Below are 57671 nucleotides of genomic sequence, written 5' to 3' on the forward strand. Positions count from 1 at the left end.
GCATGGATACGAGTACAAACTTTCGGATATCCTCTAACGCAAAAAGGCCCAGAGCTTCGCTCTGGGTTTTCTTAATTGTGTAAGAAAGTTTAATTGCCTCACCGTGCAAAAGCGTCCATGCTTAAACTTTCTGGAACCCATGAAACCTTCCGCTAAAACGTGTTCGCTCCTCCTTGAATAGGCCTCGGTAGAGGTATTTTTATTGTGTAAGAATTGCCTTCGATAGAGCTTGTCGGATTGCCCAGTCGCTACGTATAAAGCGAGTAGACAAGTCATAGGATGGTACAAATGGCACGTCTACGGAGGGGATTCGTTTGTTTAATGAAGTGGATCGAGTTAAAGAGAGGCGCAGAGAAAGAATGGAGCGCATCCGTACGCAGCCTCGTGATAGCTATGCACCCTTTGTAGATGATTGGAAAGATCCTATCGATACGCAGGAGGAACTGTTTTCGTTTTCGGGACGAGACCGGATGAATGAACAGCGTCCCGTCAACGAAAAATGGGGAATTCAAATTCTCGCGTCCCTGTTTTTGGTAGGGATGGCCTATGTTGTCTTTCAGACGACCTTGATTCCGCTAGCCTGGAAGGATTCGGCACGTGAAGTGATGACGCGTGATTTTAATTTTGCTGGGGTAGCGGACTGGTATGAAGCCAAATTTGGTTCGATTCCGACCATCTTGCCTGCTCTACCTGGACAGACAACGGCAGTGCCTGCGAGTACGGAAGGAAGTGCACCTGTCTGGAAGCTGCCTGCACATTGGAAGGTAGCAAAATCATATGAACCGGAGAGTGCCAAGGTCGTGCTAACCACCGGTATTTCCGATCAAGTCACGATTGGGGAAACAGGCTGGGTGGCGTTTGTAGGGGAAAAACCGGGGTATGGCACAACGGTGGTCGTCCGCCTGACGCAAGGACGGGAAGTGTGGTTTGGCAATCTGGATGGTGTCCGGGTAACGAAAGACGAGGTATTGCAGCCAGGGCAGGTGGTCGGAACAGCCCGTTCAGTGAACAATATGTCTCGCCATCTCTACCTGGGCTATGCGATTCATGAAGAATTTGTCAATCCGCTGGATGTGATCCCCTTTGAGTAAGGGGGGATGGTTCGGCTTTCGATTTCGCATCCATCTGCTGTTCTGGGTAGTGATCGGGCTTTCTGTCGCGACTGGTCATTTTCTCGAGGTGTTCACCCTGTTTGTGATCGTGTTGATTCATGAATTCGGTCATGTAGCGATGGCAAAAGAGCTTGGCTGGAAAGTAACAGAGGTTCAACTGCTTCCATTCGGAGGAGTTGCGACGATGGAAGATGCCTATGCCACAGATCCGCTGGACGAAATCGTGATCGCATTGGCTGGTCCTTTTTTAAATGTCGTCATGATGGCCCTCTCGTATTTGTTTTGGTTTGCTGGAATCTGGACGGAGGGTTGGGCACAGTTTTTTCTCGTAAGCAATGCCACCATCGCCGCATTCAACCTATTGCCGATATGGCCTTTGGACGGCGGGCGTATCCTCCAGGCTCTGCTCTGTTGGCTGATGCCGTACCGCAGGGCAGCGATTCTTTCCATATTGGGGAGTACATTGCTGGCTGGAATCATGCTCGGGCTATCGATCATCGATATGAAGATCAATCTGTTGGTGATCGGAAGCTATTTGCTGGCAGTCAATATCCAGGCATTCTTGCGTTTCCCCTATCAGTTCTTCCGGTTTCTGATGGAAAAGTACGTGCGTCAGCCGGCAGAGGAATATGCCGTTCAGGCTTTAAGTGTCAGACCCGATGAAACGGTTTTGGAGGTGTCACACAAGTTGCGCAGGGGGTCTGCCCATCTGTTTTACGTCCAAGGAACGGGGCTGCTGGGAGAGGAACAACTCCTGCACGCGCTGCTCTTTGAGCAAAAACATGATACATCAGTAGGTCAGCTCGTCTAGGTGGACGGGCATTTCTTTTCTTTTCCCCCAGCCTGTGATAGCATTACTTCCTATGAGTCCGGCTTTTTGGACGTGCGTGAACGGAATACATGTGGGGAGTGGCAGAAATGCGGCAGTTGGCGATAAGCGGTAGTGCCGAACAATTGCGGGTGGCGCTTTTGGAAGATGGGCGATTGCTGGAGTGGCGCACACAGGCAAACACAGAGGCAGCAGAAGGATGGGCAGGCGAAATTTTTCTCGGTCGCGTCAGTGATGTGCGCCCTGGTATCCAGTCAGCTTTTATAGATATTGGTCTTGATCGCAACGCGTACCTGTATGTAGATGATGCCTTGCCGAACGAAAAATCCTTGATCCAGGAAAAGGTGCGCGAGGGAGAAAAGCTCTTGGTGCAAATCATCAAGGAAGGCAGCGAATGGAAGGCACCTAAAGTGACGACAAAAATCAGTCTTCAGGGAAGGTACCTGGTGTTTCTCCCTTTTGAAAAGGAAATTTCGGTCTCCCGCAAGATCGCAAATGCGTCCGTCAGGCAGCAGCTGCAGGACGTTCTTCGTCCTTTGTTGACCGATACAGAAGGCTTGGTTGTTCGAACAGAGGCGGTCGATGCAGACGAGCACAGTCTGGCGAAGGAGCTGGCATATCTGCGCAGGCGTTGGCAGCAGATCGCTGGACGTGCGCATGAACAGGCACGAGTCGGTCAGATCAGTCTCGATTCGGAGTGGCTGGAGACAGCATTGCGCGAGCATTTTTCGAGTGAAATGGAAGAGATCTGGGTGGAGCATGCCGCCACCTATCAGCAGGTAAAAGAGCTGCTCGGTGTATGGGAGCCAGAGTGGCAGAGCAAACTTCGCTGGTACCAGGAGAAAGAACCGTTGATTAGTCGACTTGGCATCGAAGCGCAGGTACAGCAGGCCTTGCAAAGGCAAGTAGCTTTGCCTAGCGGTGGATTTTTGGTCTTTGACAAGACGGAAGCGATGACAGTGATTGACGTAAACACAGGCTCCTTCACGGGAAAAGGAGGACAGCAGCGAGAGCAGGCTGTCACGCAAATCAATCTAGAGGCAGCCAGACAGATCGCGATCCAGCTCCGGCTGCGCGAGATTGGCGGGATTATCGTCATTGATTTTATCGATATGAAGGAGCCGGCGAACAAAGAGCGGCTGCTCACGACCCTGAAGCGTGCTCTTTCCCAAGACCCTGTACCTTCATCGGTTCTGGGCATGACGGCGCTTGGACTGGTCGAAATGACGCGCAAAAGAGTTCGTCCGAGTCTGGCAGAACGCGTATCTATTACGTGCGAGACCTGCGGCGGCCGTGGCAGTGTCTGGTCGAGCGAAGAGATGGAGCAGCGGCTGTGGGATGAGGTGACTGCGCTGTCCAGGGTTCAGGATGCAGCGGCCATACTGGTGGAGCTGCCGACCCGACTGTATCATCATATCGATCCGAACGCAGGAAGAAAACAGTGGCCCGTCCAGCTGTTCAAACTGCACAGATCTACCCTGTGCGTCGATGAATACCGAATCCTGTACGCTGGGGACAAGCAGGAAGCGGAGCGTCTCTACCGCAGACAGACGCAAATCACTTGACTGGATGAATGCCACTGTGATAATCTATTGGTTGTCATACAGATATGCCTCGTGCATACTGTAACCGCACGAAGCAGGTAGACAAGACGTCGTTCGCGGCGCACCTGTATAGGCGAGTCTGAGTATAGGAGGTGCACACAGTGTACGCAATTATCGAAACCGGTGGAAAGCAATACAAAGTTGAAGAGGGTTCCGTTCTCTTCATCGAGAAATTGGCTGACAACGAAGGAGAAGCCGTTACTTTTGACAAGGTTCTCTTCGTAAGCAAAGACGGTAAAGTAACAGCAGGTACTCCTACAGTAGCAGGAGCAACTGTTACAGGCAAAGTAGAAAAACACGGTAAAGAGCGCAAAATCATCGTGTATAAATACAAGTCCAAGAAAAACTACCGTCGCAAGCAAGGTCATCGTCAACCGTTCACCAAAGTTGTGATCGAAAAGATCAACGCTTAATCTTTGGTAAATGAGATGGTAACCGTAAATGTAAAGCGAAACGAGCAAAACGGGATCGAAGAAATTACGATTTCTGGACATGCTAATGCGGGAAAACATGGCTCAGATATCGTCTGTGCCGCGGTTTCTGCGATTAGCCTCGGATTGATTAATTCAGTAGATCTGTTGCTCGGCTCAAATCCGGATGTTCAGTTTGCAGATAAAGAAGGCGGATTCATCAACTGGAAGGTTGGGTGTCATCAAGACCCGCTTGTAAGCGAGAAGCAGCAGCTTTTAGCTGAGAGCATGGTAGTCTCTTTGTTTATGATTGCTGAAACGAACGGACGATATGTTTCCATTCAAGATCCAAAATGGCAAGGAGGTGTCTGACATGAACTTTCGTTTTCCTGTAGACCTACAGTTTTTCGCGTCGAAAAAAGGGGTAGGTTCCACAAAGAACGGTCGCGATTCCATTGCAAAACGCCTCGGTGTGAAGCGTGGCGATGGTCAATTCGTGAAAGCAGGTAACATCCTCGTTCGTCAACGCGGTACGAAGATTTATCCTGGAGCTAACGTGATGAAGGGTGGAGACGACACATTGTTCGCAGTAGCTGACGGTGTTGTTCGCTTCAAACGTCTGGGCCGTGATCGCAAACAAGTTGTGATCGAGCCAGTAGCTTCCGAAGCATAATTTGATACAGAGAAAAAACCCGGCATAGTTGCTGGGTTTTCTTTTTGCCTGCTTCCTTTTGTGGTACAATAAGGAACAGATTAAATTCTTATCGACTTGGGTGAATGTAATGGGTGACGAGCGGCGACTGATCACGCAACAGACTGACGAACTGCTGACAGTACTGAATAGGCAGCGACACGACTGGTTGAACCACGTTCAGGTTCTGCTCGGCTATTTGCATTTGAACCGTACTGAACAGGGAGAAGCACATTTGAAACGCATCGCGGAGATGGCGATGCAAGAAAGCATGATTGCCCGTCTGGGTAACTCTCTGTTGTCCGTCTTCTTCTTGACATTTAATGCGCTGAACAAGGAAATGCTGTTAGATGTAGATGTGTGTGAAAAGGTGAATCTATCGCACATTGTGCTGGACGAGCAGTCCTTGTTTCAGATGGTGTCAGAGATATTATGCACTGTGAACGAACATGTAGCCCAGGATGGATACGAGCCAGCGAGTATGCAGGTTAGTCTGTTTACGGGTGAGTCTGGCGTTCATTTTCGATTTGATCTGGCCGGTGAATTGACTGTATCCGGATTGGACGAACTGGAAAAACTGGTACGTAAAAGCGAACAAAGTGCGGTGGAAGTCACCGAGTGGATACATACGGAAGAAGAATGGATCTTGGAATTGATTGTTCCATTCTCGTAAACGAAAGAGGTGACACCATGTTTGTCGATCAAGTCAAGATTTATGTAAAAGGAGGGGACGGTGGAAACGGAGCCGTCTCCTTTCGCCGAGAGAAGTACGTACCACTAGGTGGTCCAGCTGGTGGTGATGGTGGACGCGGCGGGGATGTTGTGTTTGTCGTGGACGAAGGGCTGCGCACTCTGGTTGATTTTCGTTACCAGAAGCACTTCAAGGCACCGCGAGGAGAGCATGGTCGTAACAAGAATCAGCACGGAGCCGGTGCGGAAGATTTGCTGGTGCGTGTACCGCCTGGAACGACCGTGATTGACGACGATACCCAAGAAGTGATTGCCGATCTGATTGAACATGGACAGCGTGCAGTCATTTCTAAAGGCGGTCGTGGTGGTCGTGGAAACACGCGCTTTGTCAATCCATCCAATCCGGCTCCACACATCTCGGAAAATGGTGAACCAGGACAGGAACGCTATATCAGAATGGAACTGAAGCTGATTGCAGACGTCGGGCTGGTCGGATACCCAAGTGTGGGGAAATCAACCCTTCTCTCCAGTGTAACGGCAGCCAAGCCGAAGATAGCTGCATACCATTTTACCACCCTGACCCCCAATCTCGGAGTCGTGGACTTGGGTGAGCAAAGCTTTGTCATGGCAGACCTGCCGGGTTTGATTGAAGGTGCTCATGAGGGAGTCGGATTGGGGCATCAATTCCTGCGCCACGTAGAGCGTACGCGCCTGATTGTGCATGTTATCGACATGGCAGGCGTGGATGGACGCGATCCTTACGAGGATTACTTGCAGATCAACCGTGAACTCAAGCTGTACAACCTGAAGCTGGAAGACCGCCCGCAAATTGTTGTTGCAAACAAGATGGACGTCCCGGAAGCACGGGAAAATCTGAAGCGCTTCAAGGAGCAGCTTCCCGATGTTCAGGTCTTCGAGATTTCAGCCGCTACCAGACAAGGTGTGCAGGAATTGATGTACGCAATCGGTGATATGCTGGCGACCATGCCAGAAAAACCGGCTGTGGAGGAAGTCGTTGAGGTCGAAGAGCGTGTGGTATTCCGGGCTGAAAAAGAACCGGACGCGTTTGAAATCAGCAGGGAAAATGAAGTCTTTGTCGTCAGCGGTGAGAAGATTGAAAAGCTGGTACGCATGACAAACCTGAACAGCTACGACGCAGCACAACGATTCGCGAAGATCATGCGCAGCATGGGTGTAGACAATGCGTTGCGAAAACAGGGAGCAAAAGATGGGGACACGGTCCGCATCGGGAAACTAGAGTTTGATTTTGTGGAGTGAGCGTGACTATGGCAGATGTTCCATCCTTACATCCTTTTTTGACAGATAAACGACTCCAGCGCGGCGGCGTTTTGCAGATGCTCGTCTCCAAACAGGTAAAGTCACCGATTCCGATCATGGTGGAACATGTCAAAGCCGGCTACCTCGTCGTCTCCTGTGAGTCCAATGAAAAAGAGAATCTGCAGCTGCTTGGTTCGCATGTGAGAGTTCGCTGGGAAACAGAAGCGAGCGTTCAAACCGTTGACTTTGAGGTCGTGCAGGAGCAGATCGTATGGCCGATCGTCCTTCTCGGCATGATCCCGCTTAGCGTTAGTGTGGAAGTGACAGCCAAGGCCAAGCAAGACCCGATTGCCCCTGATTATATTATTCAGGTCCCTTACAAGGTCATGGGTGCCAGACCGTCTGAGGAAAAAGGGGAGGGTGTCCTCCTGAAATTCTCTCCGACCCGGCTCATCATGGGGACAGATGGTTACATAGCCAAGGGAGATTTTATCAATCTTTCCTTCACAGTCCCGCACACCAAGCAAGAGGTTGTGGGCATGGCGAAGGTCGTAGAAAAGAGCTTCTCTGATTCTCAGGCTGTCGTAGAAATGATTTTTACTGACATCCATGAGAATAATCATTTGCTCATCAAAAATTACTATAAAAAGCTCTTGGAGACCGCTTCCTCTTAATGGAGCGGTTTTTCCCTTTGAAGTTCTGGTGAATAAGGTATATAGTATAGGCATAGAGAGTTAAAAATCGAGCCTGACCCGTTTTTTATGTGCACCTTTGTGAAAAAAAGAACAAAACGGTCATGACCGTTTCCCCCTTTCTTCGGGGGACAAATTGTTTGACTGCTTGCGTTCAAATCCACTTGAAAAACGTCGAGATGCTTCAATCCCCCGATCAGAGGGGACGTTTTTCACAGAAAATAAGCTGCAACGAATAATGGGAGAATGTCGGCTTGCGCTCACGTGAACAGGCATCTCGAGAAATCAACCTCTATTCCAACGCAAAGGAGGACGTTTTCCTATGTCTCAAACCACTCAACAAGCTGCTGCAGAAGTAGCCAGCACGGCTACGATGACGCCTCAGCAAACAGATGTGCTTGACCAATTGATGAAGCCGGAAATCCAACAATCACTGACCGTTTTGGTAGAAAACTTGCCCAAGCTGGCGGAAATGACGACAGTCCTGACCAAAACGTATGATCTGGTGCAAACGGTTGCAAATGACCGCGTCCTGATCGACGATTTGAAGGGCGGCATGGAAGAGTTCGTCAAACCGATTCAAGACAAGGCAAAAGGTATTGCGCAAGCAGCAATCGAAGCAAATGACCGTTCCCAGGTAGAGACGACTACAGTAGGGCTGTTTGGTTTGCTGAAAATGCTGAAAGATCCGCAAGTGCAAAAAACGTTGCGTTTTGCACAAGCATTTTTGGAAATCTCGGCAGAGCGCCAACAGCAGCAACAACAAAAGTAGTACGTAACCACATTACGACCGACAGACGGACGGAGGATTGAGCAATGGCGAAGCATATAGTAATTTTAGGCGGCGGTTATGGCGGTTTGCTCAGCGCATTGACCGCACGTAAATATATGACGGCTGAAGAAGCAACGATTACGGTGGTAAACCGTTTTCCATCCCACCAAATCATTACGGAATTGCATCGCTTGGCAGCAGGCAACCTGTCTGAGAAAGCAGTAGCCCTGCCTTTGGAAAAGCTGCTCCGCGGCAAAGATATCAATCTGATCGTGGATAACGTAGAAAATATTGTCCTGGACAACTCCCGCGTGACGTTGGCCGGCGGCGAGTCCCTCAAATACGATGCACTGGTTGTCGCACTTGGTAGCGAGACAGCATTCTTCGGAATTCCTGGTCTGCAAGAATACAGCTTTACTCTCAAATCGGTTGATGAAGCAAACAAACTGCGCGCCCATGTGGAAGAGCGCATCGTGGCTTACAGCCAAAGCAAAAACAAAGCGGACGCTACCTTTGTTGTCGGTGGCGGCGGATTGACTGGAATTGAGCTTGTTGGTGAATTTGCGGACATGCTCCCAGGTCTGTGCGAAAAAAATGGCGTTGAATTTAGCGACATCAGCCTCTACTGTGTAGAAGCTGGTCCTTCCATCCTGGCTGGATTTGCTCCGGAGCTGGTTGAACGCGCGAAGACAAGTTTGGAGAAACGCGGTGTTCAATTCCTGACTGGCGTAGCGGTTACAGAGATGAAGGAAACGACTGTTTTCCTGAAAGACGGCAGTAGCATCGAAACCACAACCATGGTGTGGACAGGTGGCGTTCAAGGAAACTCCGTAGTGGCCAACAGCGGTTTGGAAGTGAATCGCGGTCGTGCTACTGTGACAGAATTCCTTCAATCTACATCCCATCCGGAAGTATTCCTGGCTGGTGACAGCGCGGTTGTCATGGGACCTGAGGGACGTCCGTTCCCGCCAACCGCTCAGCTGGCATGGCAAATGGGTGAAGTGGTTGGACACAATCTCTTCGCTCACTTCAAAGGCTCCAAGATGAACAGCTTCTCTCCTGTATTCTCGGGTACCCTCGGTAGCTTGGGGCGCAAAGATGCGATCGGAACCATCGGTGCGAGCCAAATCAAGCTGAAGGGCACACCGGCTTTGTTGATGAAAGAAGCGAGTAACGTTCGCTATCTTGCTCATATCAACGGTCTTTTCGCTGTAGCTTACTAATTCGATACGATAACGGAAAACCCGGGAGAATGATCCCGGGTTTTCTGTAAGCAGTCTGCCCACTATCCATTGCCGCTTGGATCTTCCACGACATTTGGCGACTGAGCCATTTTTTTGCCTTTCATCTCATCCCCGAATTGATCCAGACTGCTCGGTTTTGCAGCGGGATGATTATTCCGGCGCTCAGACTTGTCGGATTTTCCACGTCCTGCCATTTCTTTCTCACCTCCTAACGAACGATTCGTTTTCTATTGTGCTCGTACGCACCAGCTGTCATGTAAGCAAGAGTGAACCGAATTAGCCCAACATGAAAAAATGTAGCTGTAAGGATTGTCACAAGGGAGACGATCCGTTATAATGTCCTCTATGAAGAAACAACTGTTTTTCTCAGGAGGACACAACGAGTGAAACGGGAAGAAAAGTTTTATTTGATTCGATCTGACATTCTGCCCGAGTCGATAACCAAGACGATTGAAGCCAAAAAAATGCTGGAATCCGGTGAAGTGGATACAGTAAATGAGGCAGTGGATCGCGTTGGGCTTAGTCGGAGTGCCTTTTACAAGTACAAGGACGGCATTTTTCCTTTCAATGCCATGATGAGCGAAAAGATCATGACGATTACCTTTTCGCTGGATCACATGTCGGGGTACTTGTCCAAGGTCCTGACGTACGTTGCGGATCAAGGGGGAAACGTCCTTACGATCAATCAAACGATTCCGCTTCAGGGAATCGCCGCTGTCTCCATGTCCGTCGATATGGCGCATATGCGAGTATCCAGCACGGAGTTTTTGGATGGGCTACAACAAATACCTGGTGTTCGAAAAGCCATGATCGTCGGACGAGGGTAGATCTGGATAGGAGGAAGAGAGATGGAGAAGCGTGTTGTAAGAGTAGGCTTGATGGGTTTTGGTACAGTAGGTACGGGAGTCGTTCGCATTATTTCCGCTCATCAAGAAGACTTGCAGAAACAGACCGGACTGGGGATTGAAATCAAGAAAATTTTGGTGCAGGATGCTGAAAAAGCACGGAGCATCAGATCCATGGAGAATATGCTTACGACAGATCCGGCAGAGTTGCTGGAAAACCCGGATATAGATGTGATTGTGGAAGTCATCGGTGGCATCTCGCCAGCGAAAGAGTACATTTTAGGAGCACTGGAGCACGGCAAGCATGTAGTGACCGCCAACAAGGATCTGATGGCGCTGCATGGAGCAGAAATTTTGAGCAAGGCTCAGGAAAAAGGCTGTGACGTGTTCTATGAAGCCAGCGTGGCAGGCGGCATTCCGATCCTGCGTGCTCTGGTAGAAGGCTTCTCCTCGGACCGCATCACGAAAATGATGGGAATCGTCAACGGCACAACCAACTACATCTTGACCAAAATGAGTCAAGAAGGCGCTGAATACGCGGATGTTCTGAAAGAGGCACAAGCATTGGGTTATGCAGAAGCGAATCCAACCTCTGATGTTGAAGGCTTTGATGCCGCTCGGAAAATGGCAATTCTGGCAACACTGGGCTTCCGTGTTCCCATGAAGCTGGAAGACGTGGATGTAAAGGGAATCAGCTCTGTGAGCAAGGAAGATATCGCCTATGGTAAACAATTGGGCTATGAAGTGAAGCTTTTGGGTCTTGCCCGTCGCGACGGTGAGGCTGTCGAGGTAAGCGTACAGCCGACGATGGTACCCAAATCGCATCCGCTTGCTTCTGTCAACGGCGTATTCAATGCCGTATACGTACATGGAGAAGCAGTAGGCGAGACCATGTTCTACGGACCCGGCGCAGGAGAGCTGCCGACTGCAACAGCGGTCGTCTCTGACCTCGTTACAGTTGTGAAAAACATGAGTCTGGGTGTAAACGGACGCGGCATGGTCGCTCCCTATAAAGAAAAGATTCTCAAGGACGACAGCCAGAAGCTGTCCAAGTATTTCCTGCGAATCGTCGTTGCCGACAAGCGTGGAGTCCTGGCAAAAATCACGCAAATGCTGGCTGATAAAAATATCTCCCTGGAGCAGGTCATTCAACAGCCGTACAATAACGGTTCACAAGCAGAGATCATCATGATTACACATCTCTCTTCGAAGAGTGACATGGACAGCGTGAGAAAGGATATGGAACAAATGGAGATCATCACGGAAGTGAAAAGCTGCTACCGTGTGGAAGGTGGAGATCAATAATGAGTTCAGACCGTCAATCCGGCATCATCGCACGTTACCGGGAATTTCTCCCAGTAACAGACAAGACACCGCTCGTTACCTTGCATGAGGGAACTACACCTCTCATTCATGCCGCCAATCTCTCCAAACAATTGGGAATTGAACTGCATGTCAAATACGAAGGGTTGAACCCGACAGGCTCCTTTAAAGACCGCGGCATGGTGATGGCTGTTGCCAAAGCGGTAGAGGAAGGCAGCACGACGATTATGTGCGCTTCAACGGGCAATACCTCGGCAGCAGCAGCAGCCTATGCGGCGCGTTGTGGCCTGCGTTGTATCGTCCTGATTCCAAGTGGCAACATCGCATTGGGGAAATTGGCCCAAGCGATTGCTTACGGGGCTGAAGTCATTGCCATCGATGGCAACTTCGACGAGGCGCTGAATATCGTCCGCGATATCACGGCAGAAGAGCCGATTACACTCGTCAACTCTGTCAATCCATACCGGATTGAAGGACAGAAGACGGCAGCATTTGAAGTCGTGGATGCGCTTGGTGACGCTCCGGACATTCTGGCGATTCCGGTTGGAAACGCAGGTAACATCACGGCGTACTGGAAAGGCTTCAAGGAATACCACGCCGCTGGCAAAGCGAACAGCCTGCCGAAGATGTACGGATTCCAAGCGGCAGGAGCTGCTCCTTTGGTTCATGGAAAGCCAGTACCAAATCCGGAAACGATCGCTACTGCCATTCGCATCGGTAATCCAGCAAGCAAAGATGGAGCATTAAACGCAATCAGCGAGTCAAATGGTCTTGTAGATAGCGTTACGGACGAAGAAATTCTGGAAGCGTATCAGTTGCTAGCGAAGAGTGAAGGCGTGTTCTGTGAGCCTGCTTCTGCTGCATCGTTGGCAGGGATTCTCAAACTGCACAAGGCAGGCAAGCTTCCAGCGGGCGCGAAGGTGGCATGCGTCTTGACCGGAAACGGCTTGAAGGATCCGAATATCGCGTTGAAGCTGGTTGGGGAAGAACCGCGTTCAGTTCCTGCGACACGCGAAGCTGTCATGAACCTTGTACGTCAACACGAGAAAGAAGTGTCGTCATGAGTAAGCTCGTACGCGTAACCATCCCAGCTAGCACGGCTAATCTGGGGCCTGGATTTGACGCGCTCGGCATGGCTTTGAAATTGTATTCGGTTGTTGAGATGCGTTTGAGTGATCAGACTGAAATTGAGATCGTAGGGAAAGAATTGCAGGGAACGCCTACAGACAAAAGCAACCTGCTGTATGAAATCGCCGTTGATTTGTTTGAAAAGGCCGGGCTTGCTGCGCCGGAACTGTTTATCCGGGCATCCAGTGATGCGCCGCTGACGCGCGGACTGGGGAGCAGTGCGGCTGCGATCGTTGGTGCGTTGGTTGCAGCCAATCACCTGGCTGGTGAACCATTTACCCGCGATCAGCTTTTTGAGATGGCAGTAAAAAAAGAGGGACATCCCGATAACGTAGGAGCTTCCCTCTTTGGCGGAATCATCGTGGCAACAATGCCAGAGACAGAAGGCGAACAAATCCCGTATATCACACTGGCACCGCCAGAGGGACTGAAAGCCTTGGTTGTCATCCCGGATTTTGCCCTGTCGACAGAAAAGGCAAGGAACGTTTTGCCGCAGGTGTACAGCAAGCAGGATGTCATATATAATGTTGGTCATAGCAGCTTGCTGGTGGCCGCATTGGCACAGGGCAGGCTGGACCTGTTGGGACAAGCGATGGGGGATCGGCTGCATCAGCCATACCGTGCAGAGCTTGTGCCCGGCCTGAAGGAAATCCTGGAAGCAGCGACGCGCAATGGAGCGGTGGGTGCCGCTTTGAGTGGAGCAGGACCAACCATTCTATGTCTCACAGCATCGGATTCGGAGCGTGAGCAGCTTCAGTCGTTTGTAGACAGGGTAATGAAAGGCCACGGCATTTCGTACCGAATGATGGTGTTAGAGCCGGACGATCATGGCGTACAGGTAGAAATCCATTAGATAGAGAGCTGACAAAAGCTCAACTGGATAGGAGAAACGTCATGGAGAAGAAACTTGCCTTTCTCGGACCTCACGGCACTTTTACGGAACAAGCTGCACGTGCCTTTGCGAATGGGCAGGCGCTGAAGCCAGTGCCTTACCCTAATATTATTGAGATTTTAAATGCTGTTAACCGCCATGAAGTCGAGTATGGTGTCGTCCCGATGGAAAATTCGATTGAAGGCACCGTCAATATGACGATGGATTGGCTGATTCACGAGGTAGACCTGCCGATTTTGGGTGAACTGGCGCTGCCGATCACGCAAAATCTGTTAGTGGCAAAGAGGGACAATCCCTTGCCGCTGTCAGATATTACACGCGTCTTGTCGCATCCTCAAGCGATCGCGCAAAGCCACAACTTCCTTCGTGAGAATTTGCCGCAGGCGTCTATCGAGTATGTGAACAGCACAGCATTAGCAGCACAAACAGTCAGCGAACATCCTGATGAGCCGTGGGCAGCCATCGGCACAGGATTGAATGTTGAGCTATACCCGTTGCAATTTGCTCAGGAGCAGATTCAGGATTTTTCCAACAACTATACCCGATTTGTTCTCGTAGGTCGTGAGCCACTGGATATGCCTGCGTCCGAACGTGAAAAAACGACTATTCTGGTTACGTTGCCTGAAGATTTTCCAGGTGCGCTGTATCAGGTACTGGCCGCCTTTGCTTGGCGGAAAATCAACCTTTCTCGAATCGAATCACGCCCGACGAAAAAAGCCCTGGGTAGCTATTACTTTGTGATTGATATCGAACAAAAAATGGATGAAATCTTGCTCCCTGGCGCTTTTGCCGAAATCGAGGCGATCGGCTGTCAGGTGCGACAGCTAGGGACATATCCTTTTTATTTGCATCAGACCAACTCCTAATGAGTTGGTTTTTTCTTTTTCCGGCTCTCCAACAAAGATAGGCTTATCAGGAGCAAAACGCCCATGTGTGCATACGATGGTAGGGAGTTTCCGCAAGGGAGGAGAAACAGTGAGAATTCATGTAGTACAAAAAGGCGATACCATGTGGAAAATCGCCAAGAGATACGGCGTCGATTTCAAAGAATTACTACGCTTGAATAGTCAAATTAAAACTCCCGATACCCTATACCCTGGGGCGAGGGTAAAAATCCCGGCCAAGGGTGTTCCTGTTCGCCCGAGAAGAACCAACCCCCAGCAATCAGGTGAATCAACACGAGTTAAGGAAAGACCCATACCAAAAGAAGAGCCGGAAGTCCCCTTCGAAATTGAAAGAAGACCGATTGAGATGGAAGAAGAAGAGGTAGAGCCGGAACCGGAGCAGGAAATCCAGATGGAGGAAGAGGAAGAGATTGAAGAAGAGATCGAGCCAGAAGTAGAGGAAAAGCCGAAGTCAAAGGTCAAGTCCGAAATGGAAATGCGGCCTGCTCTCCCTCCTCATGTAGAGCGTCCGGCAGTAGAACGGCCCGTCCCAACCCTGTCTCCACAAATGATCACGCCACCTGCTCGACCCATGGCGCCTCCACCAATGCGCCCCAATATCTCGCCCTACATGACACCAAACTTGAATCAACCGATGATGCCACCCGTACCGCCGATGCAAGTACGCCCGCTGCAACCAACCATGCAGCCCAACATTCGACCTACAGTGGCACCAACCATTCGTCCTACAGTAGCACCGACTCTAAAGCCTACTGTCAGTCCACAAGTTCTGCCGACACTGCCGCCAACCAAATTAAGCCCAATCAAGCCACCAGTACGTCCCACTCAGATCAGTCCAATTCAACCGAATCAGTCACCGGGTCAAGTGAGCCCACTGCAGCCGAATCGGCCACCGAGTCAGGTGAGTCCACTGCAGCCGAATCGGCCACCGAGTCAGGTGAGTCCCCTGCAGCCGAATCGGCCACCGAGTCAGGTGAGTCCCCTGCAGCCGAATCGACCACCGAGTCAGGTGAGTCCCCTGCAGCCCAATCGGCCACCGAGTCAGGTGAGTCCCCTGCAGCCGAATCGGCCACCGAGTCAGGTGAGTCCCCTGCAGCCGAATCGACCACCGAGTCAGGTGAGTCCCCTGCAGCCGAATCGGCCACCAAACCTGCTCAGTCCATACCAGCAACCGATGGCACCTTTGCAACCCATGATACCGTTCATGCCCATGATGCCTCCGCCTCAATTGAGTCCTTGGCAACGGCCGATGATGCCCTGGCAGCCGATGAGACCATTCATGCCGATGATGCCTCACCACCGTCCGGCACCCTGCCCGCCTTGTGGCTCTTCGAGAAGACCGATGTACCCAATCGGACCAAGCGTGATGCCAAATATGATGCCAAATATGATGCCAAATATGATGCCAAATATGATGCCTTATTGTCCACCTTCTCACCGTATGCCGCATGGCAAGGTAAGACCCGATTATGATTCTTCATCCTCATCATGTGAGTGTTCCCCTGACAGTCCTGAGTGGAAGCGCAAGTCATCCAGACGTTCCCGAAAAGGCCGCGGTTCGTATCAGTATCATCCTGCAAGCATGACGACGTCCTCTCCGACATCAGCCATCACCGACAAGTCCGACCAGGTGATATGGCCAAACTGGGGAGACGGTCATGATGAATCTTCTTCCTATTAGTTGATTCGGCTATGAACAAAGGACTGATACCTTCTCTTGAAAAGGCGTTTCGCTGTCAAGTATTGGGGGTAAAGCCAAAGCGAAACGTCAATCTGCTCAAAACGGACCGGGGCTACTGGATCATCAAGGGATACAAGGATCAAGAAAAAGCTCGATGGGTAACAGAATTAGCGCAAGCATTGAGAGAGAAAGGTTTCCTCCATACGGTTCAATATGTATCGGATACTGGGGGTTCTGCCATATTTCCATATGGTGATCGCTTTTTCACTATTATGAAAATGATCGACGGACAGGAAGCTGATAATTCCTCCCTGTATGATGTCAAGAAAACAGCAGAGACGCTTGCTCGCTTCCACCTCGCCGCGCAAGGTTTTCCGGTGCCACACAGATCCTACGCATATGAGGGAACACCAGCCATGCTCGATAAATGGGAAAGTCGGCTGGAGCACTTTGAGCGCATTACCTGGACGATCGATCAGAACGGTCCGCAAAACAGAATCGAACAGATTATTCAGCAGATGGCTGAGCATGTTATTCGTGAAGGTCAGGAGCTTTTGCATAACGCCTACAAGCTGCCGCTTACACCAGAAATGTTCATGGCGATGGAGCGAGGAACATTAGCCCATCGTGACGTAGCCAGCCACAACTTTCTCTTAACAAACAAGGGAAACTGTTACCTGATTGATCTGGATACGGTCGGACATGATTTGCAAATCGTGGATTTGGTTCAGCTCATGTCAAGGATGCTCTTGATGCAGGAGTATCGACTTCAATCATTTGTGGAAGCAATCGAGGCCTACAGCAAGATCAACCACCTCAGTGACACGCAAATCTGGATGGTTCATCAGCTGCTGCGTTATCCGGATAATGTGCTTCGCGAGATTACGGGTCTGTATAATAATCGGCCGGGTTATCATATGCGCGGTGTTCAACAGCTGGTGCAACTGGAAGGAAAGCTCCAGCATCAGCGCAGCATGTTCCTGGAAGCGGGTGACAAGATCCTGCAGCGATCTCCCTGGGGGAACTATCACTTTGTTGGATGATGAAAGAAAGAAGCTGACGGCATTGGCCATCAGCTTCTTTTGTGTTTTGCTTATTTGGAGGCTGGCTTGGAAAGATCGATGGAGTATTTTGCAAAGCCATCTTCCTGTGCAGCGATGAATTTCAGGTTTGGCATTTTGTCAGCGAATGGTTTTGCATCAGGCGAAGTAGTGAATGTCAGGTTTACATTGCCTGTGATCGGCGCAAAAGACCAGTTTTCGTCAGCAGCCGGATTGATGGTTTTTTCACTCAGAATGTAATTGATCACTACTTGGCGATTTTCATCCGGAGAGTTGATGATGATGTTGGAACCATCCAGGCCAGGGAAGCTGCCGCCGCCGCTTGCACGGTAGTTATTGGTCACGACGATGAACTTGTCCTCTGGATTGATTGGTTTGCCGTTGAAGCTCAGGTTTTGAATACGATGAGAGTCAGCGTTAGCCAGTTTGCCATCGATTGCATAACGGGAAGGTTGGGTAACGTCGATTTGATACGATACACCGTCGATCACGTCATAGTTGTAAGTAGGGAACGCTTCGTTGATCAAAGGTTGTTCCTCGGTTTTATTCGCATCAATTTGGTTGAACTGACCAGCAGAGCGCTCGAGCCACTCTTTTACATCAGAACCTTTTACCAATACAGCATTGACAGTATTGGGGTAGATGTACAGGTCGGATACGTTTTTGATGGCAATGGTACCAGCAGGGATGTTGGTGTAATAGCTGGAACCATTACGACCGCCTGCTTTGAACGGTGCACCGGCAGAGAGGACAGGAATTCCATCATACTCGGTACCTTTGATATTGTTTTCTACATACCATTTTTGTGCGTTGGTCACGATCTGGATAGATGGATCGTCCTGTACCAGTGCAAAGAAGCTGTAGATTGGAGAAGTGGTGGTACCTACTGCGGAGCGTACCCATTCAACCGTATGATCGTGATCTTCCTTCACAGCATCAACCAGGGATTGGTCGGCATCCGCAAGAGAAGCTTTGTTGGCTTTATCGTAGATCGGCAGATTGGAAGTTGCAGATTCTGCTACAGACCATTTGCCGTTTTCTTGTTTCAGCGTCAAGTCAATGACACCCAGGTGGTTACCCCAGTAGCCAGGCATAACAGCAGGCTTTCCGTTGATCGTACCTTTTTCGCCGTCGACACCTTCAATTCCCTCGTAGCCAGGTCCTGGGAATACAGAGTGGGAATGGCCGAACAAGAGCGCGTCAATGCCTTCCACTTTACTCAATTGGTAAGTAGCGTTTTCGTTATCCAGACCAGATTCTACTGGGCCGATACCGGAGTGAGGAACAGCGATGATGATGTCAGCACCCTTTTCCTTCATCTCAGGAACAAACTTCTTGGCTGTCTCCACCATATCTTTGGCAATGACGTGGCCTTCCAGATTCGCTTTGTCCCATTGCATGATTTTTGGAGGTACGAAGCCGATCACGCCGACCTTCAGTTGAACATCTTTGCCGCTCTCGTCTTTAAAGGTACGGTCGAGAATCAAATAAGGCGTATACTTGTTTTTGTCGTTGTCGGGATTGCCGTCCTTGTCGTCAATGTACACATTGGAGTTGACGTACGGGAATTCTGCACCAGCCAGACTGCGCTCCAGATGCTCCAGACCGAAGTTGAACTCGTGGTTACCGATGTTTCCAGCGTCGTAGTCAAGCAGGTTCATGGCTTTGTAGACAGGGTGGACTTCTCCGTCTTTCAACGGGTCAATCTTTGCTACATAATCGCCGAGCGGGTTTCCTTGGATCAGGTCGCCGTTATCGATCAAAATGCTGTTTTTTGCTTCCTCACGAGCTTTCTTGATCAATGTAGCCGTTTTTGCCAGACCAAACTCATCGGTTGCTTTATCTTGATAGTAATCGTAATTGACGATGTTGGTGTGGATATCTGTTGTTTGCAACAGACGGAGTTTGAGGGTAGAGCTCGTTTCTGCACTTACCGGAGTGAGAGGAAAGGCGAGAGCGCTGACAACCAACGACGTACTGAGAAAAAAGCTTGCCAGTGATTTTCTGCTTGGCTTCTTCATTTCTTTTTGAATACCTCCAAATTAACAAATATTTCATTCAAAAATAGTTTACCATCAGAAATCCAAGATTGGTAGATTTTCATTATTGATTTGTCGTAAATATGAGAATTTTGAATGGAGGATAGGTATGTAAGCTCTTTTCACTGGCAAAACTAGGAAAAAAGTCTAGTGAAGGGGTTCATCGTCATATGAAGAGAAAATGGATGGTATATGCGTCCTGGGCCGCCGCTTTGGTCACAGGGTTAATCGTGGGTATTGTCCTTATGGTGCAACCTGGTACAAATAAAACAACAGGGATCGCGCAGCTGCTGTCAGGTCAGGCGGACAAATCCGCCATAGCCATGAGTAAATCGTACGGATTGGTCCTCACACGCACGTATTTGTGTGGAGTAAGGGATGAGGAACATAAACCCGTCTCTTTGGATCGGCTGCCGGATGTGATGGTTGATTACAAGGGCTGGGAAATCGTTTCGGCTGATGCGTCAAAATTGATCCTGTTAAAACGGGAGCATGATCTGTCGCCTGCATGCAAGGAAAACGGTCACTTTGGGATCAATGAAGACGGAATGCTGACTTTGTTCCACGGTCTTCCCAAGGAGCAAGAAGTGGTCCAAGCCTTCTATCGAATCAACACGGCAAAAATGGAGGCAAGCTTATCGAAGGAAGAGGTCGACAATCTGAAGCGAGGTATTCGCATCCGAGATCTGGCGGAATACAACAGCGTTTTGTCTACGTATGGAGAATTTCAGCTAAGTGAAGAAGAATAAAAAGGGCTGCCCAGGCTGGACAGCCTTTTTGGTTTGTGTTGATACAGGGTTATTCCATTTCGACATGAACGATTTGCCAACGTTCCCAAGGTGCCCGACGGTGCAGGAGAAAGAGCCAATGACCTGATTTATCTCGACCGGATTGCGCTACGTAATCAACAGGAACTGAAATGGCGACGAAAGAGAGGCCTTCTGCCGCAGCAGGCGCGATTTCCTTCGGACGCTTGATCGATTTCACGTAGAGGAGAGCTTCGGGCAGAGACGCTTCACCAGAAGTCGTCATCCGAAGCGTGTGCTCATCATGCTCGTTCAGTGAGGTAAGAAAATAGGGGATTTCCAAAGTGAGCTTGTTCTACGATTTGAACGTACTGCTCGATCTGGTGCTTGACCTGATCCGGGATGATGAGCATGGTTTTTCGCTCGGCATCAAACAACCGTCCATCATGATCGTATAGATAAGTACGATGGTGCATGGTCATTGAGGCGCGAATCCAGTGTGGATGAAAGGCAGTCTTCACAGGCCTGGCGCGTAAAACCTGCTTTGTAAAAGTCTTGTCCGCATGAAAAGTGATACTCGATAAAAAGGAAGACTGGGGCGATACGAAAATGGTGATGGTGACATCCAGTACCGAGTTAGCCTTCGCGATGGGTGCAACCGGCAACACCCAAAGAAACATACAGAGCAAGAAAAGTACTCGTGCCACGATACGCAACGGGCATCACCTCCACTCCGTAGTCTGCGCTGATTATAGTAGGCGAATAGCTGCAAATCTTGCCAACATAAGCGAATGCGGGTTACGCCATACTGATTTCATACGGCGGTCTAAGGAGGGTACTTTTCGCATGGGTTCAATGCCGAGAGGAAGCTACAAGGACCAGTTCCACCAGCGTTTGTACGTCCAGCTCAACCAAGGTCACAACAAGCTTGATTATCGCCGAATCAATCTGATTCGCGATGAGATGCGAGACAATGTGGACGATTATGCACACATGCTGCATGATGAGGCTGATCAGCTTGGAATGAACAAACACTAGGTGACGCCGTACAACCCGCTCTTTACGAGGAGCGGGGTTTTCTTTTTCCTCCTACATCCTGGATGTGGAGACCCGTGGATATCTTATGGAAATACACGTTCGCTTTTGCAGTGCTTTGTGATACAGTAGATAAAGAATCTTTGCATCTTTTGCACGTTGGAGAGTGGGCTATGCGTATTTTAGGAATTGACCCGGGGATTGCCATTGTCGGCTTTGGCGTGGTGGATAAAGAGGGAAGCCAGCTTCGCCCCGTGCAATATGGCAGTATCCAGACGGAGGCAGGATTGCCTGTGCCGCTTCGACTGAAACAGATCTTCGAGGCGATGCAAAGTCTGCTCGAGACGTACCGTCCGGATGAAGTGTCTGTGGAAAAGCTATTCTTTAATAAAAATGTGACGACAGCTTTTACAGTCGGCCAGGCGAGAGGTGTCATTTTGCTTGCCTCCGAGATGGCGGGAGTGCCTGTCTATGAATATACCCCCATGCAAGTCAAGCAAGCAGTGACCGGCTACGGTGGAGCAGAGAAAAAACAGATACAGGAAATGACCAAGCTCTTGCTTCGGCTCAAGGAAGTGCCAAAGCCTGACGATGTAGCGGACGCATTGGGAATTGCCATTACCCATGCACAATTCCGCGCTTTCATTTCGATTTCGGAAGGGGTTCGCCGATGATTGATTTCGTAGAAGGCACGTTGTGCTATCTGGATTCAGAATACATAGTGGTGGAGGCAAACGGGATTGGTTATCGGATCTTCTGTCCCAATCCTTATCAATTTGTTCGTTTCGAAGGGAGCAGGACTCGGCTTCATACCCATCATCATGTTCGGGAAGACGCTATCCTGCTCTACGGCTTTGCCAGCCGTGACGAACGTGACTTGTTTCGCAAGCTGCTTGACGTCACCGGGATTGGTCCAAAAGGCGCACTGGCCATCCTAGCGGCAGCGACCCCAGAGCAAATCGTCATGGCAGTTCAACAAGAAAACGTCACCTATTTAACGAAGTTTCCGGGTATCGGCAAAAAGACGGCACAGCGCATGATCTTGGATCTGAAGGACAAGTTAGTAGGCTATACACCTTCCGCGTTCTTAGACGTTGCAGCTGGAGAGCTGGCGCAAGGGGAAAAGGCAGTGTCGGCACTGAACGAAGCGCTCGATGCGCTGACTTCTCTCGGCTATTCAGACACAGAGCTGCAAAAAATAAGAAACGCGCTATCTGAAAAAGCAAAGGGTGGCGATGGCGTAGAGTCGCTCATCAAGCAAGGGCTGGCTTTGCTCATGAGGGGGTAGAATCATGGATGAGCGGATCATTACGACGCATATGAACTGGGAAGAGGATGCGGCGGAGCTGAGCCTTCGTCCGCGTTATCTAAATGAGTATATCGGTCAGCAGCAGGTAAAGGAAAACCTGAAGATCTTTATTGAAGCGGCCAAAATGCGCAAAGAGTCGTTGGATCACGTGCTGTTGTACGGGCCACCAGGACTGGGAAAAACCACGCTGTCGCAAATCATCGCCAACGAAATGGGCGCCAACATCCGCACCACGTCGGGACCAGCTATCGAAAGGCCAGGAGATCTGGCAGCCATCCTGACCAATCTGCAAGAAGGGGACGTTCTGTTTATCGATGAGATTCACAGGCTCAACCGCAGTGTAGAAGAAGTGCTCTATCCAGCGATGGAGGATTTTGCGCTGGACATCATCATTGGCAAGGGGCCGAGTGCACGCAGTGTCCGACTGGATTTGCCGCCTTTTACGCTGGTGGGGGCAACGACCCGGGCAGGGATGCTGTCTGCACCGCTTCGAGATCGATTTGGCGTCGTCAATCGATTGGAGTTTTATACGGTGCCGGAGCTTTCCTTTATCGTGTCGCGTGCGGCAGATATCCTGCAGGTGGAAATTCGCGAAGGGGGATCTGAGGAAATCGCCAAAAGATCCAGAGGAACCCCGCGTGTTTCCAATCGCCTGCTCAAGCGTGTGCGCGATTTTGCGCAGGTGAGAGGAGAAGGTGTCATCACGACGGAAATCGCAAAGGAAGCTTTGGAAAGACTACAGGTAGATGCGTGTGGGCTGGATCATATCGATCACAAGCTGTTATTGGCGATTATGGAACGTTTTGACGGAGGGCCGGTCGGGCTGGACACCATCGCGGCTACCATTGGGGAAGAATCTCAGACGATTGAGGATGTGTGCGAGCCTTATCTGATGCAGATCGGCTTTATGCAGCGCACGCCGCGTGGACGTATTCTGACGCCAAGCGCGTATCAACACTTTGGTCGGGAGATGAAAGCATGAATCCGATAGCCAAGCTTTTGATTATCGGCGGTGCCGTTCTGATCGTGATTGGTTTGCTTTGGCAAGTGGGAGGGCGTTTTTTACCGCTGGGTCGTCTGCCAGGGGACATCGTGGTAGAAAAGGAGAACGTAAGGTTCTATTTTCCGATTGTCACCTGTATTGTCATTAGCATTGTCCTGTCACTTGGCATGTATCTGTTTAGACTGTTCAAATAGGCAATCGCATTTACAGAAAAAACCATTGGGAGCACTCAATGGTTTTTTTATTTGGAAGAACCCTCAGCGTCCCTTGAAAATCACCAATGGAGGGCAGGAAAACACCTCCGCATGTCGAAAAACTTGGTAGTTAACGCCAAATTTCGACGAAACCAGGTGAAAGGAAGGACGAGGGACGACATGTGGAAGAAGTGGATGGGGAAAGTCCTTACCGCTGGCCTGATCACAACCATGCTTCTCGGTGGACAGATGCCTGTGGAAGCAAAGAGTAAAGATATACGTGTAGCGCTGTTCGTTGATGCGGGAACAGGCTACAGGGGAGTAGTTCCTTCAATAACGCTGACCTCTGAAAGCGGAATGGATGTGACCATCTCCAGCCAGGAGGGAAGCGAGAAGCTGCCGGATATGGATGGGGATGCGGTACGCTTTCGGCTGGATCAACTTCATTTGATCGTTACGGAGACAGCGGATTGGAATCATGCGCAGCGAGTGGCTCAGCAATTGAGCCAGCGCAAATACGAAGGGACCATTCAAAAGGTGAATCGAAATGGTCAGCCGACCTATCAGGTGGTCAGCGGTACTTTTGGTACCTATCAGGCGGCTTCTAATCAAGCCCAAACTGTGGCCCAGGCGACGGGGCAAAGGCCTGTCATAAAAGGACCTCTGCGATTGGAGGCGGGAAAATACCGCAGCTTGCGTGAGGCAGAGAATTGGAAGCAAACCTTTGAGGATGCGGGTTACGCTGCCTATCCGGTCCTCATTCAAGACGGAGGAAGAGAAGAATATTCCCTCTGGGTGGGGGACGAGGTGAGCAACGAAGCCCTGCAAGCTCTGAAAAGAAAAGTTTCTTCAGATATTCCCGGCTTTTCCTATCAGCAAGCAAATGCCTCTTCTTACGTTATTTTCAAACAGGATGCGTACGGATCTGCTCGAGACACGATCAGCAAGCTCGTCTTTTCTCCAACATCCAAACTGATTGCCGAGCCCAAGCGATCTCGCGGGGTGGAGGTGTTGGGGGTTGTTGAACGTGACCAGCGTACGTATCGCGGCAAAATGGAGCTGTCCTCCTACAAAGGCTTTCTGACTTTGGTCAACGAATTGTCAATGGAGGAGTACCTATATGGAGTTGTGGGCTCCGAGATGGCACCAGGCTGGCCTTTGGAGGCGTTGAAGGCCCAGGCAGTCCTGGCTCGAACCAGAGCAGTAAGCTTAGGCAACAAGTACGGTATCGCGAATCTGTCAGACACCGTATATGAGCAAGCTTATTACGGCTATGGAAAAGAATCAGCAGACATTCGGGAGGCAGTTGACGATACCAAGGGTGAAGTCATTACCTACCGTGGAAAAGTAGTGGAATCCTTGTACTACTCCAACGCGGGTGGCATGACGGCAGATGGACGTGAGGTTTGGGGGAATCCGGTTCCCTATCTGAGACCTGTGGAGAGCGAGGATTATGGCCCAATGGTGCAAGCAAACCGTTGGTATCAGGTGTCGCTTGCCGATGGAAAGCTGGGTTATGTGCGGAGTGACCTGGTGCAGGAAACCGGCTTTACCAACGAGATGGGGCTTAGAGAAGCGATTGTTTCAACGGACAATACGAATTTGCGCTCTGGCCCAAGTACAGCCTTTCACCGCGTGCTGTCCACGCTTCCCTACGGCGCTGCGATCACGATTCTGGCAGAAGAAGCCGAGGAAAATGCTTACTCCTGGACGAGAGGTCCTTATACCGCAGAAGAAGTTGCTGGAATGATCAATACGAGCCAGGATAAAAACAAGGCTCCGCGTATACCTGGGGCGATTCAGTCCTTAGAAGTGACGGAGAGAGGGCCGTCGGGACGTGTGATCGAGATGGAGGCCAACGGGCAGACCATTGTCGTCTCTTCACCTGACTCCCATCGTTCTATCTTCCAGCAAGGAGGAAGCACGCTGCGCAGCACCAAATTCGATGTGGAACAGATGGGGAGCATCGTCATTCTCGGCGCCAATGGCAAGCAGGTGCGATACCAGGCTGGAGCAGGCAATGTCCAGGCCGTGGGTGTGAATGACTATTACTCCCAATCGGCAAATGGCTATAATGACCAGTTCCTGCTTTATACGGGCAATGGAGAATGGCGAACAGTCAGTAAATCACCGCTCTATCTGTTCCGAGGAACCGGCTTTGGTCACGGTCTTGGCGTTTCCCAGTACGGAGCCAAGGCTATGGCAGAAAGTGGGTATGACTACGAAGAAATTCTGCAACACTACTATCAAGATGTGGCGATCGAGCGCCCATGATCTGGAATAAAGGAGCAACGACTTGTGGACGTGCAACAATTTGATTTCGAGCTACCCGAACATCTGATCGCCCAGCATCCTTTGGAGGATCGGACTTCCTCCAGGCTGCTGGTGCTGAACAAGGAAACAGGAGAGATTCAGCATCAACGCTTTACGAATTTGATTGACCATCTGGTTCCCGGAGATGTGCTGGTTCTCAACGACAGTCGTGTACTGCCTGCGCGGCTGATCGGTGAAAAAGCGGAAACCGGGGCGAAGATCGAGGTGCTTTTGCTCAAATCACTGGGTGACGACCGATGGGAAACCCTCGTAAAGCCAGGTAAACGGATGAAGCCAGGAACCATCGTGACATTTGGAAACGGACTGCTTCGTTGTGTCTGTGAAGAAATAACTGAGACAGGGGGGAGGATTGTCCGTTTCTCCTACGAAGGCATATTTTATGAGATACTGGAGCAACTGGGCTCCATGCCGCTCCCGCCATACATCCATGCTCAGTTGGAGGATCAGGAGCGCTATCAGACGGTTTATGCGAGGGAACGCGGTTCAGCGGCAGCCCCTACAGCCGGTCTTCATTTTACAAAAGAGTATTTAGAGCAGATCGCCGCCAAAGGTGTGCATCTCGCTACGATCACCTTGCATGTAGGCTTGGGCACCTTTCGTCCAGTGGCTGCCGATACGGTAGAGGAGCATGTTATGCATGCAGAATACTACGAGATTTCACAGGAGACAGCTGATCTTGTGAATGCTGCCAAGGAAGAGGGAAGAAGGGTGATCGCTGTCGGGACTACCTCCTGCCGTACGCTGGAAACAGTGGGAAGGGACCACGGCGGAAGGCTTGCTGCAACGAGTGGCTGGACAGACATCTTCATCTACCCGGGTTATACGTTTTCGATCATCGACGGGATGCTCACCAACTTTCATCTGCCCAAGTCAACGCTGGTCATGCTGGTGAGCGCACTAGCCGGAAAAGAACACATCCTGCATGCCTATAATACGGCTGTGAAAGAGGAATACCGTTTCTTCAGCTTTGGAGATGCCATGCTGATTCTGTGACAAATTGTGTATATTATTAAATGCTTATACATTGAACAGGCTAGTGGGTTTACTTCAATGCGAGATTTTCTTATAATAGGAAAGACTTACATACATAGCTCGAGGAGTGCAATCATTTGGCTGTACGCTACGAATTGATCAAAACTTGCAAACAAACCGGTGCACGACTTGGCAAGCTGCATACCCCGCACGGAACGATCGATACCCCTGTCTTTATGCCGGTCGGTACACAGGCAACGGTAAAGACGATGAGTCCGGAAGAACTGAAAGAGATGGGTGCTGGAATTATCCTCAGCAACACGTACCATCTATTTCTGCGGCCAGGTCACGAAATCGTGCGTGAAGCGGGCGGACTACATGGTTTTATGAACTGGGATCGGGCTATTTTGACTGATTCCGGCGGCTTTCAGGTGTTTTCCCTCAGCAACTTACGCAAGATTACCGAAGAAGGCGTGTCTTTCCGTTCTCACTTGAATGGAGAAAAGCTGTTCATTGGACCAGAAGAAGCGACCCAGATTCAAAATGCTCTGGGGGCGGATATTTTCATGGCTTTCGACGAGTGCGCCCCTTATCCGGCGGAGTACGATTACGTCAAGCAGTCGATGGAAAGAACCACACGCTGGGCAGAGCGCTGCCTGAAAGCGCACACACGCCCAGAGGATCAAGCTTTGTTTGGCATCGTGCAGGGTGGCATGTTCAATGACCTGCGCGCGATCAGTGCACGTGACCTCGTATCCCTTGATTTTCCGGGATATGCGATCGGGGGCTTAAGCGTTGGAGAGCCTTTCCCCTTGATGTACGAAGTATTGGAGAACACAGTACCGCTGTTGCCGACAGGCAAGCCGCGTTATTTGATGGGTGTGGGTTCCCCGGATGCATTGATCGAAGGTGCTATTCGCGGAATCGATATGTTCGACTGCGTTCTTCCTACACGGATCGCACGCAATGGGACATGCATGACAAGCCAGGGTAGATTGGTGATTCGCAATGCAAAGTTCGCGCGTGACTTCACGCCGTTGGACCCGAATTGCGATTGCTATACCTGCAAGAATTATTCACGCGCTTACATCCGACACCTGGTCAAGTCGGAGGAAACCTTTGGTATTCGTCTCACCACCTACCACAACCTGTATTTCCTGGTGAAGTTGATGGAGCAGGTACGTCAGGCTATTGCCGAAGATCGTTTGCAGGATTTCCGCGACCAGTTTTTCGCTCAATATGGATTGGGTGGAGATAGATCTTTTTAATTGAGGGGGCTACATATTTATGGACAGCTTGGCGAATTTTTTACCGATTATCATCATGTTTGCGATCTTCTACTTCTTGTTGATTCGTCCTCAACAAAAAAAGGCGAAGCAGCGTAATGCTATGCTGTCTGCCTTGAAAAAGGGAGACAAGATCGTTACAATTGGTGGCATGCACGGAACGATTCAGGAATTGAACGACGACTCCGTGACATTGCGTATAGCTCATAATGTGAATGTCACGTTTGATCGTGGAGCGATCAACAACGTGGTTTCCTCCAATAACAGCGAACCAGCACCAAGCAAAACAGAAGAGGTTAAAGAAGAAGCGAAATAATGCAAAAGGGAACACCCGTGGTAGAACCAGCTACGTGGGTCGTTCCCTTTTTTATTTGTTCGGATGATGCTAGACGCCCATTTTTGAGATAGCTGCCAAGACGACCAGAAAAACGCAAAACGGCATAGCCGAATAGCTATACCGTCTGCCAATCACGATTAACGCTTGGGCTTGAATCCCTTCGGCTTATGACTGGAATGAGCCGAATTGACGCCAAGAATACCACCTATTCCCGCAATCACGAAGGCGCCGAGAAAGTACAGCAGCGTCTCCCAATGCATCGGTGCATCGAATCCAAGGAAGCCGATCAGAAGCACGAACAAGAAGTAGCATAGCCCGGTCAAACCACCGTAATACCAACCTTTTTCCCCGCGTCGGCGTCCCGTAACAAAACCACCTGTCAACAAGCCGAGGATATTGATGACATACGTAAAATAGGGCAGGGAACTTTCACGCATGCTAGTAAAACTAAGAAGCAAGGTGGCTAGCAGCGCTCCTGTCAAGACGAGACCGAGCGTGTACATGAGTCCAGTCAGTACAGAGGTGGAAGTACTCCGCACAGTATTACCCCCTTACTGGTCAAGTTTGTACCATCTATATGAGAGGCTTGGTCAACCTATTCATCTTCGCGTTGAACATTGCAAGGAATTTTCGTATGATGGATGGGAATCGGACGGGAGTGAGAAAAAATGATTAAAACCTATTTTTACAATCACTCAGAGCAGAAAATGTTTCATGATGTTGACCTATCGACAAAAGACGAATGGTTGAAGTCGCCCGAAGATTTGCTCTGGATTGATCTGTATGATGTGGGGAACCAGGAGCTTCCCTTCATCGCAAAAATATTCGACTTCCATCCTTTGGCAATTGAAGATTGCTTGCACGTTAGTCCGCGTGCAAAGGTTGATAAGTACGATGACTATTACTTCTTCGTTTTCCACGCACTGCGCTACAATGAAGAAAGTGATAACGAGATTACGACTGTAGAACTGAACGTTTTCCTCGGCCCGAATTACATCGTCACCATTCATAAATCTCCGATGAACAGCATTGGCCGGATTGCAGCTGTGAGCCACCGCAACAATTCCTATTTGAATCGCGGGCCTGATTATCTACTTTATGCGATTGTGGATGGCATTACGGATGAGTACTTTCCGATCATCGACAGGATCAGCGTGCGGATCGATGAGCTGGAAGACGAGATTTACGAGCATCAGATGGAAGAAATCACGGAAGAGTTCCTGGCATTGAAACGGACGATCATTTTGATTCGCCGCGTTATCATGCCCCAGAAGAGGATCTTCGCCAACGTGAATGGGCGCTATTCATTTGATATATCCGAGGAAAACGTACCGTTCTACACAGACCTGACGGATCACCTGGAGAGGATTTCAGACTCTACAGAGACGTTCCGCGATCTGGTAAATGGTGCACTGGACACGTACTACACGATCATCAGCGCCAAGACGACGGAAACGATGCGCGTGCTGACGATGATCTCTACAATCATCCTGCCTTTGACTTTTATTACAGGGCTATTGGGGATGAATACTTTTAGCTGGCTTGGAGTAGAAGCAGAGCCCTACATGCTTGTGATCGGTGTTGCGATCATGCTGGGTATGACGTTTACCATGCTGCACATCTTTCGAAAACGCAAGTGGTTGTAATTGGTGCTTATAGTTGTACGCTTCCCGCACAAGAATAGGAACAAGTTCTTAGCGGGGGGCGGATGCAGTGGATCATTTAACCGGGTTGTTGTTACGTACCCTTTTTTCCTATTTTTTCATCCTGGTGCTATTACGTCTCATGGGAAAAAGAGAATTGGGTAAAATGTCGGTCTTTGACGTCGTCATCTCGATTATGCTGGCGGAGATGGCTGCGTTGTCCATTGAAGAGTCCAATACACCGCTCATACAGTTCTACTTACCGATGCTGCTCATTGGTTTATTGGAAATCACCTTTGCGTATCTATCGCTGAAAAGCAAAAAAATACGTGATATTGTGGACGGGTCTGCGGACATGATCATCGAGAACGGACAAATCCGGGAAGATGCCATGCGCCGCAACCGTTTGAATATGGATGATCTGATGGTCCATCTGCGACAAAAAAACGTGAAAAGCATAGCTGACGTCGAAATTGCAATGCTGGAGCCGACAGGGCAGATGAGTGTCTTCTTGAAGCATGACCAGGAGACATTGACCAAGGGGGATCTCGGAATCAAGCCCGCGCAGCCTGTTCAGTCAGTCACGTACAAGGGCTTGCCGATTCCTTTGATTCTGGATGGCAAGGTGCGTCCAGAGGCGTTGCAAAAAATTGGTCAAAACGAGCTGTGGTTGAAGCGGGAGATTCGCAAATACGGGATCAAGGAAATCAGGGATGTCTCTTTTTGCAGCATCGATGATCAGGGAATCGTCTATCTGGACAAAAAAGACACGCCGCGAAAATAACTTAGCGGCGTGGGAAAAATACGGCGAGCTGTTCTCCGATCCAGGGGATACGTTTAACATCTTGTTTGCCTAAAACACGTAATGCGATCAACAGGAGCAAATAGAGGCAGCAGCTAACCGGCACGCTGACGAGTAGGCTTGAGGCTACCGTTGTGCCCTGCAGCCAGTGATGGGTGATGTAGGAACCTGAGTAGCCCATGACCAGCATGGTAGCTCCAATTTTTGAGAACTCCAAAATATCTACCGTAAAGCCGATTTTTTTTGTGAGGCTGGCAAAATGCAGTAATGTGACCAATGTGATCCCAATGTTTAGCGCGATCACGGTCCCGTATATGCCAAAGCCTGGCTGAGAAGTGAAGACGAACATGGCGAGGATCTTCACGATCGCGCCAATCAAGGTGTTGCGAAATACGACCTGAGCGTAATCCAGTCCCTGCAGGGCCGCAGCCAGTGGCGCCTGAAAAAACAGAAAGACGGAGAAGGGTGCTAGACCCTTTAAGATGATCCCTACCTCTTGATATTGGCTGCCGTACAGAAGGGCGCAGATAGGCTCTGCGAACACGGTCAGCAATACCGTGCAAGGTGCTCCAATAACGAGTGTAATGCGCATGGCTTGATAGATGCGCCGATGCACGAGTGGAGCATTTTTTTGATAGGCCGCTTCCGCAACAGCAGGAACCAGCGAGACAGACAAGGAATTGGTTAAAAACGTTGGAAACAGCAAAAGTGGGACGGCCATGCCGGCAAACTGTCCGTAGAGTCCTGTAGCATCAGAGATGGCGTATCCTGCGATGACCAACGCAAACGGGACGATCATCGGTTCCAATACGTAGGCGATGGAGCCGATCACCCGACTCATGGTGACTGGCAAGGCCACGTGAACCAGCTGCCGCATGCTGGATGTACTTGCCGTGACTCTGGTCAAAAACGTTCTGCCCAGCATCTGCGCGGCAGTTTTGCGACTTCCTTTGCGGTATTGCCAGAAGATGTACAAAAGCCCGGCCGCTTCTCCGAAAATAATACTGGCTACAGCGCCAGCGGTTGCATACTCAATCCCGGAATCAAGAAAGGTCATAGTCATTACGGCGACCAATGCCATGCGTACGACTTGCTCCAGCAGCTGGGAGACAGCAGTAGGGATCATGTTTTGCTTGCCCTGGAAGTAACCTCGCAGCACCAGTGAGATACTAGCGATAGGAATGATTGGGATGGCGGCCAACATCACAATATGAGCCCGCTTGTCTGCAAACAGGAGAGCAGCAAGCTGTTGGGAGAAGAAGAGAAGCAAAGTACATACAGCCAGGCTGATACCGCTCGCAAACAGTAACGAGACGAATAGAAAGCGGCGCGTCTGTCGATGATCCTTGGCGGCTTCCGTCTCGGCGACCTGTTTGGCAATCGCCACTGGCAGGCCAAACGTTGTCACTGTAATGAGAAAGTACAGAAGTGGCACAACCATTTGATAAAGTCCCATTCCTTCTGCGCCGATAATGCGAGAAAGAACAATTCTGTGGGCAAAGCCGAACAATTTCGTCACGCCGCCAGCCAGGATGAGGATAACCGTTCCGTAAAAAAAGGACTGTCTCATGGAAGGCTCCTTTGCAAGGTTAAATGTACTCCATACAGAATATGGACGTGCTGATGCTGGCATGACTACTTTGAGGGGGAAACGATGATGGATGAAGCGATCAAGCAGGAATGGTTTTTGCAAGTGGAGAGTCTTTGCCAAAGTAAGGCAGAAGAATTTGCTCTGCTCGGATATGAAAATGTAACTTCGCAGGATGTATGGGAGTGCGTCTCGCAAGGGTACAAGGAGATTCCAGCCATGCATCGGATGGTAAACGACATTCTTTCCCTGAAGCCGAACAAGTACATGAATTACCTGATGATCCAAATGTATAAAAATTCTTAGTGAAACTTTTAAATCGCCATTTCGTACATCATCTAGATGCGCTTTACGAGGAGATGGTTACCATGATTCGCCTAGCCTGCAATAATTGACACTTTTTTTCATCGTTCGCTATAATGGGCATATTGGTTTTCGTCTAGGACGGGACCCTTTTAGGAAAGAGGGGTATTACTACAATGGTGAAATGGGGAAGATTCGTCCTGTTCTTGGTGGTCGTGGCATTGTTGGGTACGTTAATGACAACAACGACCAAAGATGTAGCAGGAAACATTACGCTCGGTCTTGACCTGCAGGGCGGGTTTGAGATTTTGTACGAGGTAGAGCCTCTAGAGGCTACGCATAAAGTTGACATTGAATTGCTCAAGGCAACTGCGTACATGATTGAGAAACGGATTAACATCGGTGGGGTTGCAGAACCAGTCATCGAAACCGAATTACCCAACCGCATTCGGGTAAAAATCGCTTCACAGTCTGCTGATCAGGACAAGCTTCGGGAGCTGATTGGTAAGCCCGCTGTACTTACTTTCCGCGATGAGGCGGGAAACATTATTTTGCGCGGTAGCGATCTCGCTCCCAACGGCGCTGCTGTTGGCTATGATGAACTGAGACGACCGTTGGTAACAATCAAATTCTCTGAACCGAAAAAATTGGAAGACGTAACTCGTGCAAACCTGCACAAGCGCATGGCAATCTACCTGGATGAGAACATGCAGACCAATCCGACAATCCAGGCTGTCATCACAGGCGGTAGTGCTCAGATTACGGGCGATTACACACAAGAATCGGCACAAGAGCTAGCTGACTTGCTCAACTCCGGTGCCATGCCCGCTAAGCTGATTGAAAAACAGATAACCTCTGTTGGAGCTTCTCTTGGTAAAATTGCCTTGGAAAAAACAGTCTATGCCGGATATATCGGTGGAGCATTGATCATCATCTTCATGCTTCTCGTATACCGCATGCCAGGAATGATCGCCAATATCACATTGGCCGGGTTTACTTATTTCTGTCTGGTCGTGCTGGATTGGATGGATGCAACCCTCACATTGCCGGGGATTGCCGGTTTTATCCTGGCGGTAGGGATGGCAGTAGACGCCAATATTATTACCTACGAGCGCATTCAGGAGGAGATTCGTTCAGGCAAGACGATCCTTTCTGCCTTCCGTGCAGGTGAGCGCCGCTCTTTGGTGACGATCCTTGATGCGCACATTACGACATTGATTGCGACAGGGGTATTGTTCTACTTCGGTACAAGCTCCATTCAGGGCTTTGCCATCGTGCTTGCCATGACACTCATTGTAAGTATTATTACGAACGTGTTCGGGTCTCGATTCCTGCTCTGGCTGGTAATACGCTCCAACATGTTTAAAAAGCCGTTCTGGTTCGGAGTAAAGGAGAGTGAGATCGGTGAGCTTTGATAATGAACACACTGTCATCCGATTTGACATCGTAAAGAATCGCCGGAAGTTCTTCCTGTTCTCCGGTATTATTATCATCGTTGGATTGTTGTTCTCTCTGATTCAGGGTTTTAATCTGGGAGTTGACTTTCAAGCGGGGACTCGCTTGGATATCTACGTGGGCAAAGAATTTAACCCTGCTGACATTGAACAAATTTTGAAAGAAAAAGTGCCGGAAGCCAAATTTTCTGCGGTAACGCCTTATGGTACGCATCAAGCGTTCACACGTTTTGACCAGACCGTGCCATCCGATACCATGATGGTGATCGAACAAGCTTTGAAAGATAAATACGGTGATCAGGTAACCAAGCAGGTAGCGACCGTTGATCCAAGTATTGCGCAAGAAATGGTGAAAAAAGCTGCGATTGCAGTATTGATCGCATCACTGGGGATTATCGTGTACATCGCGTTCCGCTTCCAATGGCTGTTTGGTGTAGCGACAGTAGTGGGTCTCGCGCATGACGTGATTATTCCGATCGCTTTGTTCTCAATGCTTGGCCTGGAGGTAGACATTACCTTCATCGCTGCGATCCTGACCATCCTGGGTTACTCTATCAACGACAAAATCGTTATTTTTGACCGGATTCGGGAAAATCTAAAAACGATGAAGTCCAAAACCGTTGATGAATTGGAGCACCTGGTAAACGTTTCTCTATGGCAGACCATGCGTCGTTCCATCTTCACAGTCGCAACGGTATTTTTCACCGCTATGGCAATTGCCATCCTGGGTAGCGAAAGCATTCGCAACTTCTCGCTGGCATTGGTATTTGGTCTGGTAAGCGGTACCTATTCTTCCATCTTTATCGCGGCTCAAGTGTGGGTCAACCTGAAAGAACGCAATATGTTAAAGAAAAAACGTACGCCTTCTAGTCCGAATTAAAAGGATTTTATGAATGCCGCGGGGAACTCCCCGCGGTTTTCGCCTTTTTTTCCCGAACAATGGCTCGCTATTGTCAGTCTGCCTCTCGATCCACTATAATGAATGAGGATTGGAGGAACGCCCATGCTGAAAGCGAAAACACGCTGGCAACTAGCCAGCTACGATGAGCATCTGGCTGCGAACCTTGCAGCAGAAACCAAGTTGACTCCTCTCGTATCCAAGCTATTGGTGATTCGTGGCATCCACACACCAGAACAAGTGCGTGACTTTCTGCAGCCGGGACCGGAGATGTTTTACGATCCATACCTGCTAAACGGCATGGAGAAGAGTGTGCACCGTATCCTGCAGGCGATTAAACGCCAAGAGCCAATCTGCATTTATGGAGATTACGATGCGGATGGCGTCAGCTCAACCTCGTTGATGGTACACTTGTTTCGCCAAATGGGCGCAGTGTTTGACTACTATATTCCCAACCGTTTTACAGAAGGCTATGGGTTACATAAAGAGGCATTGGCCCATCTGCACAATAGCGGATTCAAGCTGATTGTCACGGTAGATACAGGGATTAGCGCAGTTGAGCAGGTGGAATATGCCAACCGGTTAGGTCTCGATGTCATCGTGACAGACCACCACGAACCTCCGGCTGTGATTCCGGAGGCATTTGCAGTGATTAATCCCAAAAAACCGGGTTGTACCTATCCATTTGACATGCTCGCAGGAGTGGGGGTTGCCTTCAAGCTGGGGCATGCTTTACTTGGAGAAGCACCGCTCCATCTGGCTGACTTGGCTGCTCTGGGTACAATCGCCGATCTGGTTCCCTTGGTCGACGAAAACCGGATATTGGCAAAAGTAGGATTGCAGCGTTTGAACCATACGGAGAATCCGGGGTTGCAGGCATTGATACGCGCCTGCGGACTCTCTGAAAACGAGCTGTCTGCTGGACATGTGGGCTTCGCATTAGGTCCACGTCTGAATGCAAGTGGTCGCTTGGAGACGGCAGCGGCGGCGGTCAAGCTGTTGGTCACGGAAGATGCCCAGGAAGCGGACGAATGTGCCGTGACGCTGGACAATCTCAACCGTGAACGGCAGGAATTGGTTCAGCAGATGACGGAAGAAGCAGTTGAAATGGTAAAAAGCCAATTTCCCCCTGATCAAAACCATGTCCTCGTCGTTGCAAAAGAGGGCTGGAATGTCGGGGTAGTGGGGATCGTAGCTTCCCGGTTGGTCGAGATGTTTTACCGACCGACGATCGTGCTTGGAATCGATCCGGAAAAGGGTACTGCCAAGGGCTCAGCACGCAGTATCACGGGCTTTGATATGTATGAAGCGTTAACGGCTTGTAAAGAATGGCTTCCCCATTACGGTGGTCATACGATGGCGGCAGGTATGACTTTGCCTGTAGAGAATCTGGGGCTGTTGCGAGAAAAGCTAAATGAGCTGGCAGGTCAGTGGCTCGGCGCCGACGATTTTATACCGTTGACGAAAGTGGATGTGGCCCTGGAGCCGGAGGAGGTAAGCATGGATGCCGTTGAGCAGCTGGCCATGCTAGCTCCCTACGGCATGGGGAACCCGACGCCTCTCGTCATGCTCCGTGATATGGAAACGGCAGGGATGCGCACTATCGGACGGGACGAGAATCATTTGAAATGCACCTTGACGAGATCGGGGAACAACATCGATGCGATCGGTTTCAACTGGGCGCATGTCACGCGGCAGGTGACGCCCAAAGCAACGTTCCACGTACTGGGTGAATTATCCGTGAATGAGTGGAACGGCAATCGCAAGCCACAGATGACGATCCGCGACCTGACTGTACCGCACCGTCAGATATTCGATTGGAGGGGCAGCAGGGACAAGGTCGATAAATGGAAGCAGCTCATGTCAGAGCCTGATTCCCTCACCTTGGTGTTTCGCCAAGAAAGTCACGAAGTATTGTCTGGATTGATAACGGAGGAGCAGCGGAGCTTTGTTCGACTGGTTGCTGCGAATGTAGGCGAGCCGGGAAGCGAGGGGGGCCGCCGCACGCTGATACTCTACGATTTGCCCAGACAACGCTCGGCTTTGCAGGCTATTATTCCAGTCTGGAATGAGGCGGAACGCATTTACTGCCTGTTTGGCGACCCTGATTTGGGGATGGAGCGCCTGCATTGCCCAGGTCGTGAGCACTTCAAGCAGCTCTATCAGTTTTTCATGCAAGTGCCTGTTGTCCGCCATGAGCATCTGGATGCACTCGCGAGAAAGCTGAATTGGAAGCGTCCGCTCTTGGATGGCATGCTGGACGTATTCGCTGAGCTGGAATTTATTATTGCGGAAGCGGAGCAATACCGTTTCCGTCCTGCAGCCGACAAAAGACCGCTGGAGAGCTCTCGTATTTATGCATCGTGGAAGGAAGAAGCCGAGCTGGCGACAGAACTGCTTCTGTCATCATCGGAAGGCTTGATTCAAGTGTTTCACCAAATGGTGGAACCTGTCACTTAGGAGGAGTTATTGATGGATTTTAAACAATACATTCGCGTTATTCCCGATTTTCCCCAACCAGGCATTCGCTTCAAGGATATTACGACTCTGCTCAAAGATGGTCCTGCTTACCATGCGGCGATTCAGGAGCTGGCGGTATTCGCTCGCGAAGTGCAGGCTGATGTCATTGCGGGTCCGGAAGCGCGCGGTTTTGTGGTAGGGGCGCCGCTTTCCTATGAAATGAAGATCGGCTTTGTTCCGATCCGTAAATCTGGCAAGCTGCCCTATGAGTCTATCAAGGCTGACTACAACCTGGAGTACGGAAAAGATGCGCTGGCCGTTCACGTGGATGCGATCACACCGGGTCAACGTGTACTGATCGCTGATGACCTTTTGGCGACAGGCGGTACCATCGAGACCACCATTCAATTGATCGAGCAATTGGGCGGAAAAGTCGTAGGTGCAGCATTCCTGATTGAACTGAGCTATCTCGACGGACGCAACAAAATGGGTGACATCCCAGTAAAATCCTTGATTCAATACTAGATCGTTCCAAGAAAGCGGGCCTTGTGCCCGTTTTTTTTTTTTTTGCGCGTACTTCTTACTTTTACCGGGGAAATCACCTTTACAACCCGAACGACTTAAAAGATAATAGGATGAAATAGAATTGATTCCGCTTTGTAAAGTTTCCATGAAGGAAGGACCAGCTTCTTCGAAAGGCTTCATTATACGCTTTTTCTATGAGAGGATATGGGAAGGGAACTATGATTACGGGTATTGATGAGGTAGTAAAAAAGGCGAGCACGTATCTATCACAAGATGATTTGGACATGATTAAACGTGCTTATGAACTGGCAAACAAAGCACATGAGGGTCAAATACGCAAATCAGGCGTTCCTTATATCATGCATCCGATCGCAGTCGCGGGTATCCTTGCAAATTTGCACATGGATGCGGTGACGATTGCTGCGGGATTTTTACACGATGTAGTAGAAGACACACCGGTGACACTGGAGGATCTCCGGGATCAGTTTGGGCCGGACGTGGCGCTGCTGGTTGATGGTGTGACCAAGCTGGAGAAAATCAAATACAAGTCCAAAGAAGAGCAGTTGGCTGAGAACCACCGCAAAATGCTGGTAGCGATGGCCCAGGATATTCGCGTCATTATGATCAAGCTGGCTGACCGCCTTCACAATATGCGAACCTTGCGCCATATGTCTGAGGAAAAGCAGCGGGAGATTTCCGACGAAACGCTGGAGATTTTCGCTCCATTGGCGCATCGTTTGGGGATTGCGTCTGTGAAGTGGGAGCTTGAAGATACCTCCCTTCGTTATCTGAACCCGCAGCAGTATTACCGGATCGTCAACCTGATGCAAAAGAAACGGGTTGAGCGTGAAGCGTACTTAAATGAAGCTTCAGCTACGATCAGGGAGAAGCTCGGGGAACTGAGTATCGAGGCCGAAATTTCGGGGCGTCCGAAGCACATCTACAGCATCTATAAAAAGATGACGAAGCAAAACAAGCAGTTTAATGAAATTTATGACCTGCTTGCTCTTCGTGTTATTGTGAACGACATTCGCGACTGTTACGCGGTCCTTGGCATTGTGCACACCTTATGGAAGCCCATGCCTGGCAGATTCAAGGACTATATTGCCATGCCCAAGACCAACATGTACCAGTCTCTCCATACGACGGTCATCGGACCCAAGGGCGAGCCTTTGGAGGTTCAGATTCGCACGTGGGATATGCACCAGACAGCAGAGATCGGGATTGCTGCACACTGGGCATACAAGGAAGGCAAGAACGTCGTGCAAGGCACGTTTGCCGAAAAACTGGGCAATTTGCGGGAAATGATCGAGGGTGGTTCCGAGGAAGCACCAAATGCTCAGGAATTCATGGAAAGCCTAAAGCAGGATTTGTTTTCCGATACGGTCTTTGTCTTTACGCCGAAGGGCGATGTGGTGGAGCTGCCAAAAGGCTCTGTTCCTCTCGACTTTTCGTATCGCATTCACTCAGCGGTCGGTAACCGGACGATTGGAGCCAAGGTAAACGGAAAGATTGTTCCGTTGGATTATGCGATGAAGACGGGCGATATCGTCGAAATTCTCACGTCCAAGCATTCGTACGGACCCAGCCAGGACTGGTTGAAAATGGCCAAGTCAGCGCATGCCCGCAATAAAATTAAACAATGGTTTAAAAAAGAAAAACGAGAAGAGAATGTCGCAAAAGGCCAGCAAATGGTTGAATCAGAAGTGAAGTCGCGCGGCTTTGACGTCAAGGAAGCGATGGTCGAAGCCAACCTGAAAGAAGCAGCGGCACGCTTCAATTTTCAAGGATCTGAAGACATGTTTGCAGCGGTTGGGTACGGAGGCATTACCGCTTCACAAATCGTGACGCGACTGGTAGACAAGTTGCGCCGTGAGCGTGAAGAGCAGAATCCGGTCATTCCAGAAATAAAGCCGACCCCTTCCTCTCAAAATAAGAGAAGTGAATCCGGCGTCAAGGTTCGTGGGGTAGACAATCTGCTGGTTCGTATCTCCCGCTGCTGTACACCCGTTCCAGGTGATCAGATCATCGGCTTTATTACACGCGGCAGAGGCGTTTCTGTGCATCGTCTGGACTGTCCCAACATTGCGACCGAGGATTGTTCGGAGCGCTTGATCGACGTGGAATGGGATACGGAGTTCAAGCATAATTTCAATGTCGATATCGAGATTACTGGAAACGATCGGAGTGGACTCTTGAACGATGTGCTGCAGGTAGTGGCGGAAACCAAAACCAATATCGCAGCGGTCAGTGGCAAGGCAGATAAAAACCGGGTCGCCACGATCCACATGACGATCTCGATCAGCAATATCGACCACCTGCAAAAAGTGGTAGAGCGGATTAAACGCATCAAGGATATTTATTCGGTTCGCCGGATATTAAGCACCTGATCTCCAAGAGGATCGGGTGTTCTTCTTTCATTTCGTAAATGGGTGTGGCTATAGGAGGATGAAACAGGATGAGAGTTGTTGTTCAGCGAACGCGAGAAGCAAGTGTGACGGTAGCGGGAGATATGGTCGGGAAAATTGATCACGGCTTGCTTTTGCTGGTTGGGATTACACACGAGGATAGCGAAAAAGACGTCGATTTTGTCGCGGACAAGGTGGCAAATCTGCGGATCTTTGAAGACGAGGATGGGAAAATGAACCACTCTGTACTGGAAACAGGCGGGCAAATCTTGTCTGTCTCCCAATTTACGTTGTATGGAGACTGCCGGAAGGGAAGACGTCCCAATTTCATGAGTGCTGCGAGACCTGAGCAGGCAGAGCCCTTGTACGAGCTTTTCAACAGCAAATTGCGCGAGAAGGGCTTGCTTGTAGAGACAGGCCGCTTTGGTGCGATGATGGATGTACGTCTCTTAAACGACGGTCCCGTTACCTTGATCGTAGAATCCTAAAAGTTCTGATAAGGGAGAGGATGACATGAGCAAAAAGGCACTCGTGGTGGGCGGTACAGGTATGCTGAAAGACGTGGTGCGATGGTTGGTCGAGCAAGGGTATCTGGTGGCGGTCGTAGGACGCAATCGCGAGAGGTTTGAGCGTGTGCTGCAAGGACTGTCACAGCCAGAGACCGTAGACTATATCCAACTGGATTACCACCAGACACACGAGCTGAGGGCAGCGATGGAAGCCTTGCTTTTACGCAACGGACCGCTTGATCTGGTCGTGTCATGGATCCATCTGACGGCACCTGAGGCGCTCACAACTATCCAGATGGCCCTATCTCGACAGGAGCAGGAGTGGAGGCTTCTCCAGGTGTGCGGCAGCGGAGCCTGGAAGAAGCCCCCTCAGATCGTACCGACTGCCAATTGCCAATATCGTCGTGTCATTCTCGGTTTTGTCCTGGAGGGAAATTCGGCTCGCTGGCTGTCCAATCAGGAGATCGCCAAGGGAGTGGTAGACGCTATTTGCACGGATCAACCCCTTTCGATTGTTGGTGTGGTCGAGCCGTGGGAAAAGCGTCCAGCCTATTGAAAATGATTTAACGAAATTAATAAGCCCTCTGGCAGCAGGTAGGCACTTACGCGTGTCTGCTGTTTGCCAGAGGGCTTTTTGGTTTGCAGGCAAGTTGTTATTAACCGCCTTGATTGCTTTGTGTCGTAAAGTACTGAATGATCCCTTTGTACAATCCATCGGCAGCCAGCTCCTGTTGCTGCTCGGAACGTACGCGGATCTCGTCGTTGTAGTTGGAGAGAAATCCGATCTCAGCCAGGATGGACGGGACGGGATTCTCACGCAGCACGAAGTAGTTGCCATAACGCGCGTTCATATCTTTGTAGCTGGTCGCCTTGACGATCTCATTTTGGACGAGTGACGCCAGCTTGCTGGAGTTGCCATTGTTGAAATAGAAAACAATGGTTCCGTTGGTAGCGGTATTCGGGTGCGTATTATGATGGATGCTCACGAAGATATCTGCTTGGTTATGGATGGCCACGTCTACCCTTTGCTGAAGGGTCAGCTTGCGGTCATCGGCGCGGGTCATAATGACCTTGGCCCCGGCAGATTCCAATTTCTTGCGGAGAATGAGGGCAACCTGCAGATTTACCGTCTTTTCCAGAGTGGCAAAGCTGGAGCCTGTGGCGCCATTATCATTTCCTCCGTGTCCTGCATCTACGACGATCACTTTGTTTACCAGTTCATTGCTCTTCAATACAGCAGGTACGCCTACGGTGGAGACGAGCCAGCCGGCTATGTAACCGGTTGTTCCATCTTGGAAGCTCACTTGGAACCAGTCGCCTTCAGTCTTGACGATTTCATATTTCTCGCCAGTCTGTACACGCTTGATGATTTCATGCTGGGTGCCAGGGCCTGAGCGAATGTTGGTATCGGGATTGAAAATCGTCACATGCGGGCCAGCAGGAGTAGGGAATACGGGCTGGGCTACGGTAACTAACCATCCGGCTACCCATCCGGTTTTTCCGTCTGGTGTTGTGACACGGTACCAGTCTCCTTGCTTTTCCAGCACGGTCAAGCTGGTGCCGGTGGCTAGCGTGGTCAGAATCGTACTGGACGTATTGGCTTCACTGCGCAGATTGCGTCCGTCAGTATTGACGGTTGCTTTCTGAACGGCCGGTTTGTCTGCCGATCCAGGACTTACTGGCTGGCTGTCTGGTTGCCCAGGACCCGTCCCGTGTTCAGATTCTTGTTCCGGCTGAGAGTTTTTTTGCTCTTCGGCCTTGATCCAGGCGTTCACACCATGATAGGGAAACTGGACCCAACCGTTTTGCTGGGCGAGCACGGTGACTGTCGCTCCTGCATGCAATTGGCCAATGGCTGGAGTCTGGCTATCAGGCGTGGCATAGATATAGGGAGCAGAGTCAAGTGTCAGACTAGCTCCTTGCACGGTGCCAGGTTTCGGTGTTACGACTTGTGTGGGCAGTGTAACGGGTGATTCATTTGGTGTAGTGGCGGCAGGAGGATTGCTGCTTCCCACTGGAGTTGTCCCTCCACTAGCGCCAACTTCTTTCACCAACCATGCTGCTACCCAGCCTTTGCTTTGGCCGGATAATTGAATCTCGATCCAGTCGCCGTTCTTTTGCAGGACGGAGTATCGTGTCCCAAGTCCAATTTGCTGCACGACAGAGTGATTCGTTCCCGGTCCAGAACGGACATTCAGATTGTCGGTTGTGCTCTCCACCTGGGCTTTAGCAGCAGGTGTCTGTGTCTGGGACGACGGTGTCGAAGAGACGAGCCAGTTGGCTACCCAACCGTTTTTGCCATCGGGCAATTTGACTTGCACCCAATCATTTTGTTGCGAGATGACCGGAAGTACAGTTTGGTTCGGGAGGGTCGTAATAATCGTGTCCTGGAGGCTGGGACCAGATCGGACGTTCAGCTTGTCCACAGTGACCTGAACAGAACCGGCGGCCCAAGCTGAAGTGACAGGGATGGAGACGGCACAGACGATAGTCAGGAGCATCTTCAGGAATTTTTGACGAACAAACACGATAGACATCCTTTCCGACTTTTTTGCATGCATCAAACAACGCATTTACCATGATTTTGGTAAAACATAGGGTAAAGGTACCTCATTCGCCCTCTATCCTTCTTTTTCCTGCAACAACCGACAAACTTCTGCAAGAAATCTGCGTATGACAGATCGGGCGCGGCGGCAATACTAGAGTTAAGAGAAGGCAGCTAGGAGGAAGAGACGTGAGACAGTCCAACAAGGAGACCTTTGCCCAAGAATTGAACCGGAAACTGTTTTCCGTCGATTTTCACGATTTTTTGGAAAAAGAGTCGCAGCTCAATGATATTGAGATGTCCAGAGAATTTCATATTAGCGTCAGGGATGTCCAATCCTTGCGCAAACGCCTGAAGCCTTAACCATCTATCTTTTGGTCTGGGTTCGCCACTTGGAAGGTTGACCGGACTTTTGGGGTCGGCTAAGATGAAGGGTGGCAAATGAAAAAGCAGGTGAACCCAATGATTGAAATTAGGTGTGAAGGACACACATTTGAGCGGGAAGTCTCCTTGATTCTCGCCTTGTTTTACGAAGATCCGGCGCTTGCTTTCGTCAGTCGCTGGACAGATGAGCCGGGTCTAAAGCTCAAATTATCGCTCCGCCAGCAAGCAGATGGTGTCGTGGCTGACAGTGAACTGTTTGACGGGCATAAACGGCTTTTTCACCAGGTGCAGCGCAGCTATGTAAGCCTGGAGGAAAAAGCGATGCGCAAGACCGCCAAGCAGGCCGTTAATTACGCTTTGCTGCTAGTGCTGGAAGAATATACGGGTATGGAACAAGGGTGGGGAATCCTGACCGGAATTCGCCCGACAAAATTGCTTCATCAGCTCCTTTCATCTGGAGTCAGCAAGGAGGAGGCTCATCGGCGGCTGCAGCAGGACGTTGTGTTGCGACCTTACAAGCTGCAGCTCCTGCAGGAGATTGTGGATCGTCAGCTGCGCGTAGTTCCAGACTTTTATCAAGTCGACCAGGAACTGTCCATTTATATTGGCATCCCCTTTTGTCCGACGAAGTGTGCCTACTGTACGTTTCCTGCATATGCCATTCGCAGCCATACCGCTTCAGTCAATCCATTTCTCGAAGGGCTTCACTACGAGCTGGAACGCATCGGGGAATGGCTGACAGAGCACGATCAGAAGATCACCTCGATCTACTTTGGCGGAGGAACACCGACCAGTATTACCGCTGAAGACATGGATATGCTGTTTCAAACCATGCATCGCAAGTTTCCGCACATGAACAAGGTCCGAGAGCTGACGGTAGAGGCTGGCAGACCCGATACGATTACCCGGGAAAAGCTGGAAGTGATGAAGCGCTGGGAAGTAGATCGCATCAGCATCAACCCGCAATCGTTTACCCAGGAGACCTTGCATGCGATCGGTCGTCATCATACGGTGGAAGAGACGATCGAGAAATACCATTTGGCGATGGAAATGGGTTTGACCAATATCAATATGGACTTAATCATCGGCTTGCCGAATGAGGGGCTGGCAGAGCTGGCGCTTAGCCTGCGCGAAGTAGAGAAGCTGATGCCGGCATCAATGACCGTGCACACCCTATCTTTTAAGCGAGCTTCGGAAATGACGCAGAACAAGGAACGTTACCGGGTAGCCAGCAGAGACGAAATCAGCGCTATGATGCAGATGGCTTCGGATTGGACGCAGGCGAATGGTTACGCACCCTACTATTTGTACCGTCAAAAAAATATACTAGGAAATTTAGAGAACGTAGGATATTCTCTGCCAAATCAGGAAAGTATTTATAATATCATGATTATGGAAGAAGTGCAGACGATTCTGGGACTTGGCTGTGGCGCTGTCTCCAAGCTGATGGCTCCAGGCAGCGGAAAATTGACGCGCTGGCCCAATCCCAAAGATCCGAAGACGTACAATGATACCTACAAGATTTTGGTAGAAAACAAGCTGCGAGATCTAAATGAAATCTACGCAGGAAAGTCGGCCGTGCAGTCTTGAGGCTTGATAAAAAAAGTTTTTTAGATGTGCCTGTTGACGACGGATAACGAGTTTGCTATGATTCACATTAAGCTTTTTTCAACAAAATGAACGAGATCTGATGACGGGAACGAGTAATCAGGAGACGCTAGAGCAGAGAGCAAGCACCGTGGCTGAGAGTGCTTGTATATGACGACCTGGTGAATGACATCCCCGAAGACCGCAGTGAACGGATGGAGCGTGTTGACTCCCTTAGTAACTGGCAGGCGCTGGCCCGCGTTATGGGCATAAAAGTGGAATGTCTATTCGTTTTCACAAGAAGACATTCAAGCAGGGTGGCACCACGGGAGATAAAACAAGTCTCTCGTCCCTGACATGTGGCGTACGCACCATGTCAGGCGACGAGGGGCTTTTTTTCATATTTCTTTGCTTCCCCCATAACGGGGAGAACAATGGAGGTTCACTTTCATGAAAAAAATTCAGATTCCCCGCGGAACACAGGATATTTTGCCGGGTACCGTGGAGCTGTGGCAGTACGTGGAGAGCAAAGCCCGCGATCTCTGCCGCCGCTATAACTATCAGGAAATTCGCACCCCGCTCTTCGAGAGTACAGAGCTGTTCATTCGCGGCGTTGGCGAGACGACGGATGTCGTGGAGAAAGAGATGTACAGCGTCGCCAATCCGCGCAGTACAGATGCCTTGACGCTTCGTCCGGAGGGGACAGCGGGTGTCGTGCGCTCCTACGTGGAGAACAAGCTGTACGGATCACCGAACCAGCCCACCAAGCAGTATTACCTGGGACCGATGTTTCGCCACGAGCGTCCACAGGCAGGGCGCTACCGCCAATTCGTGCAGTTTGGCGTGGAGGCGATTGGCAGCAGTGACCCGGCCATCGACGCGGAAGTCATTAGCGTAGCCATTCGCTTGTACCAGGAGCTGGGCTTGACCGGGCTCTCCGTCGAACTGAACAGCGTGGGGACATTGGAAGACCGGGCACGTCATCGGGAGTATTTGCTCGCTCACCTGAACGCGGTGCGCTCAGAGCTGTGTGAGGACTGCCAATCCCGGATTGATCGCAATCCGCTGCGCGTACTGGACTGTAAAAACGAGAAGTGCAAGTCGCTGACCAAGGATGCTCCTTCCATCCTGGATTACCTGAGTGAAGAGTCTGCTGCTCACTTTGACGCGGTCAAAGGCTATCTGGAAGCGTTGCAGATTCCGTATCATGTCAATCCGCGACTGGTGCGTGGTCTTGATTACTACACATTGACTGCATTCGAGATCAAGATGGCGGAGATCGGAGCTGTGGAAACACTTTGCGGCGGTGGTCGCTACAATGGTCTGGTGGCAGACCTGGGTGGAGACGATATGCCGGGCATCGGCTTTGCACTCAGCATCGAGCGCTTGCTGCTCGCACTGGAAAAACAAGGGATTTCGCTTCCGACGACTGGCGGCATCGATTGCTTCGTCGTCGTGCAAACACCTGAAGCAAAAGCAACAGCGTTCGTGCTTGTCGATCAGCTGCGCCAGGCAGGAGTCATTGCCGAGCTGGATTACCTGGATCGCAAAATGAAGGCCCAGCTAAAGCAAGCAGACCGATTGGAAGCGCGTTTTACCGCCATTATCGGCGAATCCGAGCTTGCCAATGGGACGGTTCTCCTCAAGGAGATGGGAACAGGCGAACAGCAAGTAGTGAAACGGGAAGACCTCGTCAAAACTTTGACTTAAGAAAAAATAAAAAACCCCTAGTGGAGGTAACCATCATGGCATGGCAATATCGAACCGTACATTGCGGAGAGGTGACAAAAGAACACGTAGGAAAAGAAATCGTTTTGAACGGCTGGGTACAAACCCGACGCGACCTCGGAGGCGTGATCTTTATTGATTTCCGCGACCGCACAGGAATTGTTCAAATCGTGTTCAATCCTGAGTACAACAAGGCAGCATGGGAAGTCGCGGACAAAGTCAGAAGCGAATACGTGTTGGTTGTAAAAGGGGAAGTCGTGAACCGCGCACCTGAAGCGATCAATCCGAAAGTACAGACCGGCGAATACGAAGTGCACATTTCCGAAATTCAAATCCTCAATGATGCCAAAACACCGCCATTCCCGATCGAAGACGATCTGAATGTCGATGAACAGGTTCGCCTGAAATATCGTTATCTGGACCTGCGCCGTCCGGAAATGCAGCGTTCCCTGATCCTGCGCAGCAAGGCAGCAAAAGCTTTCCGCGACTACCTCGACACGAACAGCTTTGTGGAAGTGGAAACGCCGATGCTGACCAAGAGCACGCCGGAGGGTGCACGTGACTATCTCGTTCCTTCCCGTGTACATCCTGGCGAATTCTACGCCTTGCCGCAATCTCCACAGCTGTTCAAACAGCTGCTGATGGTATCGGGCCTGGAGCGTTACTACCAGATCGTACGCTGCTTCCGTGACGAAGACCTCCGTGCTGACCGCCAGCCTGAATTTACTCAAGTCGACATCGAGACTTCTTTCCTTTCTATGGAAGAAATCTTGCCGATGATGGAAAAAATGGTGGCACACGTATTCAAGGAAACGATCGGTGTAGATGTACCTACTCCATTCCCGCGCCTCACGTATGCGGAAGCAATGGGGCGCTACGGCTCCGACAAACCAGACATCCGTTTTGGCCTGGAGCTGACTGATGTCTCTGACGTTGTTGCCAACAGCGACTTTAAAGTGTTCGCCAGCGTGGTTGCAGGTGGCGGTCAGGTTAAAGCAATCAACGCCAAAGGCTGCGGACACTACTCCCGTAAAGAAGCAGACGATCTGGCGAAATTCGCTTCCCGCTATGGAGCAAAAGGCTTGGCATGGATTGGCATCAAGGATGGCGAGCTGAAAGGTCCAATCGTCAAGTTCTTTAAAGAAGAAGAGATCAATGAAATGAAAAAACGTCTGGATGTCGAAGAAGGAGACCTGCTCCTGTTCGTCGCAGACAAACCAAAAGTCGTAGCAGATGCACTCGGTGCGCTTCGCAGCAAGCTGGCTGCTGAGCTGGGACTGATCGACCACAGCCAATTTGCTTTCCTGTGGGTTGTCGACTTCCCGCTGGTCGAGTGGGACGAAGAAGCCAAACGCTATGTCGCCCTGCATCATCCGTTCACCCGTCCAAAAGACGAAGACCTTCATCTGTTCGACACCGATCCAGGACAAATCCGTGCGCAAGCCTATGACATGGTCCTGAACGGCTATGAGCTTGGCGGCGGTTCCATGCGGATCTACAAACGCGATGTACAGGAAAAAATGTTCAAGGCACTCGGCTTCACACCTGAAGAGGCGCGTGAACAATTTGGCTTCCTGCTCGATGCTTTCGAATACGGTACACCTCCACATGGCGGTATTGCACTCGGCCTGGACCGTCTGATCATGCTCCTGGCTGGGCGCACCAACCTGCGTGAAGTCATCGCTTTCCCGAAAACGGCAAGCGCAAGTGACTTGATGGTGAACGCTCCTGATGTTGTAGCACCAAAACAGCTGAAAGAACTGCATATCGATACCATTGTAGAAGAGGAAGAGAAGGTTCAGGCTTAAGAACAGCTGACTTGCACAAATGCATTGCTCTTTGATACATTGGTAATACTAGTAGATAAGCCCTGCGATGTCCGTGATATCTGATCGTTTTGAGCCACAAAGTTTGACTTGGGAGTTGTTCGTCCCAACTGTTAAGGCATGCCACCCACGAGTGGACGTCTGGTACAGTTGGGCAGACACCCACCTGCGATGAGCAGGTTCAAAACGTAGGAGTACACGACATAATGGGGCTCCTTTTTTCACTGGATTCCTACTTTTCCGATTGACAATAAATCCGCTTTGAAAGGTGAACGAATGCATGCTTCATCAATTTTCTCGTTGTGAATTGGCCTTCGGTCCTGAAGGTTTGGAAAAAATGAAAAATAGCCGCGTCGCGGTTTTGGGGATCGGCGGGGTCGGTTCCTTTACTGTAGAGGCTTTAGCCCGTACAGGTGTTGGTAAGCTGGTCATGGTCGACAAGGATGTCGTCGATATCACCAACTGCAACCGCCAGATTCATGCAACACTGAATACGGTTGGTCAGAAAAAAGCAGAATTGATGAAAGAGCGAATCTTGAGCATCAATCCCGAGTGTGAGGTCGTCACACTGAACATGTTTTACAATGCGGAGACAGCTGATCAGCTCTTTGCACACGAAGTGGATTATATCGTGGATGCGATGGACACCATGTCGGCAAAGCTGCACGTGATCCAAGAAGCAAAGCGCCGAAACATTCCCATTATCTCCAGCATGGGCGCGGCGAACAAAATGGACCCTACCCGTTTCGAGGTGGCGGATATTTCGCAGACCAGCTACGACCCGATCGCCAAGGTCATTCGTCGTGAGCTGCGCAAAAATGGCATTTACAAAGGGGTTAAAGTCGTATATTCCCGGGAAATTCCTGTCGTCGTTCGCTCTGATGTTCGGGAGCAGATCGTAAGCAATCCGAATTCACCGATCAGCAAGGTGCGGCAGCCTCCAGCGAGCAATGCCTTCGTCCCATCTGTAGCAGGATTGATTCTGGCGAGTGTCGTAGTACGCGATTTGCTGGATTGGCAGCCAGCCAAAGGGTAATGGGCGATGGACGATCTATTCACGTTTGCCTATGAACAGCAGGGGGGCGGTGCCAAGCAAAAGCCGCTCGCTGCTCGGATGCGTCCTCAGTCCATCCAAGACGTGATTGGACAATCGCACATTATTGCACCAGGAAAGCTGCTGCGCCGTGCGATAGAAGCGGATCAAGTTTCCTCCTTGATATTCCACGGTCCTCCTGGAACAGGAAAAACGACTTTGGCCAAGGTCATTGCCCGGTCAACACGCTCCTATTTTTCGGAACTCAACGCTGTCACAGCTGGGGTAGGCGATATCCGCAAAGTGGTGGAAGAGGCAAAGGAAAGGCTCGTGATGGGCGGACAACGAACCACGCTGTTCGTCGATGAAATTCATCGCTTCAACAAATCCCAGCAGGATGCCTTGCTGCCTTTTGTTGAAGAAGGGACCATTATTCTGATTGGTGCGACGACAGAGAATCCGTTTTTTGAAGTCAATGCTGCCCTGTTGTCCCGCTCTCAAATCTTCTCGCTTCAACCATTGACACATGAGGAGCTGGAGAAGATCATTGAACGGGCCTTGAAGGACACGGAACAAGGTCTGGGTGAACTGGACGTGCGGATTGAACCTGAAGCGATGGAGCATTTGATCCATTATGCAGAGGGGGATGCACGCAGACTGCTGAATGCCCTGGAGCTGGCCGTCTCTACGACATCGCCGGGAGCGGATGGACGGATTACGATCACATTGAATGTAGCTGTGGAATCCATCCAACGTCGCGCGGTACGCTATGACAAGAGCGGGGATAACCATTACGACACGATTTCTGCCTTTATTAAATCGATCCGCGGTTCTGACCCTGATGCAGCTCTCTATTGGCTGGCGAGGATGATCGACGCGGGAGAAGACCCGCGCTTTATTGCTCGCAGACTGGTGATATCTGCCTCAGAGGATATCGGAAACGCCGATCCACAGGCCATCAACGTTGCGATATCGTGCTTTCAGGCCGTTGAGCTGGTTGGCATGCCGGAAGGGCGAATTCCTTTGGGACAAGCGACGACCTACTTGGCCACAGCACCGAAAAGCAATGCAGCCTATAATGGCATTAACCAGGCTTTGGCCCACATTCAAAAAGAAGGGCACAAACCGGTACCCACTCATTTGCGTGATTCGGCGTACAAGGGTGCAGCCAAGCTGGGCCATGGAAAAGGATACTTATATCCGCACAACTATCCCTATGGGTATGTGCATCAGCAGTATTTGCCAGACGGCTTGCAGGTATCCTTTTACGACCCCAAGGATCATGGTTACGAGCGGCATATACGCCGGTTTCAGGAGGAACGTCAGAAGCTGGACAGTGGTCGACGAGCGCCCGGGAAATCCTCGGAATAGGGAAAATCCCCCAATGGATGGGGGAGTAGACTGCTTTTAAGTACGGACATTGCCGCCAGGCTTGTTGGGCAAATCTCCATTTTCATTCGGCTGCTTGCTCTGCTCGCTGGCACCGTAGCGTGCCTTGTGAGCAATCGTGCCTGCCGGATATTCATACAAGGTCTCGGACGGATGGTTGCGTCCGCGTTCTGAGCGTTTGTTCGTAGCCATTCTTGCACTCACCCCCTAGAGGTAGTGTATCCTGGACTGCCGAAGTCATGTAGGAAGCAGGAAAGAAGGGAAATGTAAACAGAGAGGAGAGTTGGGACAGTGAAGATTTCAACGAAAGGCCGCTATGGCCTGACGATTATGATGGAATTGGCCAACCGTTGTGGAGAAGGGCCGACTTCCTTGAGAAGCATCGCACAAAGACATGATTTATCCGAGCATTATCTGGAGCAGTTAATCGCACCACTTCGCAACGCAGGATTGGTGAAAAGTATCCGCGGTGCATACGGGGGCTATGTCCTGGCCAAGCAACCGGAGGAAATATCGGCTGGCGATGTAATCCGGGTATTGGAAGGACCGATCAGCCCTGTGGAATTTGCTGAGGAAGAAGATGCGGCAAAACGCTACCTTTGGCTGCGTATTCGCGACAGCATTTCCTCTGTGCTGGATTCGACTTCCCTGCAGGATCTGATTACCTTCCAGGATGATGGTCGTACGGACAACTACATGTTTTACATCTAAACCATAAATCAGAAGGTGAAAGTTCGTGTCTGAAATGATCTATTTTGACCATGCCGCTACTACGCCCGTGCATCCTCGTGTCGTAGAAGTGATGACTCCGTATCTCACGCAGGTGTTTGGCAATCCTTCCAGTGTACACGGCTTTGGTCGCAAGGCGCGTCAGGCACTGGAGCAAGCAAGGGACGCGATCGCTCGCTATTTGGATGCTGATCCGCAGTCGCTTATTTTTACAAGTGGCGGGACAGAGGCAGACAATATGGCGGTTATCGGAGGAGCACTCGCTCATCAGGAGAAAGGGCGACACGTCATTACGACTCAGATCGAGCATCATGCCGTGCTGCATGCCTGTGAGTATCTGCAGAACCTCGGCTTTGAGATCACCTATCTGCCGGTGGACGACACAGGTTCCGTACGGATGAGTGATCTGATAAACGCTGTTCGTGATGATACCGTGCTCGTTTCGATCATGTATGGAAATAACGAAGTAGGAACGATTCAGCCCATCGAGGAGATCGGGCGTTTTTTACAGGAACGCAGCATTGTGTTTCATACGGATGCCGTCCAGGCATTCGGTGTTCTGCCGCTCAGCATGAGAGAGCTTCCGGTTGACATGCTGTCTGTATCCGCGCACAAGATCAATGGTCCCAAGGGAGTAGGAGCCTTGTATTTGCGAAAAAACACGGCGTTCTCTCCGCTGCTGCACGGAGGCTCCCAGGAAAGAAAGCGTCGGGCAGGGACTGAAAACCTGGCGGGTATCGTCGGATTTGCGGAAGCAGTCCGGATCGCTTCAGAGGAGCGTGTAGAGCGTGTCGCCAAGTACAAAGAGATCAAGGAAACCATGCTCACGATCTGGCGGGAAGCCGGTATTCGTTATCAGGTGAACGGCCATCCGAAGCATGTCATGCCTCACATCCTGAATGTCAGCTTCTTAGGCATACAGACGGAGACCATGCTCATGAACATGGACCTTGCATCCATCGCGGCGTCGAGTGGTTCTGCCTGCACCTCTGGTTCCCTGGAATTGTCGCATGTTCTCAAAGCGATGAATCTGGGAGATGAACGTGCTCATTCGGCGATCCGCTTCAGCTTTGGAATCACCAATTCGGTAGAAGAAGCTGCAAGAGCGGCGGGTAAAGTAGCACAGATTGTCAAACGTCTGCAAAAGGAATAGGAAAGCAAAAGACCAGCTCGGGCAGGCTATGCCAGAGGCTGGAACTCCAGTACGATCTCGGAATTGGCTGAGATGACTGCGCGCAATACGCAGGAAGTGGCAGCTGCCTCCGAAGAGCAAACAGCCTCCACCGAAGAGATGGCCGCAGCGGCAGAAACATTGGCTCAGATGGCCAAGCGGTTGTCAGAACAGATAAAACGATTTACAATTTAATAGAAGCTATGAGGAAATCCACTTTGTCGCAGAAGTGGATTTTTTTCTTCTTCCCCTGGATAATCGTTCTTGGAGAAGGGGATGGAGTAGGTATGAGGAGGCGTTACGATGGAGGAGCAGCAATCAATCTCCTTGTTTTCTGAATCATATATTCGCGGATATGTCAATCAAGAAATTTTTTACAATGAAGAAACATGGTACGGAATTATCCGTCTTAAGATAGAGGAGACTACGGAGAACATCAAGGAGTCGGACGTCGTCATCGTGGGTAACTTTCCCCGGCCACACCCAGATGAGCTCTATACGTTTTACGGGGAATGGAAGACGCATCCCAGGTTTGGCCAACAGTATGTAGCCAAACGCTATGAGCGTGAATCACCCAAAACGTTGGCTGGGGTAGAGCGCTATCTGGCGAGCGGGCTTTTTCAGGGAATAGGAAAGAAAATGGCGAAACGCATTGTAGAGGAGCTGGGAGTCGATGCACTGAGCATCATCGCGGAATTTCCAGAGCGGTTGGCGCAGGTGCAAGGCATCTCGGAGGCACGGGCCAAGACCATTTACGATTCCGTCATCGAACATCGCTCTCTGGAAAGCGCTATGGTCTTTTTGTATGATTTCGGGATCGGTGTCAACATGGCGCTCCGCATCTACCAGACATACAAGCTGGAAACGATGAAGGTGTTGACTGAGGAACCCTATCTTTTGATCGAAGATATTCAAGGCATCGGCTTTAAACGGGCAGACGATATCGCTCGCGCTACTGGAATTGCCGCTTCATCCGAGGATCGGGCCAAAGCAGCCGCTTTGTTTGTTTTGCAAGAGTCCTCCTATTCGGAAGGTCATGTGTATGTGCCGGTAGATGAGCTTTGTGAAAAAACAAAGCGTTTGCTTGACGAGTGCGGTGGACATGCTTTTTCCATCGATGATGTGAGATTTGCCGTCGAGTCTTTGTTTGTCGCAAGCAAGGTAGCGTGGGAAGAAGAGCGCGTGTATCTGCCTTCGCTCTTTTTTGCCGAGATTGGTCTGGCGAAAAGGCTGCGGCATTTTGCGCAACGGGATGACTTCGGGTCCTTCCCGTCGTCTGAGTTTTATCGTGCACTGGGAAAAGTGGAGGACGAGCTGGCTATCACGTATGCGGATACGCAGCGGGATGCGATTGAACAGGCTATCAAGTCTGGACTGATGCTCTTGACAGGTGGGCCCGGTACTGGAAAAACCACCGTGATCAGAGGGATTTGCCGTGTCTTTTCCCAACTGCATGGTGTCTCTCTCGATCTGAAAAAGTATGGGGAGGATAATCCTTTTCCGATACTGCTGGTAGCTCCTACCGGAAGAGCAGCCAAGCGAATGACAGAAACAACCGGACTGCCTGCGATGACGATCCATCGACTGTTGGGCTATAAAGGGGAGAGCTTTGAGCACGATGCAGAGCACCCGATTCAGGGACGGTTGTTGATTGTAGACGAGATGTCGATGGTGGATATTTGGCTCGCCAATCAGTTGTTTCGCGCTGTCCCTGACGATATGCAGATTATCATGGTTGGTGATCCGGATCAGTTGCCTTCTGTGGGGCCTGGAAACGTACTTCAGGACATGCTTGCTTCCGGTCTGCTGCCGAGAGTACAGCTAACGGACATTTACAGACAAGCGCAGGAGTCTACCATCATTCAACTGGCGCATGAGGTTCGCAAAGGGCAGGTTCCGGCAAATTTGCTCCAGACAACTCCCGATCGGAGATTTTTCACAAGTTCGCCACAAGATGTGCCTGAAGCGGTGAAACAAATTTGCGCAGGAGCCGTAAAAAAAGGGTATACGGCCAAAGATGTTCAAGTATTGGCCCCTATGTATAAAGGTACTGCCGGTGTGAACCGGTTGAATGAAGAGCTGCAGGAATTGTTTAATCCAAAAACAGCTCAAAAGCGGGAAGTAACGTTCGCCGAAATGGTTTTTCGCACCGGAGACAAGGTTCTGCAATTGGTCAACAATGCAGAGGAGCATGTGTTCAACGGTGATATGGGTGAAATTGTTGCTATCTTTTTCCCAAACGAAAATGCAGAGAATGAAGAGATGCTGGTCGTCAATTTTGATGGTCGGGAAGTGGTGTACAAGCGTTCTTCGTATCATCAGCTGACGCTTGCCTACTGCTGTTCCGTGCACAAATCGCAGGGTAGTGAATTTCCGATAGTGATTATGCCGTTTGTAAGAAGTTATTACCGGATGCTGCGCAGAAAGCTGGTCTATACCGGCATCACTCGCAGCAAGTCATTTCTCATCATGTGCGGAGAACCGGACGCATTCAAGGCAGCCGTGCAGACAGATGAGGAAGGAGTCCGTTACAGTTATTTGGAAGAACGCTTGAAAAGCGACTAGCTGGAACCAATTGCGCCGAATGAGGCTCTGTCTTTCGCCGATACTAAGTAGGCGGAAGGAGGATGTCCCACATGCGCAAGGCAATGGATGTAGTCGGTTTGCCCGTCATGTGTCTACAGACAGGAGAGACGCTCGGCACCGTCCGTGACATTCTTTGCGACCCCACTTGGCATGTACGAGGAGTCTTGCTGAGCGAACAGGGCTGGTTCCATCCTGGTACCTACATTCCTTCCGAACGGATTCACGCGGTAGGTGAATCATGCCTCACCGTTTCGGGAAAAGACGCAATCACTCCCTTGCTTGATCTCGCCGGTATCGAACCTGTCGGCATCGTGACGGGAAAGACAAAATTAAAAGGAAAAGCGGTCATTACCGCTTCCGGAGAACTCCTGGGCAGAGTGGAAGATGTTTACTTCTCTGCGAAATGGGAGAAACTTGTAGGGTACGAACTATCCAATGGCTGGATTGCGGATGTCACAGAGGGGCGCAAGCGCTTTTCCGCACCACCTACTGTCATTGTCGGGGAAGAAAACCTGATCGTGCCGGACTAGAGTTCGTATCCAGGCGTGAAAAGGGAGGATTTGTAGGATGCGTGTCATTTGCCCGAATTGTAGTTCGAAAGACGTCGGAAAAATTGGAACCAACCAGTACTATTGCTGGAACTGCTTCATTGAGATGAGCGTCAGCAACGAGCAGATTGCCTCTGTCTATCAGGTGGAGGAGGATGGTTCGCTGCACTCGCTGAACGATCTGTTTATCGAGGAGCAAACCGTGGCAGCTCAAATCAATATGTAGCTTCTAGGTACAATACCGAAAATCCAAATGGAGGTGGCAGGATTGTTCACTCGAAGCCTGATGCGGATTATCGCCACCAGCGGAATTGTGGCTTTCATTGGCTATTTGATGGCCCCTCGTCGCAAGAAAAAAGGTTTTTCGTTGAATTTCAAACGCATGCCTTTTTCCATGAAGGATGTCTCCCGAATGGTGAAGGCTAGTCGCAAGCTTATGCGAGCAGTGACAAGGTAAACAGTATGATAGTGCCCCGCATGGCAAAGCACATAGAAACGCCCGAGCATCGATTAGACGCTCGGGCGATTTTTTTTAGGACTGTTCGGCCATCCGTTTTTGCTTTTGGCTTTTCATGCGGCCAATCAGCAGGACACCGACGACTACAGCTACGATGAACAACCATTTGACCCACGGATAGGCAGTGAAGAACGGTGTGAGGAACTTTTCACTCGTCACCATGCTTGCTGCTGTATACGCCAATACTCCGGCTCCGATGAAGATGACGATCGGATAGCGCTCCATGAATTTCAGAATGAGTGTGCTACCCCATACCATGATCGGTACACTGATAATCAAGCCGATAACGACCAGCAGGAAATCTCCGTGTGCTGCACCTGCTACCGCGATGACGTTATCCAGACCCATGACAGTATCTGCTACGATGATCGTCCAGATCGCTGAGCCTAATGAGCCACTGGCCTTCATGGTTTCATGTCCTTCTTCCTGAATCAGGAGTTTCATCGAAATCCAGATGAGGATCAGACCCCCGATCAATAAGAGACCAGGAATTTTCAACAACCAGACGACGGCCAAGGTGGCTAGGGCGCGTATGACGATTGCTCCGACGGTCCCCCAGACAATCGCTTTTTTCTGCTGATGAGCAGGCAGATTGCGAGCTGCCATCCCGATCACGATCGCATTGT

60 protein-coding genes, 1 other RNA gene and 2 other annotated features (1 of these 63 running past the window's edge) are annotated in these 57671 nt (G+C 50.4%); of the genes, 52 read left to right on the forward strand and 9 right to left on the reverse strand.

All coding sequences use genetic code 11. The annotated features are described in order from the left end of the window. Positions 1 to 314 precede the first annotated feature (314 nt). From JZI27_RS00005 to JZI27_RS00055, 11 genes are all read left to right on the forward strand, one after another. A complete protein-coding gene (locus JZI27_RS00005) occupies positions 315 to 1091 on the forward strand; it encodes a peptidoglycan DD-metalloendopeptidase family protein (protein WP_280206147.1) in 777 nt (258 codons plus the stop codon). Then, entirely contained in the window at positions 1084 to 1923 is an 840-nt protein-coding gene (locus JZI27_RS00010; protein WP_280206148.1) for a M50 family metallopeptidase, read from the forward strand. Before JZI27_RS00005 ends, JZI27_RS00010 begins: the two co-directional genes overlap by 8 nt. Positions 1924 to 2030: 107 nt before the next feature. After that, positions 2031 to 3506: an Rne/Rng family ribonuclease gene (locus tag JZI27_RS00015; RefSeq protein WP_280206149.1), complete on the forward strand. Its 1476-nt coding sequence runs from the start codon at positions 2031 to 2033 to the stop codon at positions 3504 to 3506. Positions 3507 to 3558: 52 nt separating this feature from the next. Continuing rightward, positions 3559 to 3636, forward strand: a sequence feature (ribosomal protein L21 leader region). Positions 3637 to 3646: 10 nt separating this feature from the next. Continuing rightward, positions 3647 to 3958, forward strand: a complete 312-nt coding sequence (rplU, locus tag JZI27_RS00020; RefSeq protein WP_122907343.1) for a 50S ribosomal protein L21 — start codon at positions 3647 to 3649, stop codon at positions 3956 to 3958. Positions 3959 to 3973: 15 nt separating this feature from the next. Further along, positions 3974 to 4327 (forward strand): ribosomal-processing cysteine protease Prp, encoded by a 354-nt coding sequence (locus JZI27_RS00025; protein WP_122907342.1) that lies wholly within the window; start codon positions 3974 to 3976, stop codon positions 4325 to 4327. A 1-nt stretch (position 4328) separates the two neighbouring features. Further along, complete coding sequence (gene rpmA / locus JZI27_RS00030; RefSeq protein ID WP_122907341.1) at positions 4329 to 4628, forward strand: 50S ribosomal protein L27; 300 nt, start codon at positions 4329 to 4331, stop codon at positions 4626 to 4628. A 109-nt stretch (positions 4629 to 4737) separates the two neighbouring features. After that, positions 4738 to 5319, forward strand: coding sequence for a Spo0B C-terminal domain-containing protein (locus JZI27_RS00035; protein ID WP_280206150.1), 582 nt, complete (start codon positions 4738 to 4740; stop codon positions 5317 to 5319). A 17-nt stretch (positions 5320 to 5336) separates the two neighbouring features. After that, positions 5337 to 6614, forward strand: a complete 1278-nt coding sequence (gene obgE, locus JZI27_RS00040; RefSeq protein WP_280206151.1) for a GTPase ObgE — start codon at positions 5337 to 5339, stop codon at positions 6612 to 6614. An 8-nt stretch (positions 6615 to 6622) separates the two neighbouring features. Then, a complete protein-coding gene (locus tag JZI27_RS00045) occupies positions 6623 to 7288 on the forward strand; it encodes a PilZ domain-containing protein (RefSeq protein ID WP_280206152.1) in 666 nt (221 codons plus the stop codon). 340 nt (positions 7289 to 7628) lie between these two features. Further along, complete coding sequence (locus JZI27_RS00050; protein ID WP_122907337.1) at positions 7629 to 8078, forward strand: helical membrane plugin domain-containing protein; 450 nt, start codon at positions 7629 to 7631, stop codon at positions 8076 to 8078. Between the two features lie 44 nt (positions 8079 to 8122). Next, positions 8123 to 9301 (forward strand): NAD(P)/FAD-dependent oxidoreductase, encoded by a 1179-nt coding sequence (locus JZI27_RS00055; RefSeq protein WP_280206153.1) that lies wholly within the window; start codon positions 8123 to 8125, stop codon positions 9299 to 9301. A 62-nt stretch (positions 9302 to 9363) separates the two neighbouring features. On the opposite strand, the gene JZI27_RS00060 is transcribed toward JZI27_RS00055, so the two are convergent. Then, on the reverse strand, positions 9364 to 9516 hold the full coding sequence (locus tag JZI27_RS00060; RefSeq protein ID WP_183184749.1) for a hypothetical protein: 153 nt from the start codon (positions 9514 to 9516) through the stop codon (positions 9364 to 9366). Positions 9517 to 9705: 189 nt separating this feature from the next. On the opposite strand from JZI27_RS00060, the gene JZI27_RS00065 reads away from it, so the two are divergent. The 7 genes from JZI27_RS00065 to JZI27_RS00095 all read left to right on the forward strand — a co-directional run bounded on the left by JZI27_RS00065 (position 9706) and on the right by JZI27_RS00095 (position 17139). Further along, positions 9706 to 10149, forward strand: coding sequence for an ACT domain-containing protein (locus tag JZI27_RS00065; protein ID WP_122907335.1), 444 nt, complete (start codon positions 9706 to 9708; stop codon positions 10147 to 10149). Positions 10150 to 10170: 21 nt separating this feature from the next. Then, the gene (locus tag JZI27_RS00070) at positions 10171 to 11472 is read left to right on the forward strand and encodes a homoserine dehydrogenase (RefSeq protein WP_122907334.1); all 1302 of its coding nucleotides are present in this window, start codon (positions 10171 to 10173) and stop codon (positions 11470 to 11472) included. Further along, entirely contained in the window at positions 11472 to 12554 is a 1083-nt protein-coding gene (thrC, locus tag JZI27_RS00075) for a threonine synthase (protein ID WP_251244186.1), read from the forward strand. The genes JZI27_RS00070 and thrC overlap by 1 nt, the downstream gene beginning before the upstream one ends. Beyond that, the gene (gene thrB / locus JZI27_RS00080; protein WP_251244185.1) at positions 12551 to 13471 is read left to right on the forward strand and encodes a homoserine kinase; all 921 of its coding nucleotides are present in this window, start codon (positions 12551 to 12553) and stop codon (positions 13469 to 13471) included. Before thrC ends, thrB begins: the two co-directional genes overlap by 4 nt. A gap of 41 nt (positions 13472 to 13512) precedes the next feature. Next, positions 13513 to 14376 carry a prephenate dehydratase gene (gene pheA, locus JZI27_RS00085; RefSeq protein ID WP_122907331.1) on the forward strand — a complete coding sequence of 288 codons (864 nt, stop codon included), beginning with the start codon at positions 13513 to 13515 and terminating at the stop codon, positions 14374 to 14376. 109 nt (positions 14377 to 14485) lie between these two features. Further along, the gene (gene safA, locus JZI27_RS00090) at positions 14486 to 16096 is read left to right on the forward strand and encodes a SafA/ExsA family spore coat assembly protein (RefSeq protein ID WP_251244184.1); all 1611 of its coding nucleotides are present in this window, start codon (positions 14486 to 14488) and stop codon (positions 16094 to 16096) included. Between the two features lie 11 nt (positions 16097 to 16107). Further along, on the forward strand, positions 16108 to 17139 hold the full coding sequence (locus JZI27_RS00095; RefSeq protein ID WP_251244183.1) for a phosphotransferase: 1032 nt from the start codon (positions 16108 to 16110) through the stop codon (positions 17137 to 17139). Between the two features lie 50 nt (positions 17140 to 17189). Here JZI27_RS00095 and JZI27_RS00100 read toward each other — a convergent pair whose 3' ends face one another. Then, positions 17190 to 19178, reverse strand: coding sequence for a bifunctional 2',3'-cyclic-nucleotide 2'-phosphodiesterase/3'-nucleotidase (locus JZI27_RS00100; protein WP_280206154.1), 1989 nt, complete (start codon positions 19176 to 19178; stop codon positions 17190 to 17192). Between the two features lie 188 nt (positions 19179 to 19366). On the opposite strand from JZI27_RS00100, the gene JZI27_RS00105 reads away from it, so the two are divergent. After that, the gene (locus tag JZI27_RS00105; protein ID WP_122907327.1) at positions 19367 to 19945 is read left to right on the forward strand and encodes a BofC C-terminal domain-containing protein; all 579 of its coding nucleotides are present in this window, start codon (positions 19367 to 19369) and stop codon (positions 19943 to 19945) included. A 49-nt stretch (positions 19946 to 19994) separates the two neighbouring features. On the opposite strand, the gene JZI27_RS00110 is transcribed toward JZI27_RS00105, so the two are convergent. Together JZI27_RS00110 and JZI27_RS00115 are read right to left on the reverse strand one after the other, a co-directional pair. Next, positions 19995 to 20228 carry a hypothetical protein gene (locus tag JZI27_RS00110; RefSeq protein ID WP_280206155.1) on the reverse strand — a complete coding sequence of 78 codons (234 nt, stop codon included), beginning with the start codon at positions 20226 to 20228 and terminating at the stop codon, positions 19995 to 19997. Between the two features lie 16 nt (positions 20229 to 20244). Beyond that, a complete protein-coding gene (locus tag JZI27_RS00115; RefSeq protein ID WP_280206156.1) occupies positions 20245 to 20658 on the reverse strand; it encodes a hypothetical protein in 414 nt (137 codons plus the stop codon). Between the two features lie 130 nt (positions 20659 to 20788). On the opposite strand from JZI27_RS00115, the gene JZI27_RS00120 reads away from it, so the two are divergent. The 9 genes from JZI27_RS00120 (at position 20789) to yajC (ending at position 28391) form a co-directional block, all read left to right on the forward strand. Next, on the forward strand, positions 20789 to 20980 hold the full coding sequence (locus JZI27_RS00120) for a hypothetical protein (protein WP_122907325.1): 192 nt from the start codon (positions 20789 to 20791) through the stop codon (positions 20978 to 20980). Between the two features lie 170 nt (positions 20981 to 21150). Next, positions 21151 to 21651: a crossover junction endodeoxyribonuclease RuvC gene (gene ruvC / locus JZI27_RS00125; protein ID WP_122907324.1), complete on the forward strand. Its 501-nt coding sequence runs from the start codon at positions 21151 to 21153 to the stop codon at positions 21649 to 21651. Next, positions 21648 to 22265, forward strand: coding sequence for a Holliday junction branch migration protein RuvA (gene ruvA / locus JZI27_RS00130; RefSeq protein WP_122907323.1), 618 nt, complete (start codon positions 21648 to 21650; stop codon positions 22263 to 22265). The genes ruvC and ruvA overlap by 4 nt, the downstream gene beginning before the upstream one ends. Before the next feature lie 4 nt (positions 22266 to 22269). After that, positions 22270 to 23268 (forward strand): Holliday junction branch migration DNA helicase RuvB, encoded by a 999-nt coding sequence (gene ruvB / locus JZI27_RS00135; protein WP_122907322.1) that lies wholly within the window; start codon positions 22270 to 22272, stop codon positions 23266 to 23268. Further along, positions 23265 to 23483 carry a DUF2905 domain-containing protein gene (locus JZI27_RS00140; RefSeq protein ID WP_122907321.1) on the forward strand — a complete coding sequence of 73 codons (219 nt, stop codon included), beginning with the start codon at positions 23265 to 23267 and terminating at the stop codon, positions 23481 to 23483. The genes ruvB and JZI27_RS00140 overlap by 4 nt, the downstream gene beginning before the upstream one ends. A gap of 180 nt (positions 23484 to 23663) precedes the next feature. After that, entirely contained in the window at positions 23664 to 25757 is a 2094-nt protein-coding gene (locus tag JZI27_RS00145; RefSeq protein WP_251244179.1) for a SpoIID/LytB domain-containing protein, read from the forward strand. A gap of 24 nt (positions 25758 to 25781) precedes the next feature. After that, positions 25782 to 26810 (forward strand): tRNA preQ1(34) S-adenosylmethionine ribosyltransferase-isomerase QueA, encoded by a 1029-nt coding sequence (queA, locus tag JZI27_RS00150; protein ID WP_251244178.1) that lies wholly within the window; start codon positions 25782 to 25784, stop codon positions 26808 to 26810. 116 nt (positions 26811 to 26926) lie between these two features. Beyond that, complete coding sequence (tgt, locus tag JZI27_RS00155; RefSeq protein WP_122907319.1) at positions 26927 to 28057, forward strand: tRNA guanosine(34) transglycosylase Tgt; 1131 nt, start codon at positions 26927 to 26929, stop codon at positions 28055 to 28057. Positions 28058 to 28076: 19 nt separating this feature from the next. Beyond that, positions 28077 to 28391 carry a preprotein translocase subunit YajC gene (yajC, locus tag JZI27_RS00160; RefSeq protein ID WP_122907318.1) on the forward strand — a complete coding sequence of 105 codons (315 nt, stop codon included), beginning with the start codon at positions 28077 to 28079 and terminating at the stop codon, positions 28389 to 28391. Positions 28392 to 28549: 158 nt separating this feature from the next. Here the strand turns inward: yajC and JZI27_RS00165 are convergent, their stop codons facing one another. After that, complete coding sequence (locus tag JZI27_RS00165; RefSeq protein WP_122907317.1) at positions 28550 to 28951, reverse strand: TIGR04086 family membrane protein; 402 nt, start codon at positions 28949 to 28951, stop codon at positions 28550 to 28552. Between the two features lie 129 nt (positions 28952 to 29080). Here JZI27_RS00165 and corA point away from each other — a divergent pair, with 129 nt between their 5' ends. After that, entirely contained in the window at positions 29081 to 30058 is a 978-nt protein-coding gene (gene corA, locus JZI27_RS00170; RefSeq protein ID WP_280206157.1) for a magnesium/cobalt transporter CorA, read from the forward strand. Between the two features lie 67 nt (positions 30059 to 30125). Beyond that, positions 30126 to 30839: a DUF421 domain-containing protein gene (locus JZI27_RS00175; RefSeq protein ID WP_280206158.1), complete on the forward strand. Its 714-nt coding sequence runs from the start codon at positions 30126 to 30128 to the stop codon at positions 30837 to 30839. Between the two features lies 1 nt (position 30840). Here JZI27_RS00175 and spoVB read toward each other — a convergent pair whose 3' ends face one another. Further along, entirely contained in the window at positions 30841 to 32427 is a 1587-nt protein-coding gene (spoVB, locus tag JZI27_RS00180) for a stage V sporulation protein B (protein WP_280206159.1), read from the reverse strand. Between the two features lie 87 nt (positions 32428 to 32514). Here spoVB and JZI27_RS00185 point away from each other — a divergent pair, with 87 nt between their 5' ends. From JZI27_RS00185 to JZI27_RS00220, 8 genes are all read left to right on the forward strand, one after another. Next, the gene (locus JZI27_RS00185; RefSeq protein ID WP_122907313.1) at positions 32515 to 32751 is read left to right on the forward strand and encodes a post-transcriptional regulator; all 237 of its coding nucleotides are present in this window, start codon (positions 32515 to 32517) and stop codon (positions 32749 to 32751) included. A 173-nt stretch (positions 32752 to 32924) separates the two neighbouring features. Then, positions 32925 to 34163 (forward strand): protein translocase subunit SecD, encoded by a 1239-nt coding sequence (gene secD / locus JZI27_RS00190; protein WP_280206160.1) that lies wholly within the window; start codon positions 32925 to 32927, stop codon positions 34161 to 34163. After that, positions 34153 to 35082, forward strand: a complete 930-nt coding sequence (gene secF, locus JZI27_RS00195; protein ID WP_122907311.1) for a protein translocase subunit SecF — start codon at positions 34153 to 34155, stop codon at positions 35080 to 35082. Before secD ends, secF begins: the two co-directional genes overlap by 11 nt. A 123-nt stretch (positions 35083 to 35205) precedes the next feature. Continuing rightward, complete coding sequence (recJ, locus tag JZI27_RS00200; RefSeq protein ID WP_280206161.1) at positions 35206 to 37560, forward strand: single-stranded-DNA-specific exonuclease RecJ; 2355 nt, start codon at positions 35206 to 35208, stop codon at positions 37558 to 37560. 12 nt (positions 37561 to 37572) lie between these two features. Further along, a complete protein-coding gene (locus tag JZI27_RS00205; protein ID WP_122907309.1) occupies positions 37573 to 38085 on the forward strand; it encodes an adenine phosphoribosyltransferase in 513 nt (170 codons plus the stop codon). 218 nt (positions 38086 to 38303) lie between these two features. Then, the gene (locus JZI27_RS00210) at positions 38304 to 40475 is read left to right on the forward strand and encodes a RelA/SpoT family protein (protein ID WP_122907308.1); all 2172 of its coding nucleotides are present in this window, start codon (positions 38304 to 38306) and stop codon (positions 40473 to 40475) included. A gap of 68 nt (positions 40476 to 40543) precedes the next feature. Next, complete coding sequence (gene dtd / locus JZI27_RS00215; RefSeq protein ID WP_122907307.1) at positions 40544 to 40981, forward strand: D-aminoacyl-tRNA deacylase; 438 nt, start codon at positions 40544 to 40546, stop codon at positions 40979 to 40981. A gap of 25 nt (positions 40982 to 41006) precedes the next feature. After that, a complete protein-coding gene (locus JZI27_RS00220; RefSeq protein ID WP_280206163.1) occupies positions 41007 to 41558 on the forward strand; it encodes an SDR family NAD(P)-dependent oxidoreductase in 552 nt (183 codons plus the stop codon). Positions 41559 to 41658: 100 nt separating this feature from the next. Here the strand turns inward: JZI27_RS00220 and JZI27_RS00225 are convergent, their stop codons facing one another. Further along, on the reverse strand, positions 41659 to 43530 hold the full coding sequence (locus tag JZI27_RS00225) for an N-acetylmuramoyl-L-alanine amidase family protein (protein WP_481752783.1): 1872 nt from the start codon (positions 43528 to 43530) through the stop codon (positions 41659 to 41661). A 206-nt stretch (positions 43531 to 43736) separates the two neighbouring features. Between JZI27_RS00225 and JZI27_RS00230 the strand changes: the two genes are divergently transcribed. The 7 genes from JZI27_RS00230 to JZI27_RS00260 all read left to right on the forward strand — a co-directional run bounded on the left by JZI27_RS00230 (position 43737) and on the right by JZI27_RS00260 (position 51476). After that, complete coding sequence (locus tag JZI27_RS00230) at positions 43737 to 43910, forward strand: hypothetical protein (RefSeq protein ID WP_251244175.1); 174 nt, start codon at positions 43737 to 43739, stop codon at positions 43908 to 43910. Positions 43911 to 44009: 99 nt separating this feature from the next. Beyond that, positions 44010 to 45521, forward strand: a complete 1512-nt coding sequence (locus JZI27_RS00235; RefSeq protein WP_280206165.1) for a coproporphyrinogen III oxidase — start codon at positions 44010 to 44012, stop codon at positions 45519 to 45521. A 91-nt stretch (positions 45522 to 45612) separates the two neighbouring features. Further along, positions 45613 to 45875 (forward strand) — a binding site (T-box leader). Positions 45876 to 45968: 93 nt separating this feature from the next. Next, positions 45969 to 47228 (forward strand): histidine--tRNA ligase, encoded by a 1260-nt coding sequence (hisS, locus tag JZI27_RS00240; protein ID WP_280206166.1) that lies wholly within the window; start codon positions 45969 to 45971, stop codon positions 47226 to 47228. 35 nt (positions 47229 to 47263) lie between these two features. After that, positions 47264 to 49054, forward strand: coding sequence for an aspartate--tRNA ligase (gene aspS / locus JZI27_RS00245; RefSeq protein ID WP_122907303.1), 1791 nt, complete (start codon positions 47264 to 47266; stop codon positions 49052 to 49054). 56 nt (positions 49055 to 49110) lie between these two features. Then, a non-coding RNA gene (gene ssrS, locus JZI27_RS00250) (6S RNA) lies at positions 49111 to 49289 on the forward strand. A gap of 63 nt (positions 49290 to 49352) precedes the next feature. Then, complete coding sequence (locus tag JZI27_RS00255) at positions 49353 to 50108, forward strand: tRNA threonylcarbamoyladenosine dehydratase (protein ID WP_280206167.1); 756 nt, start codon at positions 49353 to 49355, stop codon at positions 50106 to 50108. A gap of 6 nt (positions 50109 to 50114) precedes the next feature. Continuing rightward, the gene (locus JZI27_RS00260) at positions 50115 to 51476 is read left to right on the forward strand and encodes an AAA family ATPase (protein WP_280206168.1); all 1362 of its coding nucleotides are present in this window, start codon (positions 50115 to 50117) and stop codon (positions 51474 to 51476) included. Positions 51477 to 51512: 36 nt separating this feature from the next. Here JZI27_RS00260 and JZI27_RS00265 read toward each other — a convergent pair whose 3' ends face one another. After that, positions 51513 to 51686: a hypothetical protein gene (locus JZI27_RS00265; RefSeq protein ID WP_183184744.1), complete on the reverse strand. Its 174-nt coding sequence runs from the start codon at positions 51684 to 51686 to the stop codon at positions 51513 to 51515. Positions 51687 to 51785: 99 nt separating this feature from the next. Between JZI27_RS00265 and cymR the strand changes: the two genes are divergently transcribed. From cymR to JZI27_RS00300, 7 genes are all read left to right on the forward strand, one after another. Then, the gene (gene cymR / locus JZI27_RS00270) at positions 51786 to 52205 is read left to right on the forward strand and encodes a cysteine metabolism transcriptional regulator CymR (RefSeq protein WP_122907300.1); all 420 of its coding nucleotides are present in this window, start codon (positions 51786 to 51788) and stop codon (positions 52203 to 52205) included. Between the two features lie 25 nt (positions 52206 to 52230). After that, a complete protein-coding gene (locus JZI27_RS00275) occupies positions 52231 to 53376 on the forward strand; it encodes a cysteine desulfurase family protein (protein WP_280206169.1) in 1146 nt (381 codons plus the stop codon). A 72-nt stretch (positions 53377 to 53448) separates the two neighbouring features. Continuing rightward, positions 53449 to 53589, forward strand: a complete 141-nt coding sequence (locus JZI27_RS00280; RefSeq protein ID WP_183184763.1) for a hypothetical protein — start codon at positions 53449 to 53451, stop codon at positions 53587 to 53589. Positions 53590 to 53697: 108 nt separating this feature from the next. After that, the gene (gene recD2 / locus JZI27_RS00285; RefSeq protein ID WP_280206170.1) at positions 53698 to 55959 is read left to right on the forward strand and encodes an SF1B family DNA helicase RecD2; all 2262 of its coding nucleotides are present in this window, start codon (positions 53698 to 53700) and stop codon (positions 55957 to 55959) included. Between the two features lie 71 nt (positions 55960 to 56030). Further along, positions 56031 to 56510, forward strand: coding sequence for a PRC-barrel domain-containing protein (locus tag JZI27_RS00290; RefSeq protein ID WP_122907297.1), 480 nt, complete (start codon positions 56031 to 56033; stop codon positions 56508 to 56510). Between the two features lie 37 nt (positions 56511 to 56547). Continuing rightward, positions 56548 to 56754, forward strand: coding sequence for a hypothetical protein (locus tag JZI27_RS00295; protein WP_122907296.1), 207 nt, complete (start codon positions 56548 to 56550; stop codon positions 56752 to 56754). A 33-nt stretch (positions 56755 to 56787) separates the two neighbouring features. Beyond that, entirely contained in the window at positions 56788 to 56985 is a 198-nt protein-coding gene (locus JZI27_RS00300) for a hypothetical protein (RefSeq protein WP_245996429.1), read from the forward strand. Positions 56986 to 57060: 75 nt separating this feature from the next. Here the strand turns inward: JZI27_RS00300 and JZI27_RS00305 are convergent, their stop codons facing one another. Further along, on the reverse strand, positions 57061 to 57671 hold the 3' portion of the coding sequence (locus JZI27_RS00305) for a TerC family protein (RefSeq protein WP_251244168.1). Its footprint extends 76 nt past the window's final position; 611 of the gene's 687 nt are visible here — the last part of the coding sequence; its start codon lies off the right edge, out of view; it ends in the stop codon at positions 57061 to 57063.

This window comes from Brevibacillus sp. AY1 (assembly GCF_029870785.1).
In the GTDB taxonomy this organism is placed as follows: Bacteria; Bacillota; Bacilli; order Brevibacillales; family Brevibacillaceae; genus Brevibacillus; species Brevibacillus invocatus.

Excerpts from the sequence above, each read along its gene's own strand:
- JZI27_RS00015 (WP_280206149.1), top strand. The coding sequence starts at position 2,031 with ATGCGGCAGTTGGCGATAAGCGGTAGTGCCGAACAATTGCGGGTGGCG.
- JZI27_RS00025 (WP_122907342.1), top strand. The coding sequence starts at position 3,974 with ATGGTAACCGTAAATGTAAAGCGAAACGAGCAAAACGGGATCGAAGAA.
- rpmA (WP_122907341.1), top strand. The coding sequence starts at position 4,329 with ATGAACTTTCGTTTTCCTGTAGACCTACAGTTTTTCGCGTCGAAAAAA.
- JZI27_RS00035 (WP_280206150.1), top strand. The coding sequence starts at position 4,738 with ATGGGTGACGAGCGGCGACTGATCACGCAACAGACTGACGAACTGCTG.
- obgE (WP_280206151.1), top strand. The coding sequence starts at position 5,337 with ATGTTTGTCGATCAAGTCAAGATTTATGTAAAAGGAGGGGACGGTGGA.
- JZI27_RS00045 (WP_280206152.1), top strand. The coding sequence starts at position 6,623 with ATGGCAGATGTTCCATCCTTACATCCTTTTTTGACAGATAAACGACTC.
- JZI27_RS00050 (WP_122907337.1), top strand. The coding sequence starts at position 7,629 with ATGTCTCAAACCACTCAACAAGCTGCTGCAGAAGTAGCCAGCACGGCT.
- JZI27_RS00055 (WP_280206153.1), top strand. The coding sequence starts at position 8,123 with ATGGCGAAGCATATAGTAATTTTAGGCGGCGGTTATGGCGGTTTGCTC.
- JZI27_RS00060 (WP_183184749.1), bottom strand. The coding sequence starts at position 9,516 with ATGGCAGGACGTGGAAAATCCGACAAGTCTGAGCGCCGGAATAATCAT.
- JZI27_RS00070 (WP_122907334.1), top strand. The coding sequence starts at position 10,171 with ATGGAGAAGCGTGTTGTAAGAGTAGGCTTGATGGGTTTTGGTACAGTA.
- thrC (WP_251244186.1), top strand. The coding sequence starts at position 11,472 with ATGAGTTCAGACCGTCAATCCGGCATCATCGCACGTTACCGGGAATTT.
- thrB (WP_251244185.1), top strand. The coding sequence starts at position 12,551 with ATGAGTAAGCTCGTACGCGTAACCATCCCAGCTAGCACGGCTAATCTG.
- pheA (WP_122907331.1), top strand. The coding sequence starts at position 13,513 with ATGGAGAAGAAACTTGCCTTTCTCGGACCTCACGGCACTTTTACGGAA.
- JZI27_RS00095 (WP_251244183.1), top strand. The coding sequence starts at position 16,108 with ATGAACAAAGGACTGATACCTTCTCTTGAAAAGGCGTTTCGCTGTCAA.
- JZI27_RS00100 (WP_280206154.1), bottom strand. The coding sequence starts at position 19,178 with ATGAAGAAGCCAAGCAGAAAATCACTGGCAAGCTTTTTTCTCAGTACG.
- JZI27_RS00105 (WP_122907327.1), top strand. The coding sequence starts at position 19,367 with ATGAAGAGAAAATGGATGGTATATGCGTCCTGGGCCGCCGCTTTGGTC.
- JZI27_RS00110 (WP_280206155.1), bottom strand. The coding sequence starts at position 20,228 with ATGACGACTTCTGGTGAAGCGTCTCTGCCCGAAGCTCTCCTCTACGTG.
- JZI27_RS00120 (WP_122907325.1), top strand. The coding sequence starts at position 20,789 with ATGGGTTCAATGCCGAGAGGAAGCTACAAGGACCAGTTCCACCAGCGT.
- ruvC (WP_122907324.1), top strand. The coding sequence starts at position 21,151 with ATGCGTATTTTAGGAATTGACCCGGGGATTGCCATTGTCGGCTTTGGC.
- ruvA (WP_122907323.1), top strand. The coding sequence starts at position 21,648 with ATGATTGATTTCGTAGAAGGCACGTTGTGCTATCTGGATTCAGAATAC.
- ruvB (WP_122907322.1), top strand. The coding sequence starts at position 22,270 with ATGGATGAGCGGATCATTACGACGCATATGAACTGGGAAGAGGATGCG.
- JZI27_RS00140 (WP_122907321.1), top strand. The coding sequence starts at position 23,265 with ATGAATCCGATAGCCAAGCTTTTGATTATCGGCGGTGCCGTTCTGATC.
- JZI27_RS00145 (WP_251244179.1), top strand. The coding sequence starts at position 23,664 with ATGTGGAAGAAGTGGATGGGGAAAGTCCTTACCGCTGGCCTGATCACA.
- yajC (WP_122907318.1), top strand. The coding sequence starts at position 28,077 with ATGGACAGCTTGGCGAATTTTTTACCGATTATCATCATGTTTGCGATC.
- corA (WP_280206157.1), top strand. The coding sequence starts at position 29,081 with ATGATTAAAACCTATTTTTACAATCACTCAGAGCAGAAAATGTTTCAT.
- spoVB (WP_280206159.1), bottom strand. The coding sequence starts at position 32,427 with ATGAGACAGTCCTTTTTTTACGGAACGGTTATCCTCATCCTGGCTGGC.
- JZI27_RS00185 (WP_122907313.1), top strand. The coding sequence starts at position 32,515 with ATGGATGAAGCGATCAAGCAGGAATGGTTTTTGCAAGTGGAGAGTCTT.
- secD (WP_280206160.1), top strand. The coding sequence starts at position 32,925 with ATGGTGAAATGGGGAAGATTCGTCCTGTTCTTGGTGGTCGTGGCATTG.
- recJ (WP_280206161.1), top strand. The coding sequence starts at position 35,206 with ATGCTGAAAGCGAAAACACGCTGGCAACTAGCCAGCTACGATGAGCAT.
- JZI27_RS00205 (WP_122907309.1), top strand. The coding sequence starts at position 37,573 with ATGGATTTTAAACAATACATTCGCGTTATTCCCGATTTTCCCCAACCA.
- JZI27_RS00210 (WP_122907308.1), top strand. The coding sequence starts at position 38,304 with ATGATTACGGGTATTGATGAGGTAGTAAAAAAGGCGAGCACGTATCTA.
- dtd (WP_122907307.1), top strand. The coding sequence starts at position 40,544 with ATGAGAGTTGTTGTTCAGCGAACGCGAGAAGCAAGTGTGACGGTAGCG.
- JZI27_RS00220 (WP_280206163.1), top strand. The coding sequence starts at position 41,007 with ATGAGCAAAAAGGCACTCGTGGTGGGCGGTACAGGTATGCTGAAAGAC.
- JZI27_RS00235 (WP_280206165.1), top strand. The coding sequence starts at position 44,010 with ATGATTGAAATTAGGTGTGAAGGACACACATTTGAGCGGGAAGTCTCC.
- hisS (WP_280206166.1), top strand. The coding sequence starts at position 45,969 with ATGAAAAAAATTCAGATTCCCCGCGGAACACAGGATATTTTGCCGGGT.
- aspS (WP_122907303.1), top strand. The coding sequence starts at position 47,264 with ATGGCATGGCAATATCGAACCGTACATTGCGGAGAGGTGACAAAAGAA.
- JZI27_RS00255 (WP_280206167.1), top strand. The coding sequence starts at position 49,353 with ATGCTTCATCAATTTTCTCGTTGTGAATTGGCCTTCGGTCCTGAAGGT.
- JZI27_RS00260 (WP_280206168.1), top strand. The coding sequence starts at position 50,115 with ATGGACGATCTATTCACGTTTGCCTATGAACAGCAGGGGGGCGGTGCC.
- JZI27_RS00265 (WP_183184744.1), bottom strand. The coding sequence starts at position 51,686 with ATGGCTACGAACAAACGCTCAGAACGCGGACGCAACCATCCGTCCGAG.
- JZI27_RS00280 (WP_183184763.1), top strand. The coding sequence starts at position 53,449 with ATGACTGCGCGCAATACGCAGGAAGTGGCAGCTGCCTCCGAAGAGCAA.
- recD2 (WP_280206170.1), top strand. The coding sequence starts at position 53,698 with ATGGAGGAGCAGCAATCAATCTCCTTGTTTTCTGAATCATATATTCGC.
- JZI27_RS00290 (WP_122907297.1), top strand. The coding sequence starts at position 56,031 with ATGCGCAAGGCAATGGATGTAGTCGGTTTGCCCGTCATGTGTCTACAG.
- JZI27_RS00295 (WP_122907296.1), top strand. The coding sequence starts at position 56,548 with ATGCGTGTCATTTGCCCGAATTGTAGTTCGAAAGACGTCGGAAAAATT.